The sequence below is a fragment of the Candidatus Rhodobacter oscarellae genome (assembly GCF_001078595.1).
Lineage (GTDB): Bacteria > Pseudomonadota > Alphaproteobacteria > Rhodobacterales > Rhodobacteraceae > Rhodobacter_B > Rhodobacter_B oscarellae.
Genome location: NZ_LFTY01000002.1, coordinates 2,103,773 through 2,161,443, shown reverse-complemented (window position 1 = coordinate 2,161,443; position 57,671 = coordinate 2,103,773). Strand labels below are relative to the sequence as shown.

Genomic DNA, 57,671 nt, shown 5'->3' with positions numbered 1-57,671 from the left:
GACGCGGGCGGGAAGATCGAGCGCTTCTGCTCGGTCATCGGCATCGACCGCGACGGCGACACCGGCGAGTGGATCGTTAAGACCGAGAAGGGCGACATCCGCTGCGAATACGTCGCCAACACGGCGGGCTATTACGCGCAGCGCGTCGGCGAGATGTTCAAGCCCTTCGGCGGGCGCACCGTGCCGATGGTGGTCATGTCGCACCAGTACTTCCTGACCGGGCAGTTGCCCGAGCTGGAGGCCTGGACCAAGGAGCAGGGCCGCAAGGTGCCGCTGCTGCGCGACGTGGACATCTCTTACTACCTGCGCCAGGACAAGAACGGGCTGAACCTTGGCCCCTATGAGCGCAACTGCAAGGCGCATTGGGTCACGCCGGAGGACCCGATGCCCGAGGACTTCTCGTTCCAGCTTTACCCCGACGACCTGGAGCGGCTGGAATTCTACATCGAGGACGCCATGGCGCGGGTGCCCCTGCTGGGCGAGGGCGGCGTGGAGCGCAATATCAACGGGCCGATCCCCTACGCGCCCGACGGATTGCCGATGGTCGGGCCGATGCCCGGCGTCAAGAACGCCTTTGAGGGGCACTCTTTCACCTTCGGCATCGCCCAGGGCGGCGGCGCGGGCAAGGTCCTGTCGGAGTGGATCATGCATGGCGAGACCGAGCTGGACATGTGGGCCGTGGACCCGCGGCGCTACACCGACTACGTCGATCACGACTACTGCCTGGCCAAGGCGCTGGAGACCTACGGCCACGAATACGCGATGCATTTCCCGCATCACACCTGGCCCGCCGGGCGGGACAAGAAGCACTCGGCGCTGCAGTCCCGCCTGGCCGAGGCGGGCGCGGTCTTTGGCGCCTATAACGGCTGGGAGCGGGCGAACTACTTCGCCAAGCCCGGCGATGACGTCAGCGAGGCGGCCACGCAGACCTGGGACCGGGGCGGCCCCTGGGAGGCGCGCATAAAAGCCGAATGCGAGGCGGTCCGCGACGGCTGCGGCGTGCTGCCGATCACCGGCTTCTCGCGCCTGTCGGTCGAGGGCCCCGGCGCACGCGCCTGGCTGGACAGCCTGACCGCCTCGCGCCTGCCCTCTGTGGGGCGTGTCGGCCTGGCCTATTTCGCCGACAGCCGGGGCCGGATCGTCACCGAGATGTCGGTGATCCCGCAATCGGACGACGTGATCTGGCTGATCACCGCTGCAACCGCCCAGTGGCATGACCGCGATTATCTGGCCGCCCGCGCGCCGGAGGGCATCGAGATCCACGACCGCACCAAGAAATACGAGTGCCTGCTGGTCACCGGGCCCAAGGCGCGCGACGTGCTGGCGGGGATCGCCGAGGCGGACCTGACCAAGAGCTGGCTGAGCTTTCAATACGGCAAGGTGGCGGGCAAGGACGCCGCGCTGATCCGGGTCTCTTTTGCCGGCGAGCTGGGTTGGGAGGTGCATTGCGATTTCGACGACGCGCCCACCGTCTGGGACGCGCTGATGGGCCAGGGTGTGACGCCCTTTGGCATGTGGGCGCTGGACCGGCTGCGCCTGGAGAAGGGCTATCGCGCCTGGAAGGGCGATCTGTCGACGGATTACTCGCTGCTGGAGGGCGGGCTGGACCGCTTCGTCAAGCTCGACAAAGACACGGATTTCCCCGGCAAGGCGGCCCTGCTGAGCGAGAAGCAAAAGGGCGTGGCCAAGCGCTTTGCCACGCTGGTGATCGAGGCCGGCGCGCAGGACCCGCCCTATATGTCGACGATCTGGCATGGCGACGAGGTCGTGGGCGAGGTCACCAGCGCCGGCTGGGGCTACCGCGTCGACAAGTGCATCGGGCTGGGCATGGTGCGCGCCGATCTGGCCGGCGCGGGCTCGGAGCTGGAGGTGGAGATTTTCGGCACCCGCTGCAAGGCCATCGTGCAGGCCGATCAGCCAATGTGGGACCCCGAGAACGCCCGCCTGCGCGCCTGATCGACGGGCGCGTTCTGGGGGGAGGCCCACCCGCCTCCCTTCTGCGCCTTTCAGGCTTGAACCCAAGGGGGCGCGCCTTCGGCGCGATAGGAGACAGACGATATGGCAGTGACATTGCTGGACGGCTCGATTGGGCAGGAGCTGGTAAAGCGGCTGGGCGAGCAGCCCACGCCCTTGTGGTCGACCAAGGTGATGCTGGACCGGCCCGAGCTGGTCGAGCAGGTGCACCGCGCCTATTTCGAGGTCGGCGCCGAGGTCGCCACGCTGAACACCTACCCGCTGCTGCGCAACCGGCTGGACAATAACGGCATCGGCGACCGGTTCGAGCTGCTGCACAACACCGCGCGCGGCATTGGCCTGCGCGCCCGCGCGGCGCATGGCGCCGGGCGGGTGGCGGCCTCGCTGGGGCCGCTGGGGGCCAGCTATCGCCCCGACCTGGCGCCGCCGGTGCCCGAGGCCGCGCGGGAATATGCCGAGATCGTCGCGCTGCATGACGCCGAGGTGGACCTGCATCTGATCGAGACCGCGTCGGGCCTGCGCCTGGCCGAGGGCGCCCTGGCGGGCTGCGTGGGCGCGACCAAGCCGGTCTGGCTGGCGGTCTCTGTCAGCGATGACGACGGCAGCGTGCTGCGCTCGGGCGAGCCCCTGGCCGACGTGCTGCCCCTGGTGGACCGCTTCCGGCCCGAGGCGCTGCTGGTGAACTGCTCGACCCCCGAGGCGGTCAGCCAGTCGCTGCCCATCATCGCGCCCCATGGCATCCCGTTCGGCGCCTATGCCAACGGGTTTACGCGAATCGCAGATGACTTCAAAGTGGTGCAGCAGACCGTCGACTCGCTTACGGCGCGCGCCGACCTGAGCCCCAAGGCCTACGCGGATTTCGCCGAAGGCTGGGCCGAGGCGGGGGCCAGCATCATCGGCGGCTGCTGCGAGGTTGGGCCGGATCATATCGCGGAACTGAAACGGAGATTCGGATAGGATGCGAGGAGCGGCTGCTCAAGCCCTTGCGGGCCTTCGTCGCCAGGTGGAGATATGATGAAGCTAACGACGCAATCGAAAGAGATCATTGGCAATTTCCCCCTGGGGTTCGTGGCCACGGTCACGCCCGGCGGGCGGCCCGCGGTATCCCCCAAGGGCACCTTCCTGGTGCTGGACGACGCCACGATCGCCTTTGGCGAGATCCGCTCGCCCGGGACCGTTGCGAACCTGGCCATCAACCCGGAATGCGAGGTCAATTTCGTCGACCCGTTCCTGCGCAAGGGCGTGCGCATCCGCGGCGAGGCGCAGATGCTGCGCCAGGGCACGGACGGGTTTGACGCGCTGATCGGGCGCTGGCGCGAGACCTGGGGCGACCTGGCCGACCGCATCAACATCATCGTCAAGATCCCCGTGGCCGAGGCCAAGCCGCTGACCGCGCCGCCCTATGACGACGGCGCCACCGAAGCCGAGATGATCGCTCTCTACAAGGCGAAATACGCGGGGATCTACCCGTGAGCGCCGAGCTCTACCTGCTCTACCTGGCCACGCTGGGCGCGTTCTTTCTGGGCCCGCCGGACTCGACCGAGCTTTTGACGATCTCTAACGCCATGCGCCACGGGCTGCGCCGGTCGCTTTACCAGATCGGCGGGGATCTTTCGGCGAACGCGCTGCAGATGATCGTGGCGGCCTTTGGCTTGGCGGCGCTGATCTCGAGTTCTGCCGTGGCGATCACGGCGATCAAATGGGCGGGGGTGGCCTACCTGGCCTATCTGGGGCTGCGGATGCTGCTGAGCCGGGGCGGTGGCGGGCCGCGCGCCGCGGCCGCGGATGGCGCGCCGCGCAGGCTTTACGCGCAGGGCTTCCTGACGGCGCTGGCGAACCCCTGGGCGGTGATCTTCTTTGCCGCCCTCTTCCCGCAATTCATCGACGCCGGCGCGCCGGTCCTGCCGCAGCTGCTGGTGCTGGGCGCGACCTACCTTATCTTTGACGCCGCGCAGCTGTTGGCCTATGGCGCCGCCGCGCAGGCCGCGAAACAACGCCTGGGCTGGCTGCAGGGCCGCGCGCTGCGGCGCATCTCGGGAAGCTTAATGCTGGGGGCGGCGGCACTGCTTGCCTCCAAAGATCTCACGGACGTGAAGGGAACGAACTGATGGCAATTCCAACGCAGGCGCGCGTGGTCATAATCGGCGGCGGGGTCGTCGGGTGCTCGGTGGCCTACCACCTGACCAAGGCGGGGTGGCAGGACGTCGTCCTGCTGGAGCGCAAGCAGCTGACCTCTGGCACCACCTGGCACGCCGCCGGGCTGATCGCGCAGCTGCGCGCCACCGCGAATATGACCAAGCTGGCGAAGTACAGCCAGGAGCTCTACGGCTCCCTGGAGGAGGAAACCGGCGTCGCCACCGGGTTCAAGCGCTGCGGCTCGATCACCGTGGCGCTGACCGAGCACCGCAAGCAGGAGATCTTTCGCCAGGCCTCCATGGCGCGGGCCTTTGGGGTGGAGGTCGAGGAGATCTCGCCCGCCGAGGTCAAGGCCAAATACGAGCACCTGAACATCGAGGACGTGCAGGCCGGCGTCTACCTGCCGCTGGACGGGCAGGGCGACCCGGCCAACATCGCCCTGGCCCTGGCCAAGGGCGCGCGCCAGCGCGGCGCCGTGGTGGCCGAGCGCACCAACGTCACCGGGGTCACCCGCGACGGCCGCCGCATCACGGGCCTGTCCTGGCAGAACGAGCAGGGCGAGGCGGGCGAGATCGCCTGCGAGCACGTGGTCAACTGCGCCGGCATGTGGGGCCACCAGGTGGGGCGCATGCTCAACACCAACGTGCCGCTGCAGGCCTGCGAGCATTTCTACATCGTCACCGAGGCCATCGCCGGCCTGACCCAGATGCCGGTGCTGCGGGTGCCGGACGAATGCGCCTATTACAAAGAGGACGCGGGCAAGATGCTGCTGGGCGCCTTCGAGCCGGTCAGCAAGCCATGGGGGCCGATCCCCGACAGTTTCGAGTTCGACCAGCTGCCCGAGGATTTCGACCATTTCGAGCCCATCCTAGAGGCCGCCTGCAACCGCCTGCCGATGCTGGCGGAGGCGGGCATCCACACCTTCTTTAACGGGCCGGAGAGCTTCACCCCGGACGACGCCTACCACCTGGGCCTGGCGCCGGAGATGGACAATGTTTGGGTCGCCGCCGGGTTCAACTCGGTTGGCATCCAATCGGCGGGCGGCGCGGGCATGGCCCTGGCCGCCTGGATGGAGAGCGGCGAGAAGCCGTTCGATCTGGGCGACGTGGATATCAGCCGGATGCAGCCCTTCCAGGGCAATAAGCACTACCTGTGGGAGCGCTCGCGCGAGACGCTGGGGCTGCTATATGCCGACCACTTCCCCTACCGGCAGAAGGCGACCGCGCGGGGCGTGCGCCGCACGCCGTTCCACCAGCAGCTTCTGGACAATGGCGCCGTGATGGGCGAGCTGGCCGGCTGGGAGCGCGCCAACTGGTTCGCCGATGCGGGCCAGAAGCGCGCCTATGAGTATTCCTGGGGCCGGCAGAACTGGTTCGAGAACTCCGCCCGCGAGCATAGGGCCGTGCGCGAGAATGTCGGCATCTATGACATGTCCTCCTTTGGCAAGATCAGGGTCGAGGGGCCCGATGCCACCGCGTTTCTGAACCATATCGGCGGCGGGCAGTATGACGTGGCGCCGGGCAAGATCGTCTATACGCAGTTCCTCAATGAGCGCGCCGGGATCGAAGCGGACGTGACTGTGACCCGCCTGACGGAGACCGCCTATCTGGTGGTGACCCCGGCGGCGACGCGGCTGGCGGATCAGACCTGGATGCAGCGCCATGTCGGCGACTTCCGCGTGGTGATCACGGATGTGACGCCCGGCGAGGGCGTGCTGGCGGTGATGGGCCCCAAGGCGCGCGATCTGCTGCAGAAGCTCTCGCCGGCGGATTTCTCCAACGCGGTGAACCCCTTTGGCACCGCCCAGGAGATCGAGATCGGCATGGGCCTGGCGCGGGTGCACCGCGTGACTTACGTGGGCGAGCTGGGCTGGGAGGTCTATGTCAGCGCCGACATGGCCTGCCATGTGTTCGAGACGCTCTGGGAAGAGGCCCGCGGCATGGGGGCAAGCCTCTGCGGGATGCATATGATGGACAGCTGCCGCATCGAGAAGGCGTTCCGCCATTTCGGCCATGACATCACCTGCGAGGATCACGTGCTGGAGGCGGGGCTGGGCTTTGCGGTGAAGACCGACAAGCCCGCCTTCATCGGCCGCGACGCGGTGCTGCGCAAGAAGGAGGAAGGGCTGAAGAACCGCCTGCTGCAGTTCAAGCTGACCGATCCCGAGCCGCTGCTGTTCCACAACGAGGCGCTGATCCGGGATGGCGAGTTCGTGGGTTACCTCTCGTCCGGCAATTACGGGCACAGCTTGGGCGCGGCGATCGGCATGGGCTATGTGCCCTGCGCGGGCGAGACGGCGGCCGAGGTGCTGGCCTCGCGCTATGAGATCGAGATCGCGGGGGTGCGCGTGGCGGCGGAAGCCAGCCTGCGCCCCATGTATGACCCCAAATCCGAGCGCGTGAAGGTCTAGAGCTGTTCCCAAATTGAGTTCGCTGCGCTCACGCAGGATGTCTCACGTCCTCGCGGGCAAGCCGCTGCGGGCGCTCGGGCAAGACGCGAGGCGACGGTCATCTTGAAGGGCGCGCTTGCCTCTACGGCGGATCGCAAAAAACTGAATCAGGTTTTGAAGCGAAACGCGGCAGAACCAACTGGTGTTGTGGGCGTTTGCTTTCAACTTGATGTCTCAAGTTGAAAGCAGAACGCTTGTGGTGGCAATCGCCCGCACGGAGCCGGAGGCGAGTACGGGCTAAAAGAGCGTGGCGCAGCCACTCAATTTAACAACAGCCCGGTCACCCGTAGCGCTGCACAAAGCGGCTTAGGATCCGCTCGGGCACGGTCACATCCGCCGCGCGGCAGATCTCGATGAGCCCGTCCGCCTCCTCCGGGGCGAAATAGCCCCGGTCCTTGTAGATGCGGATCCGGGTTGCGAATTCTTGCGCGTCCGCCTCGGGGTGGAACTGCGTGGCATAGACGTTCTGCCCGTACCGGATCATCTGGAACGGGCAGGCCTTGGAACTCAGGAGGTGCGCGCAGCCCTTGGGCAGCTCCTGCAGGGCCTCCTTGTGGCCCACAAAGGCGTCGAACCGCCGCGGCAGGTCCGAGAGCAACGGGTCATCCACACCTGCGTCGGTCGCGACACAGGTCGAGGGGCCGATCGGTTCGCCGTAGCGCGCCTTGCTGACATCCGCGCCCAGGTGGTGCCCCAGCACGCCGATCCCGGCGCAGCAGCCCATGAACGGCAGGTCGCGGGCTGTAATCTGGGCCATGAGCGCCAGACAGGCGGCCTCCATCCTGGCCTCAAGCGGGTCCTTGCGGGCCGGGTCGTCGCTGACGCAGCCCGGGCCGCCGCCCAGGATCGTGCCCGCGAACGCTGCGAGGTCCAGGCCGTCGGGGACGGGCTCGCGGTCCAGGCGGATCCTGTGCACACGGTCCCCTGGCAGGCCTGACTTGGCCAGGAAGGCGGCGAACTCGCCATCGGCGGCCTCGGTTTCTGGGCGCAGTTGCAGGATCAGGAAGGGTTTCATGGCGGCGCTGATTGGCGCAAACGGGCCCTGAGGTCAACGGCATCCCTATGCCCGCGCCGGTCTGGTCTCATCTCTGGCGGGCTTGGCGCGCATTCCGTGTGCCCGGGGCCAAGTTTCAAGAAACAGTTGAAGGATTAGGCGAACCGGGCAAGGATGCCGTGTAGAGACTCAGGCGCAACAGAAGGCGGGACGAACCGCCCGGCGCACTGAACCAAGCAAGAAGACGCCAGGGAGGATTTAATGACAAGTGTTTCAATGACGGTGAACGGCAAACCCGTTTCCGGAGACGTGGAGGGGCGCACGCTGCTGTCGTCCTTCCTGCGGGACGGGCAGGGGCTGACCGGCACCCATGTGGGCTGCGACACCAGCCAATGCGGCGCCTGCGTGGTGCATGTGAACGGCCAGGCGGTCAAGAGCTGCACCATGTTCGCCGCCGAGGCCGCGGGCGCCGAGGTCACCACGATCGAGGGCATGGCGAATGCAGACGGCTCTTTGGGGACCATCCAGCAGGCATTCCAGGATTACCACGGGCTGCAATGCGGCTTCTGCACGCCGGGCATGGTGATGTCGGCGGCGGCCCTGCTGGCCGAGAACCCCTCGCCCAGCGAGGCCGAGGTGCGCCATTACCTGGAGGGCAATATCTGCCGCTGCACCGGCTACCACAACATTGTGCGCGCGATCATGGCCGCCTCTGGCCAAGAGGTGCCTGCCGTCGCCGCCGAATAGTTAAGCAAGCGCTCGCCCGTCTACGCTTGGCTGCGACCAGAGCGAGGACCGCCCGTAAGGGCTGGAGGAGCGGCAAAAGATTTTAGGGAGGAATGACATGCCCAAAGACAGCGGCATTGGCGCCAGCAGCAAGCGGCGCGAGGATATCAGGTTCCTGACGGGAACCGGCAATTACACCGACGACATCAACCTGAACGGCCAGGCCTATGTGGCCTTTTTGCGCTCGGATGTGGCGCATGGCACGCTGAACGGCGTGGACAGCAGCGCCGCCGCCGGGATGCCCGGCGTGGTGCGCATCTTTACCGGCGCGGATTTCGAGGGCGTGGGCGGTCTGCCCTGCGGCTGGCAGGTCACCGACCGGCATGGCCAGCCCATGCAGGAGCCCGCGCACCCGGTGCTGGCCCAGGGCAAGGTCCGCCATGTGGGCGACCCCATCGCCGCCGTGGTGGCCGAGACCGCCGCGCAGGCGCGCGACGCCGCCGATGCGATCAACGCCGATATCACAGAGCTTCCCGCCGTGGTCGACATGTCGGCGGCCCTCGCAGAGGGCTCGCCAAAGGTGCATGACGATCTGACCTCGAACCTCTGCTACGATTGGGGCTTTGTCGAAGAGAACAAGGACGCCGTGGCCGCCGCCATTGACGGCGCGCATCACGTGACCACTCTGGAGCTGGTCAATAACCGCCTGGTGGCCAACCCGATGGAGCCGCGCGTGGCGGTGGGCGACTACGCCGCCCATAACGGCGAGAGCACGCTTTATACCACCAGCCAGAACCCGCATGTGATCCGGCTGCTGATGGGCGCCTTCGTGCTGGGCATCCCCGAGCATAAGCTGCGCGTTGTGGCGCCGGATGTGGGCGGGGGCTTTGGGTCGAAGATCTTCCACTACGCCGAAGAGGCGTTCTGCACCTTCGCCGCAAAGGCCATCAAGCGCCCGGTCAAGTGGACCTCGACCCGCTCGGAGGCCTTCATCACCGACGCCCATGGCCGCGATCACGTCACCAAGATCGAGCTGGCGCTGGACGCCGAGGGCAAGTTCCTGGCGCTGCGCACCGACACGCTGGCCAATATGGGCGCGTATCTGTCGACCTTCTCGACCTCGGTGCCCACCTGGCTGCATGGCACGCTGATGGCGGGGAACTACACCACGCCGCTGATCTATGTGAACGTCAAGGCGGTCTTCACCAACACCGTGCCGGTGGACGCCTATCGCGGCGCCGGGCGGCCCGAGGCGACCTTCCAGCTGGAGCGCGTCATCGACAAGGCCGCGCGCGAGATGGGGATCGACCCGGTGGAGCTGCGCCGTCGCAACTTCATCCAGCCCGACCAGTTCCCCTACGCCACCCCCGTGGCTGTGGAGTATGACACCGGCAATTACGACGCCACGATGGACAAGGCCCTGGCCCTGGCCGATTGGGACGGGTTCGAGGCGCGGGCCGCCGAGAGTGCCGCCAATGGCAAGTGGCGCGGGCGCGGCGTGAACAGCTATATCGAGGCCTGCGGCATCGCGCCCTCGGCCCTGGTGGGGCAGCTGGGCGCGCGGGCGGGTCTTTACGAGAGCGCCACAGTGCGGGTGAACGCCACCGGCGGTTTGGTCGTGATGACCGGCTCGCATAGCCACGGCCAGGGGCACGAGACCGCCTTTCCCCAGGTGATCGCCGAGATGATCGGCATCGACGAGAGCATGGTCGAGATCGTGCATGGCGACACCGCCAACACGCCGATGGGCATGGGCACCTACGGCTCGCGCTCCATCGCGGTGGGCGGCTCGGCCATGGTGCGCGCCGCCGAGAAGATCATCAACAAGGCCAAGAAGATCGCGGCGCATCTGATGGAGGCCTCGGACGCGGATGTGGAGCTGGCCAATGGCGAGTTCACCGTCGCGGGCACCGACAAGTCGGTGGCCTGGGGCGATGTCTGCCTGGCGGCCTATGTGCCGCATAACTACCCGCTGGAGGATATCGAGCCGGGGCTGGAGGAGACCGCGTTCTACGACCCGGCGAACTTCACCTACCCCGCCGGGGCGTACATCTGCGAGGTCGAGGTCGATCCCGGCACCGGCCAGGTCAGCATCGAGCGCTTCACCGCGGCGGATGATTTCGGCAACGTCATCAACCCGATGATCGTCGAGGGCCAGGTCCATGGCGGGCTGGGGCAGGGGATCGGGCAGGCGCTGCTTGAGAACTGCGTCTATGACGAGAACGGCCAATTGGTGAGCGGGTCCTTCATGGATTACGCCATGCCGCGGGCGGATGATCTGCCAAACTTCACGGTGGATCACTCCTGCCAGACGCCGTGCACCCATAACCCGCTGGGGGTGAAGGGCTGCGGCGAGGCCGGTGCCATTGGCTCGCCGCCCGCGGTGGTCAACGCCGTGGTCGACGCGCTGCAGCGCGGCGGCAAGGACGTCACCCATATCGACATGCCGCTGTCGCCCTCGCGCGTCTGGTCGGCGATGAATAGCTAATTGGTGGCATCGCTCCTCCGCCCTTTTGGGCATCCTCGCGAAATGGCGAGGAATGCCCGCAGGGCGGGGAGCTGCTCCAAAGGAGAATGTAAATGCACAACTTTGAATTGGTCACCCCCAACTCCGTCGCCGACGCCGTATCGGCGCTGAGCGGCGAGGACGCGCAGCCCCTGGGCGGCGGTCAGACCCTGATCCCCACCATGAAGCAGCGGCTGGCGGCGCCCGCCACGCTGGTCTCGATGGGCGGGATCGCCGAGATGGTCGGCGTTTGCGTGGATGATGACGGCGTGATGGTCATCGGCGGGGCCACGACCCACGCCCAGGTGGCGGCGGATGCCTCGGCCTCCTACCCGGCGCTGGCCGCGCTGGCGGGCCAGATCGGCGACCCGGCGGTGCGCAACCGCGGCACCATCGGCGGCTCGCTTGCCAATAACGACCCCGCCGCCTGCTACCCGGCGGGCACGCTGGGCTCCGGCGCCACCATCGTCACCAACGCGCGCGAGATCGCCGCGGATGACTTCTTTCAGGGCCTGTTTGAGACCGCGCTGGATGAGGGCGAGATCATCACCAGCGTGAAATTCCCGATCCCGGAGGCCGCGAACTACCAGAAGATGCTGCAGCCCGCCTCGCGCTTCGCGCTGACGGGCGTCTTCGTGGCGAGTTTCGCAGGCGGGGTGCGCGTGGCCGTGACGGGCGCGTCGAACGAGGGCGTGCACCGCTGGTCGGCGGCGGAGGCGGCTTTGTCGGCCAATTTCTCGGCGGATGCGGTGCCCGAGGCGCCGAGCGCCGACGACCTGATCAGCGACCTGCACGGCACGCCGGAATACCGCGCCAATTTGGTCAAGGTGCTGACGGGCCGCGCCGTGGCCGCGGCTGGGTGAGCCTTACGTTGCATTGTTAGCCCGCTGAACCAGGTTGGTTTGGCGGGCTTGTTCTTTTGGGCGTGTGGGGAGCGGTTGGTCTCCGGTTAAAGGTGGCCTGGAGCGGGCATTCGGACGGGCCAAATCTCTTGCAAGAGATTTGCACTTTCCTTCGAAGGAAAGTGGCCCCGCGCGCCGCTAAGAGGTTGCGATAGAGCGATCATTTCGGGGCGCGCTGAAGAAACTCTTGCAAGAGTTTCGCAATTTTCTTGAAAGAAAATTGCCACCTGCCAATGCCCGCGCCAGGCTGAAACCCACGCAACGCCGAGCGTCACGCCCGGGATATCTGCCGCAACACAACCTCGGTGGCCGCCTGCAAGGGCGCCTCGATCTGCGACAGGATCTTGTTGCGGTCGAACTCCGTCGGATCGGCGGCGAGCACCGCGCGCAAGGATCGCCCGAAGACCTGCCGCAGCTCTGTGCCGATGTTGAACTTGCAGATCCGCGTCTCGCGCGCCAGCATCCGGCGGGTCTCGGCGGGGACGCCCGAGCTGCCATGCAGCACCAGCGGCGCGGCGCTGACGGCCTCGATGGCGCGGAGCCGGTCCATATCGATCGAAGCGGATTGGTCCTGTTGCAGATGCACATTCCCGACAGAGACGGCCATTGCGTCCACGCCGGTGCCCTCGGCAAAGGCCTTGGCCTCGGCGGGGTCGGTGCCCAGGCTCTCGGCGCCCGCGGCGTAGCCCACGAACCCGATCTCTCCCTCGACGGAGACGCCGGCGGCGTGGGCCATGCGCGCGATCTCGGCGGTCTGCGCGATGTTCTCGGCCAGAGGCAGCTTGGAGCCGTCAAACATCACCGAGGTGAAGCCACACTCCACGGCCTCGCGGCATTCCTCGGCGCTGTAGCCGTGATCGAGATGCGCCACGACCGGCACGGTCGCGCCCTGAGCCAAATGCCGGAACATCGCCGCCAAAACGGGCAGGGGTGTGTGGGCGCGGCATCCGGGCCCGGCCTGCAGGATCACCGGGCAGCCCACGGCCTCGGCGGCGGCCACATAGGCGCGCGCGTCCTCCCAGCCCAGCACCACCAGCCCGGCCACGGCGTGGCCGTCGCGCAGGGCGGGCTGCAGGACCTCAGAGAGCGTCGCCAGTGTCATCTATTTGAACTTCGCGATCATGTCCTTGATGCCTGGTATCGTCTCGATCTGATAGGCGTGGGAGGGCTGGAAGAACTGCACCAGCGAGCGCTGCGACAGCCCGCCCAGGATGGTGAAGTAGTACATCTCATAGCCCGGCAGCACGCAGCAGGGGTGGTAGCCGTTGTCCAGGCAGATCGTCGAGCCGTCCACGATGTGATAGGCGTCCCCCGGCTGGCCGTCCTCGCGCTGCAGCATCTGCACGCCAGAGCCGTGATTGGGCCGGAAGCGGAAGTTATAGGTCTCGTCGTGGCGGGTCTCGGTCGGCAGCCGGTCGGTGTCATGCTTGTGGCTGGGAAAGCCCGACCAGCCGCCCGCGCCCACGGTGAACAATTCGCTGACCAGCAGGCGCCCGACCTTGTCGTGCTGCTTCTGGCCCAAGATGTGCTTGATCTTGCGGTGCGTCTTGGTGTCATCAGAGCCGTATTGCACCAGGTCGAGCGCGTCGGCGCGCACGTCAAACGGCTCCAGCACCGTGTCGTATTTCGCGCCGGCCACAAAGACCTCTGCCGCCTCAGACACACAGACCATCTGCGCCTTGGCGCCGCTGGGCACATAGACGCCCTCGGGCTCGCCGTCCCAGACATCCGCGCCGCGCCCGCCCAGATCGGCAAAGCCCATGCCCTCGACCGACACATCCACGCTGCCCGTGGCGGGCACGATGCAGGTCTCGTAGCCCGGCACCTGGTACTCGAAGGCCTGGCCCCGCGTCAGCTTGACGATATTGAAGTAGTTCAGCGGCACCGTGGCGTCGCCGGTGTCCACGATGGGCTTGTTCTGATTGTCATAGGGCGCGATATGCATGGGGTTACTCCTGTGGCTATTCCTGGGGCTCGGATGGGCCGGGATGGCTGGCGAGGAACCGGTCTAACTCGGCGGTGGTGGGCATGGCCGGGGCGCAGCCCACGCGGGTGACGACGATGGCTGCGGTGGCGGAGCCGCGGCGCACGGCCTCGGGCACCGTCCCGCCGCGGGCGCGGGTCATCAGGAACCCCGCCATAAAGGCGTCCCCCGCGCCGGTGGGTTTCAGGGCGTCCACCTGGAACACGCCCTGGCGGGTCTCTTCCCCCTCCGAGAATGTCACCGAGCCGCGGTGGCCCATCTTATAGACCACGGTCTTGCCGCTTGCGGCCAGGCCGCGGGCCGCGGCCAGCCCGTCAGCATAGCTCTGGGCCAGCACGCCGAACTCGTCATCATTGCCGATGATAATGTCGCAGGCCTCGGCCATCTGGGCGTAGACGCGGGCGCTGGTCGCGGCGTCGGGCCAGGAATAGGGGCGGTAATCGAGGTCGAAGACGATGGTGAGCCCCGCCGCCCGGGCGCGCTCAAACGCGGCGAAGGTGGCGCTGCGCGAGGGCTCTGCGGCCAGCACCGTGCCCGTGGTGACCAGCGTGTCATAGGCGGTAAAGTCCACCCTCGCGATATCCGCCTCGGTCATCTGAAAGTCGGCGGCGTTGTTGCGGTAGATCACCGATTGCGTGTCCGCGCCGTTGGTGTCCACCACGGCCAGCGAGTTGCGCGCCTCGCCGCCCTGGCGGCGGACATACGCGGTGTCGACGCCGAAATGCGCAAGCTGGTTAATGCAATAGCTGCCCACCGGGTCGTCCGAGACCGAGGTGACCAGCGCGGCGCGCCCGCCCTGACGGCAGACCCCGGCGGCGATATTGGCCGAGGACCCACCGAGGGCAGAGGTGAACCGCGCGCCGTCCTCCAGCCGGGTGCCCGGCGGGTCGGCGTAGAAGTCCATCCCCGCCCGGCCAATCACCAATATGCCCTTGTTCTCTGTCATGTCCGTCCATATGCCGCAGCGCTTACCGCATCGCGATCCATCAGCCTGTCGCGCGCGGAGTTTGGCGCCGCAAATACGGAAGGCGCAAGGGTGAAATTCGGCGCGCGCTTGGATTGCATCATCTGGTGATGGAATGCAGGCAGCAGTGCGGCGCGGCAATCACTTTTGACAGCTTCCACGCCCCGGCAATGATCTTGACGTGGTGGGGGAAATTGAGTTTGTTGCATTCGCAATAAATCAAATGGGCGCGGCGCACTGCCTCGCGCTCAAACTGGGAGGTACCAATGGCACTTACAAAAACACTGCTCGCAGGGGCGGCGGCGCTTGCGCTGACCGCGACCACGGCGCTTGCGCAAGAGGTCACGCTGCGGTTTCAGCACTTCATCAGCCCCAAGGGCGCGGTGCCAGCACTGTTCATGACGCCCTGGGCCGAGAAGGTCATGGCGGATTCCAATGGCCGCCTGAAGATCGAGCTTTACCCCGGCATGCAGCTTGGCGGTAAGCCGCCCGCGCTTTACGACCAGATCCGCGACGGCGTGATCGATGGCGGCTGGGCGCTGCCGGCCTACACGCCGGGCCGCTTCCCCGAAACGGAAGCCTTCGAGCTGCCCTTCGTGTCGTCGAAATCGGCCGAGCTGACCTCGAAAGCCGCATGGGAGTTCGCCGAGAAGTACCTGGGCGAGCGCATGGGCGACGTGCACCTGCTGGCCGTGCACGTTCATGGCTCGGGGATCATCCACACCAAGGGCGACCCGATCACCGGCCCGGCGGACTTTGCGGGCAAGAAGCTGCGCGGGCCGAGCCGTGCGGCCAACAACCTGCTGAGCGCCATGGGCGCGACCCCTGTGGGCATGCCGGTTCCGGCCTTCCCCGAGGCGCTGTCCAAGGGCGTGGTCGAGGGCGGGGTGATCCCGTGGGAGATCGTGCTGCCGCTGAAGGTGCATGAGCTGGCCGACAGCCACGCCGAGGTGGCTGGCCCCAACGCCATGTACAACACCTTCTTCATCTGGGCGATGAACAAGGACAGCTACAACAACCTGCCGGACGACCTGAAGGCGGTGATCGACGCCAATAGCGGCTTGGAGACCTCGGCCTGGGCCGGGCGCGCCATGGACGAGGGCGACACCATGGTGAAGGCCGTGGTCGAAGGCACCGACAACACGATCATCACCATGTCGGAAGAGGCCACCGCCGAGATCAAGGCCATCGCGGATGGCCAGATCGCCGAGTGGGTCACGGCTATGGACGCCGCTGGCCTGCCGGGTCAGGCGATGCTTGACGACGCGCGCGCGCTGATCGAAAAGCACGGCAACTAAGCGACTCATTCCCCCGGCGCGTAGACCGCGCCGGGGGCGTTTGCCGCGAGTGGTATGGCGGCAACCCGGGGGTATTATGGGCATAGCGGTGAGGGCAGAAGCGCGCGTTGCGGGCCTGATGGACCACGTGGCGCGGGCCCTGGCCTATGTGGGCGGCACGGTGCTGATCGCGATCGCGGCAATGACCGTGATCTCGACCATCGGGCGCGCCTTTGTGGGGCTGCAGGTCGGGCTTGGCCCCGTCCCCGGAGACTTTGAGCTTGTCGAGGCCGGGACCGCCGTGGCGGTGTTTGCCTTCATGTCCTGGTGCCACCTCAACCAGGGCCATGTGACCGTCGACATCGTGGCCGACAAGATGCCGGTTTGGGCGAACCGCGGCCTGGTCCTTATTGGCAACCTGCTGGTGCTGGCCGTGGCCTTCGTGATCGCCTGGCGGCTCTGGATGGGCCTGGGCGAGCAGGTGACGTGGTTCAGCCAGCCGGTGCGCGACATGCTGGGCTTTGGCTATAAGCCCTTCACCAACAACACGACCTACATCCTTGGGATGCCCTTTTGGTACAGCTACGCGCTGTCCTTTGTGGGGGCCTTCTTCTTCACCGTGATCAGCGTCTTCACCGTTTGGCGCGCAACGAACGACTTGCTGGGGCGCTAAATGACCGGTTTCGAACTCGCCCTACTGGGTTTCTTTGTCATGCTCGGCGCGATCTTTTTGCGCATGCCCATCGCCATCGCGATGGCGGTTACGGGTTTCGTGGGCTCTTGGATCATCCGGGGCAACCCCACGGCGGTGCTGAGCCAGATGAAGAGCATGTCCTATGACATGTTCTCGAGCTACTCGCTGTCCATCGTGCCGCTGTTCCTGCTGATGGGGCAGTTCGCGACCAAGTCGGGCATGTCGAACGCGCTGTTTGACACCGCGAGCGACTGGCTGGGGCACCGCAAGGGCGGGGTGGCCATGGCCGCCGTGGGCGCCTGCGCGGGGTTCGGCGCGGTCTGCGGCTCGTCGCTGGCCACGGCTTCGACCATGGGGCAGGTGGCCCTGCCGGAGATGCGCAAGCGCGGCTACTCGGACGCCCTGAGCACCGGCGTGCTGGCCGCGGGCGGCACTTTGGGCATCCTGATCCCGCCCTCGGTGATCCTGGTGATCTACGCCATCATGACCGAGCAGAACATCGTCAAGATGTTCCTGGCGGCCTTCATCCCCGGCATCCTGGCGGCGCTGGGATACATGCTGGCCGTGGCCGTCTATGTGCGCATCTACCCAAACAGCGCCACCGCGGCGGACCGCGTGCCCTATGGGCAGCGCTTCCGCTCGCTCTGGAAGGTCTGGCCGGTGGTGCTGATCTTTGGCCTGGTGATGGGCGGCATCGCGGGGGACTGGAACTGGTCCAAGGACGGGGTGCAGGCGCTGTTCACGCCCACCGAGGGCGCGGCCTGGGGCGCCATCGCGACCGGGCTCTACGGGCTCTGGACCGGCGGGCTGAACTGGCAGACCGTCAAGGAGTGCATCCTGAGCACCGCCAGCGCCACGGGCATGATCTTCCTGATCATCCTGGGCGCGCAGCTGTTCAACTCGTTCCTGGCGATCACGCAGATGCCGCAGGCGCTGGCCGATTGGATCTCCATGTCGGGCTACACGCCGCTGATGGTGCTTCTGGTGATGCTGGCGGCCTACCTGGTCTTTGGCTGCGTGATGGACAGCCTGTCCATGATCCTGCTGACGATCCCGATCTTCTTCCCGATCATCGAGAGCCTGGACTTCGGCATGTCCCCCGAGGAGACGGCGATCTGGTTCGGCATCCTGGCGCTGATCGTGGTCGAGGTGGGGCTGATCACGCCGCCGGTGGGGATGAACCTGTTCATCATCAACTCGATGGCCAAGGACATCCCGATCCAGCGCACCTATCACGGGGTGCTGCCCTTCCTGATCTCGGACATGATCCGCGTGGCGATCCTGATCGCCTTCCCGGCGATATCGCTCTGGCTGGTCGCGGTGATGTTCTAGCGCGCGCCCAAGAGCGGCGGTCAGTCCATCGGCCCATAGGCGGTCATCACCTGCTGCGAGCTGGCCTCGCGCAGGGCGATGATGTCCTGGTACTCCGGCGAGGCGTTCCAGCGCTGCAGCGCACCCAGATCGGGGAAGCTGACCGCCACGACCATCTCGCCCTGCACGTCGGCGCCGCTGAGCGTGGCGCCGCGTCTGCCGCGGAAGACAAGCTTTGAGCATACGGCCTGGCGACCTGCTGGGTCCTGGCCATGTCGTTCTGGAACCCGGCGGGGTCCGTTACCTTGATGGTAGAGATCATGAGGGCGGTCATGTCAGGCAACCTCTCTGGGTTTGTCTGGGATGGGCTGCGGCGCGTGGGACTGAACCCATGCGGGGTCGTCCTGGCTGAAGCGGGGTGCTGCGGCCAAGACAAAGTCTCGGTCGGCGGCGATGCGATCCAGGTTGGGTGGGCGCGTCAGCAGCATCTTGGCGAACCCAGCCAGCGCCGCCAAGGTCCGGGGCGCGCTGCGCCGCAGGTCCGGGCGCGCGCCGACGGCGCGGCGCGCGATGCTGTGGAACGCCTCGGGTTCGCGCCCGCCGAGCCTGGCCACGATGTCGGTCGGCGCGCGCTTTCCGCTTGAGGGCGAGAGCGTAAGGCCAGGCAACTTGCGCACCGTTGCGGTGACCCTAAACGCCGCCGTGCGGCGGGTCGCGCCGGGTGCGCTGAGCGTGGTGGCGGCGCTGGTGGTCGATGGCGAGGACATGGAGCTGCGCGCCCGGGAGGGCCAGGCAAGGGTGTCCTATGGGGCGGCCGAAAACCCGGATCTCATCCTGAAGACCGACTACGGCTCGTTGCTGGCGCTGTCAGAAGGCGAGATGCCCGAGCAGGAGTTCCTGACGGTCCACTGCCAGGTCGAGCTGCTCACGCCCGGAAAGGACGATGAGCTGCTCCAACTCATGCGGATGATCCTGGGTGTCCTCCACACCGGATGAAATGGTGCGGCGCGGCCAGCCACAGCGGCCACGCGGTGATGATATGAGAATTATTGGAGCGGGCGATGAGATTCGAACTCACGACATTTACCTTGGCAAGGTAACGCTCTACCCCTGAGCTACGCCCGCATCCTTTGGGTAGGCGGGGGATATCTAGAACCGCTTTGCGCTGCAAGCAGAAAATGCGCCGGATGCGTTGAGTTTTTCGGGTTTTCTGAAAATTGTGCGACGGAAGTTTTGCGCGGCCTCGTTCCACTGGGAAAGGAGGCCAAGTACATGCTCAAACGCCGTTTCATTCTCACCGCCGCGTTTTTGGCGCCGCTCGCTGCGCTGGCCCATCAGGGGCATGATCTGTCCGGGATCGAGGCGCAGGCGATTGCCTCGGCGCCCAACGGAGCCGGTTTGGGCGTCACGCTGCGGCTCAAGAACGCAGGCGACGCGGTCGTGGAACTGCAAGCCGCCTATAGCGACATCGGCGACGTCCTTTTGGCCGCGCCGCCCGTCCTGCAGCCCGGCGCGGTGACGGAGACCACCGTCTATATCGCCGCCAAGGACTGGCCCGGCATCTTCACCCTTATGCTGGATTTCGGCGCGGCGGGGCTTGGTCCGGTCACCGTGATCCCAAGCTAGGAACGCAATGAGAGGAGCAAGCTCATGATTAAGTATTCTCGGCGAGCGGCGTTGATCACATTTCTGGGCGGCGGGGTCGTCGCGGGCGCGGCTCTAGGCCAACACCGATTGCGCGTGCACACCGCCACCGAGGCGCAGAGCCTCTCGCTGGTCGCTGCCCGCAACACGGTGGGCGGCAACCAGGTCTCTATCAGCCTTCGCGGCGCCAAACGCGTGATCACGTCGAACGGTATCCCCGATCACGCGGTTGGCAGCTTTCCTAACAGGGGCAACCCGCACAAGATCGCGGCCCAGAATTACCGCTTTGAGATGCCCGTCCGCCCGCGCAAACAGAGCTTGTCCGGCGCTGAGCTTGGCGCTCTGGCCGGTGTGGCGGTGAACGGCGTGCCCTTTGATCCCGGCGCGGCGGAGTTTTGGCAGGGCCATCGCGCCTCCGGCTGGCAATATGAGGCCCTCGGCGGGGCCGTGGCGCTTGGGCTCGACGCCAACTATGCCCATGTGCAGCCCACCGGTGCGTATCACTACCATGGGCTGCCCATCGGGTTGATGCAGAACCTGGGCTGGTCCGCCTCACGGCCCTCACCGCTGATCGGTTACGCCGCGGATGGGTTCCCGATTTACGCGATCACCGCCGAGATCGGCGGGCGCGTGGTCGAGATGACCTCGTCCTATCGCCTGCGCAGCGGCAGCCGACCCGGTGGCGCGCAGCCCGGCGGGGAGTATGATGGGACCTTCGTGCAGGATTATGCCTATGTCGCCGGGGCAGGGCGTTTGGACGCGGCAAATGGCGCTTTCGTGCAGACTGCCGAGTATCCTAGCGGGACCTATGCCTATTTCCTGACCCAGAGCTACCCGGTCATCCCGCGGCTCTTCTTTGGCGCGGTGGATGGCAGCTTTAAGAAGCGCCGGCGCGGCTGATTGCGCGATGTAACAAGCACGCGCCCTATTCTCGTTGCATGTGTCCCCGCACCGGGCGCTCCGCGCCGGCAACGCTTGCCGACACCAGATGAAACGGGACTCACATAGAGCGACCGCCCAGCTTGCCTGGGCTGCGGCCGACCTCCCTCAGGAGGCCGCATTTGCAACGTTGCATCCAGTTGAAACGTTGCGGTTTCCAGAGATGATGTGAGCGATTGAGCTGATGCGCAGGCGACCTCCAGGTCGGCCGCAGCCCAAGTTGCGCTTGGCTCAGGGTAGAGGCCCCGGGTCAAGCCCCGGGGCAGGACTACCTTCAATGACCGCTCCAAGCCAACAAAGGACATCCGAGTGGCACCGATACTCTAGCGTGCGGTCACAAAGACACCTGACAATCCCGCCCGCTTGGCGCGAGCCTGGCTTTGAGACGCGCTATTCCAGCTCCACCAGCAGGTCCTTGGCGTCGATCTGACCGCCGGGCGAGACATGCACGGCCTTGACCACCGCGTCTCGGTCGGCATGCAGGCCGGTTTCCATCTTCATCGCCTCGATGGTCAGCAGCAGGTCGCCTTCTTTGACCTCGCCGCCGGCCTGCACCGCCACGGTGGCCACCACGCCGGGCATCGGCGCGCCCACGTGGTTGGCGTTGCCGGGTTCGGCCTTGGGCCGCGCGGCGACCACGGCGCTGGCGCGTTTGTCGGCCACGCGCACCACGCGCGGCTGGCCGTTCAGCTCAAAGAACACCCGGACGGATCCGTCTTCCTCATGCGCCTCGCCCACTGCCTGCAGCCGGATCTCCAGGGTCTTGCCGGGGTCGATCTCGGCGGCGATCTCTTCGCCGGGCTCCATGCCGTAGAAGAAGGTCGAGGTCGGCAGGGTGCGTACCGGGCCGAACTCGGCGTGGCGGGTCATGTAATCGGCGAAGACCTTGGGGTACATCATGTGGCCCATCAGGTCCTCGTCATCGATCTTGGCGCTGAACTTCTCCGCCAGCGCGGCGCGTTCGGCCTCCAGATCGGCGTCCTCCAAGAGCGAGCCAGGGCGCACCGTGATCGGCTTTTCGCCCTTCAGCACCTTCTTTTGGATGTCCTTGGGGAAGCCGCCATGGGCCTGGCCCACCTGGCCCTTCATCAGCGTGACCACGCTGTCGGGGAAGGCGACCTCTGTCTTGGGGTCCAGCACGTCCTCGGTGGTCAGCCCCTGGCTGACCATCACCAGCGCCAGATCGCCCACGGTCTTGGCGATCGGCGTGACCTTGATCACGTCGCCGAACATCTGGTTCACATCCGCATAGGTGCGCGCGACCTCGGGCCATTTGTCCTCTAGCCCCATAGAGCGGGCCTGGGCCTTGAGGTTGGTGAACTGCCCGCCGGGCATCTCGTGCAGGTAGACCTCGGAGTTTGGCGCCTGCAGCCCGCTCTCAAAGGCAGAATATTGCGCGCGTGCGGCCTCCCAGTAGTTGGATATCTCGCGGATCGCTTCCACATCCAGGGCCGAGCTGCGCTCGGACTGGCGCAGCGCCTCCACCATGGTGCCAAGCGTGGGCTGCGAGGTGTTGCCCGAAAGCGCGTCCATGGCGCAGTCGATGGCGTCCACGCCGGCCTCGGCGGCGGCCAGGTAGGTCGCGCAGCCGATCCCCGCCGTGTCATGGGTGTGCAGGTGGATCGGCAGGCCGGTCTCCTCCTTGAGGGTCTTGACCAGCAGCTTTACGCCCGCGGGCTTCAGCAGCCCGCCCATGTCCTTGATGCACAGGATATGCGTGCCCGCCGCCTGCAGCTCTTTGGCCATTTTGACATAGTATTTCAGGTCGTATTTCGGCCGCGCGCTGTCCAGCACGTCGCCGGTATAGCAAACCGCAGCCTCCAGAACCTTGCCGCTTTCCAGCACCGCATCCATCGAGACGCGCATATTCTCGACCCAGTTCAGCGGGTCGAAGACGCGGAAGAGGTCGATGCCGGTCTCGGCGGCGCGCGCCACGAAGGCCTGCACCACGTTGTCGGGGTAGTTGGTGTAGCCCACGCCGTTGGAGCCGCGCAGCAGCATCTGCGTCATCACGTTGGGCACCGCCGCGCGGATGTCGCGCAGCCGCTGCCAGGGGCACTCGTCGAGGAAGCGGTAGGCCACGTCGAAGGTGGCCCCGCCCCAGCATTCCAGCGAGAAGAGCCCGCCCAGGTCATGCGCGTAGTTCGGCGCCACCCGGATCAAGTCAATCGAGCGCATCCGCGTGGCCAGCAGCGACTGATGCGCGTCGCGCATCGTGGTGTCGGTGATCAGCAGGTTCTTCTGCGCGGCCATCCAATCGGCCAGGGCCTGCGGCCCGTCGCGGTCGAGGATCTGTTTCGTGCCGTCGGGGGGCGCCTCATTCGCCTTAACGGGCGGCTTCGGCGCGGCCAGGGCCGCCGGGCGCGTCTCCTTGGCCACCTCATTATGCCCGTTCACCGTCACATCCGCGATGTAGCTGAGGATCTTGGTGGCCCGGTCCCGCCGCGGCGCGAAGGCAAACAGCTCCGGCGTCTGGTCGATGAACTTGGTGTGGTACTCGTTGCCCAAAAAGGTCGGGTGCTGCAGCAGGTTCTCGACAAAGGCGATATTCGTGCTGACGCCGCGGATGCGGAACTCGCGCAGGGCGCGGTCCATGCGCTTGATCGCGGCCTCGGGCGTGGGGGCCCAGGCGGTGACCTTCTCGAGCAGCGAATCGTAGTAGCGCGTGATCACCGCGCCGGAATAGGCGGTGCCGCCATCCAGGCGGATGCCCATGCCCGTGGCCCCGCGATAGGCGGTGATGCGGCCATAGTCGGGGATGAAGTTGTTGGTGGGGTCCTCGGTCGTCACCCGGCACTGGATCGCATGGCCGCGCAGCTGCACGTCATATTGCGTGGCGGTGCCCGTGGCCTCGATCAGCGACTTGCCCTCGGCGATGAGGATCTGGGCGCGCACGATGTCGATACCGGTCACTTCTTCCGTGACGGTATGCTCGACCTGCACGCGGGGGTTCACCTCGATGAAGTAGAACTCGCCGGTCTCCATATCCATCAGGAACTCGACCGTGCCGGCGCATTCGTAGTTCACATGCTCGCAGATCTTCTTGCCGAGATTGCAGAGCCGCTCGCGTTGGGCGCCGGAGAGGTAGGGCGCGGGCGCGCGTTCGACGACCTTCTGGTTGCGGCGCTGCACCGAGCAATCGCGCTCCCACAGGTGATAGATCGCGCCGTGGCTGTCGCCGAGGATCTGCACCTCGACATGGCGCGCGCGCAGGATCATCTTCTCCAGGTAGCCCTCGCCATTGCCAAAGGCGGCCTCGGCCTCGCGGCGGCCCTCTAGGATCTTCTCCTGCAGCTCGTCGGGGCCCTCGATGGGGCGCATCCCGCGCCCGCCGCCGCCCCAGGAGGCCTTGAGCATCAAGGGATAGCCGATCTCGGCCGCCTCCTTGGCGATCTTCTTCATGTCGTCGCCCAGCACCTCGGTGGCCGGGATCACCGGCACGCCCGCCTCGATGGCCACGCGCCGGGCGCTGGCCTTGTCGCCAAGGGCGCGCATCGTGGCCGCCTTGGGCCCGATGAAGGTGATGCCGTTGGCGTCGCAGGCCTCGACGAAATCGGGGTTCTCGCTGAGCAGGCCGTAACCGGGGTGGATCGCGTCGGCGCCGCATTCCTTGGCCACGCGGATGATCTCGTCGATCGAGAGATAGGCGGCCACCGGCCCCATCCCCTCGCCGATCAGATAGGCCTCGTCCGCCTTGAACCGGTGCAGGCTCAGCTTGTCCTCGGTGGCGTAGACCGCCACGGTGCGCTTGCCCAGCTCGTTGGCCGCGCGCATGACGCGGATGGCGATCTCGCCGCGGTTGGCGATGAGGATTTTCTGAAATTCGGCCAAGGTCCCCTCCGTGTTTTGCAGTTGCAGCATCTCTTATGGTTATTCGCGGAATTGGTAAAGCTGTTTGACCGAAATCGGCTGTTTGTGGGTGAGGCGCGACGGAATGCTTTTAAGAAGCAGTATGCGCGGAGGCTTCGGCCTTTGGCCTGGAGCTGGTGTTTGATCCGGGGCCTCCAACCTGACCCAAGCGCAACCCGGGCAGCGGCCGACCTGGAGGACGCTTGCGCAGCGGTTCTGTTTTGCGAGCGATCTTCGAGAACGCCAGCGTTCCAATGGGTTGCAACGTAGCAAAAGCGGCCTCCTTGGGGGAGGTCGGCCGCTGCCCGAGGCAAGCTCGGGCGGTTGAATTGCTTGGATTCCGTGGCGTCTGGTGTCGGCAAGCGTTGCAGAGGCGTTGCGCTTTAGGCCAGAGGATCACTCCAGTTCAAAGATCGACCATGATCAACCCAGTTACGACGACCGCATCCGCTCCGCCAGGCCCTCGAAGGACGCCAGCCCAAGCTGCCCAAGGTTCGACTTTAGGTCCTCGCGCAGGATATGCACCACATGCGCCGCACCGGCGGCCCCCAAGGCCCCCAGCCCGTAGTGAAACGCCCGGCCCAGCATCACGAAATCCGCCCCCATGGCCAGCGCGCGCATGATGTCCAGCCCGCCGGCGATGCCGCCATCGAAGACGAGCGGGTAGTCCGGCCCCACGGCCTCGCGGATGCCCGGCAGCACCTCGATTGAGGCGGGCGAGCCGTCGAACTGCCGCCCGGCGTGGTTCGAGACCCAGACGGCATCGACGCCCTCGTCCTTCAGCCGCGCCGCGTCCTCGGCCACCAGCACGCCTTTGACCATCATCGGCCCGTCCCAGTGGTCGCGCAGCCATTTGAGGTACTCCCAATCCGGCGAGGTGCGGATCAGGTAGCCGATATGCTTGGTCGAGCTCAGCGCGCCCTTGTCGCCGGTGTAGCTTTCGATGGTGCGCAGCCGCGGCAGGCCGTGGCGCAGCGTGCCCATGGCCCATTCCGGGCGCAGGGCGATCTGCGCCAGGATGCGCGGGGTCAGCTTGGGCGGGGTGGACATGCCGCCGCGCAATTGCCGCTCGCGGCGCGAGGCGACGGGGACGTCCGCGGTCAGCACCAGCGTGCCGAAACCGGCGTCCTTGAAGCGCCGCAGCATATCCTTGCGGATGTCGGGGTCGCGCGGCGGGTAGAGCTGGAACCAGGCGTCGGGGCCCAGATGCGGCCCCACGGTCTCTGGCGTCTGCGCGGCCACGGTGGACAGCGAGTAGGGGATGCCTTCGTCGCGCCCCAGCCGGGCCAGCGTGCGCTCGGCGTCGGGCCACATCAGCCCGGACATGCCCACGGGCGCGATGCCGAAGGGCAAGGGGTAGTCGCGGCCCAGAAGGGTTGTGGAGAGGTCGAACTCCAGCTCTCCCGACAGGATGGCCGGGTCGAACAGGATCTCGTCCAGCTTGGCGCGGTTGCGCCGCACGGTGGCCTCGGTGCCGGTGCCGCTGTCCAGGTAATCCCAGGCGAAACCGGGGATGCGCCGCCGCGCGCGGGCGGCCAGATCAGAGATCGCGGGGTATCGGTTATCAAGGCTCATCCGTTTTCCTCTACCGACAGTTAACAAAGCCGCCAAGCATTTGTGGGAAGTTTTCCTGGTGCTTTCAGCAAATTTTAAGTGCTCTTTGCGTATGGTGACCGCGAACTTGGGTTCAGAAAGGACCGCACCATGCAGGTTTTGCTCGTCACCGATGACCTTCCGCAGCAAGAGGCGATCATGATCCCCTTCATCAAGGCGGGGGTGCTTGTGACCGCCACCAGCAGCCTGAAGGTGGCAGAGGCGTTCATCTCGACGAATGTGGTTGACCTGCTCGTGGCCTCCGAGCGGGTGCGTGGGCGCCTATCCCACAGCACGATCTTGATGGCAGAGCATCAGCATGCGCATCTCTCCACGATTCTCTTGACGGATCGCACCGATCGCGATGCCGAGGAGGTGTTCGAGCTGATTCCCTCGGTTCACGCGTTGATCGGGACCGGTGTTCCGGGCGAGGTGGTTCTGCAGTTTGGGCGGGCCTCGGTGGTCTCAAAGAGCAAGCCCGCGCCGCTCACCTTCTCGTCGCGCTTTGGCCGTGTGGTGGAAGAGGACGCATCGCGGCGCATAGCCGCATAAAATTCGCCGAAACCTCTGCGGAACATAATAAGAACAGCGCTTCCCCTTTCGCGCATGCCACTATATGTTGCGTTCCATGAGTCACTTCGACGAGAGCGATGCGTTTGAAGAGGCCGCGGGGCTGTCACTGTCCGCGCGGGCGATGGCGGCGCGTCCGGCGCCTTATCTCGACGGCCTAAATGCGCCCCAGCGCGAGGCGGTGGAGGCGTTGAACGGCCCGGTGCTGATGCTCGCGGGGGCGGGCACCGGCAAGACGAAGGCGCTGACCACGCGCATCGCGCATCTGCTGAACACCGGCACCGCGCGCCCGAACGAGATCCTGGCGGTGACCTTCACCAACAAGGCCGCGCGCGAGATGAAGAACCGCGTGTGGAAGCTCTTGGGCCAAACCGTCGAGGGCATGCCCTGGCTGGGCACGTTCCACGCCATCGGGGTAAAGCTCTTGCGCCGCCATGCCGAGCTGGTCGGGCTGAAATCGAACTTCACCATCCTGGACACGGACGATACCGTGCGGCTGCTCAAGCAGTTGATCCTGGCCGCGAATATTGACGAGAAGCGCTGGCCGCCGCGGATGCTCTCCTCGATCATCGACAGCTGGAAGAACCGCGCTTGGACGCCCGACAAGGTGCCGGCGGAGGAGGCGAATGCCTTTAACCAGCGCGGGATCGAGCTTTATCACTTGTATCAGCGGCGGCTGTTAGAGCTGAACGCCGTCGATTTCGGCGACCTGCTGCTGCATGTGCTGACGATCTTTCAGAAGCACGAGGACGTGCTGGCGCAGTACCAGCGCTGGTTCCGCTACATCCTGGTGGACGAGTATCAGGACACCAACGTGGCGCAGTATATGTGGCTGCGGCTCCTGGCGCAGGGGCATAAGAATATCTGCTGCGTGGGCGATGACGACCAGTCGATCTATGGCTGGCGCGGCGCCGAGGTGGGCAACATCCTGCGGTTCGAAAAGGACTTTCCCGGGGCCACGGTGATCCGGCTGGAGCAGAATTACCGCTCGACGCCGCACATCCTGGGCGCGGCGTCCGGCGTGATCGAGGGCAATAAGGGGCGGCTGGGCAAGACGCTGTTCACCGAGCTTGACGAGGGCGAGAAGGTTCGGCTGATCGGTCATTGGGATGGCGAGGAAGAGGCCCGCTGGATCGGCGAAGAGATCGAGGCGATGCAGGGTGGCACCCGCGGCTTGGACCCGGTGGACCTGGACGGGATGGCGATCTTGGTGCGCGCCTCGCACCAGATGCGCGCCTTCGAGGACAGGTTTCTGACCATCGGGCTGCCGTACCGCGTGATCGGCGGGCCTCGGTTCTACGAGCGGATGGAGATCCGCGACGCGATGGCCTATTTCCGCGTGGCCTGCTCGCCCGACGACGATCTTGCGTTCGAGCGCATCGTGAACACGCCCAAGCGCGGCGCGGGCGACAAGGCGCAGCAGACGATGCAGCGCATCGCGCGCGGCAATGGTGTGTCGCTGCTAGAGGGCGCGCGGATCGCCGTCGCACAGGGCGAACTCAGCGGCAAGGCCAAGGGCGAGATCGGCAAACTGGTCGATTTCTTCGACCGCTGGCATGTGCACGCCTTGGACAAATCCTACAATCACGTCGAATTGGCCGAGATTATGCTCGATGAGAGCGGCTATACCGAGATGTGGCAATTGGACAAGACGCCCGAGGCCGCCGGGCGGCTCGAGAATCTTAAGGAACTCGTCAAAGCCCTTGATCAGTTCGAGAATCTTCAAGGCTTCCTGGAACATGTCGCGCTGATCATGGACAATGAGACCGAGGGCGAAGGTTCGAAAGTGTCAATCATGACCCTGCATGCCGCCAAGGGGCTAGAGTTTCCTTCGGTCTTCCTGCCGGGGTGGGAGGATGGACTTTTCCCATCTCAGCGCTCGATGGACGAGAGCGGCGTGAAGGGCCTCGAAGAAGAGCGCCGCCTGGCCTATGTCGGCATCACGCGGGCAGAGGCGCTGTGCACGATCAGCTTCGCCGCGAACCGGCGCACCTACGGGCAGTGGCAGTCCGCCATGCCCAGCCGGTTCATTGACGAGTTGCCAGAGGATCATGTGGACGTGCTCACCCCGCCGGGTCTTTACGGTGGTGGCTACGGCGCCGCGGCCCCAACGGTGGAGGCCCGCGCGGCGGAGGCGAATGTCTATAACTCGCCCGGCTGGAAGCGCCTGCAACAGCGCCAGTCGCGCCGCCCGATGTCGCAGCCGCAGGAATCCGGCAATACCGTGATCGACCTCGACGCGATCAGCGCCTTCACCCAGGGCGACCGCGTGTTCCACCAGAAATTCGGCTATGGTTACGTGATGGGGATTGAGGGCGACAAGCTGGACATCGAGTTCGAGAAGGCGGGCGCTAAGAAGGTGATCTCGAAGTTCATCGTGTCCGCAGAGCGCGCGGACGACGTCCCTTTCTAAGGCGAATTCGCATCTTATTCGTCCAATGTGACGGTCCTGTCCGAAAAAGTTAGGAAAATCTTGGCGATTCGTCCCGGATCATAGATCCGGGTGGGAGCCGCGGCTCCAACCCAAAAACTCATAGACGCAACTTGGATGGGTCGCCGCTATTCTTGAAGCGTCGGGTTCCCCGACAGCCAAGTCTCCAACGCGTCGCGTTCTGACTTGGGCAGCACGAAGCCATCGCGCAGCGCGCCCAGCCCCGCTCGGCTCAACCCAAGCGCCACTAGGTCCACAAATTCCGGCACGTCGAAATAGGAGGTATGAATCAGCTCATCCCATTGCAAACTATCGTTTAATTCGCCGCGCAGGTCGGGCGAGACCTTCTCGCCCTGCGCCATGCCCAGGATGCGGCGCACTTTGTTCAGCGTCGAGATCGCGTTGCGGTCGCTATGCCCGCGCAGCGGCGCCGCCACCACTTCCGGCAGGGGCGCAAATTCACGTTTAAAGTCGGGCGGGTTTGCCGAGACCCCGCTGACCTCCTCCGGACCAATATCGTCGCCCCAGCTGCGCTCGCGCACGGACCGCCACACAATGCGATTGATCCAACCGGCCAGCGGATAACCCAGCGCGCCCAGCAGTTTCTTCAGCACCCAAGAGATCAGCCAGACAATCAGGAACACAATCACGGCAATTACAATCAAGGCGACGAGCACAAAAATGGCGAGGAAGGCACCAGGATCGTCGATGGTGACGAAGTCCTCGACAAGGTTGATAAGACCAAGCCCGATGATGGCCACCGCGATGATCTGCACCACAAGGATCGCGGGCTTTAGGAAGCTGGGCGGCACCAGGTCGCCATAGACATGGCGCACGTTGGAAAGCGCGGCGATGGCCTCGTCTTCATTGTGCCATAGGCCCAGCCATTGATGGCCAAACTGTTCTTCCAAGCGCAGCTTGTGCTTGCGGTCAAACCATTTGCGGCGCATGCGCTCCAGGAGCTTGAGCAGCAGGAAAGCCGAGAGGGCGTAGCCCGCCATGACGCCCGCGACGACGTATTCGTGCCCAGCAGAGGTCGCCGTGTCGTAGTCAATCAGCCCAAAGATGACATAAATCACCGCGGCTATGGCCGCGAAGACGCCGGAGACGAAGACAGACAGGCTCTTTTCGCCCATGCGCTGCCACATGCGCTTGTTCGGCGTGTAGTCCATGAAGGGCGTGCCCACCGTGCACCAGCCCATGAGCCCCGGCAGCGTGATGCCGCTGCGCGTCGCGTGTAGCAGCGCGCTGTAGATGACCGAGCCGCCATGGCTATGCCCGATCAGATAGTAGGCGTTGCCCTGCTTTTCTTCCTCTTGCACGGTCTTTAACAGCGCGGCGCCGGCTTTTCGTCGGGCCTCTTCGCTGTTGTCGCCCAAGCCCCACTGAAAGGGCACAGGCTCGGACGGAGTCTTTAGGCGTTCGGCCAGTGCGATCATGAAAGGGCTGCCGATTTGCCACCAGCGGTCCCTTTGCGCCTCATCAGAGCCCGCTCCCGTCCCATGCACTGTTATCAGCTTGGGCGCGGCAGCCGCATCAGTCTCGCCGTCCATGATGTCCCCTCCCGCCTAAACTCGTCACAACGGCGCCTCGCCGGAGCGTGGCACACCGCAAGCCAGCGCTCAAGCCGCATCACGTGGGCCAAAAAAAGAAAACGGCGGCGCCCGGGAGGAGGTGGACGCCGCCGTTTCCGTTAGGTGTGAGCAGGGAGGAGGAGAGCTCACACTTAAAATAAGATGCGGCGACGTCAGGGAGGAGGAGAGACGTCGCCGCTCAGGTTACAGACAGCCCAGGGAGGAGGAGAGGGCGGCCTGATCTGAATTCTGTGTCTTACGAGCCGTTCTGCTTGGCGATTGCGTAGATTTCGCCGCGGGCGATGCCCAGGTCAGACAATTCGCGGTCGGACAGGGCACTTAGCTCTGCAACGGTCGCGCGGATCTCTTTGCGGCGATGCGCGGCGCGGCGCAGGTCGGCAAAGCTGTTGCGCATCTGGTTAACCAGGCGGCTCTCAAAGCGGTGTAGTTCGTCTACAAAGGCCATCGTCGGTACTCTTTATCTTGCTCGGTTGGCGCAGGCGGTGCCAGTTTCTCTCGGCTCTTGTCGCCTGCTGTTGACACCAAGATAGGGTTTTGCTGCGGATGCACAACGGCTAGCTTCGAAATGCTGCTATGCAGCAATTGCATATGTGACCTAGCGTAAAGTTTACGCCACGTTGCGGCATAATAGGGCGCTCTGAGTGTCGCCCCTTGCCCTTTGCGTAAAGAATCACACCTATGGAGTGAAACTTATGCAGGAAATAAAGCCATGGCGGTCAGTGCGGCGGAAATTCGTCAAGTGTTGTCAACAGTTAAGCTGCCGGATGGTGGCGATCTGGTCTCACGCGATGTGGTGCGCGCGCTGTCGGTTGAGGGCGGTCAGGTCAAATTTGTGATCGAATCGCCGGACGCGGATTCGGCGAAATCCTGGTCCGCGGCGCGTGCCGAGGCCGAGCGGCGGGTGGCCGATCTGCCGGGTGTGACCCATGTCTCAGCAGTGCTCACAGCGCATGGCCCTGCTGCGCCGCAGCATAAAGCGCCGCCGCCGGACCTTAAGATCGGCCGCCACCCTACGCCGCAAGACGGCCCCGCGCCAGTCAGCGGCGTCGACCGCATCCTGGCCATCGCCAGCGGCAAGGGCGGGGTGGGTAAATCCACGGTCTCTTCCAATCTAGCCGTGGCCTTGGCCCGGCAGGGTCGGCGCGTGGGCCTCTTGGACGCCGATATATACGGACCCAGCCAGCCGCGCATGATGGGCGTCAACCAGCGCCCCGCCAGCCCGGACGGCAAGACCATCATCCCGCTGAAGTCCCACGGGGTCACGATGATGTCGATCGGCCTAATGGTGGACCCCGACCAGGCGGTGGTCTGGCGCGGTCCGATGCTGATGGGCGCGCTGCAGCAGATGCTGGGGCAGGTGCAATGGGGCGAGCTGGACGTGCTGATCGTGGACCTGCCGCCGGGCACGGGCGACGTTCAGCTGACGCTCTGCCAGAAGACCAAGATGACCGGCGCGCTTGTGGTCTCGACCCCGCAGGACGTGGCCCTTCTGGACGCGCGCAAGGCCATCGACATGTTCGGCAAGCTCAAAACGCCCGTCCTGGGCCTTATAGAGAACATGTCGACCTTTATATGCCCCGACTGCGGCGCGCGGCATGACATCTTTGGACATGGCGGCGTGAAGGCCGAGGCCGAAAAGCTGGGCGTGCCCTTCCTGGGCGAGCTGCCCTTGTCGCTGGATGTGCGCATCGCGGGCGACGCGGGCACGCCGGTCGCTGCGGGCGAGGGGCCAGAGGCCGACGCCTATGCCCAACTGGCGCGCGGATTGGTGGCGGGCGGGATCGCCTAGTCCCTTCATTGGGAAATCATGGGAACGGGAATTCATGGGACAGTGGCCCAATTTGGGCGCGTTGGTGCGAATCAGCGCGCCTGAATCGCATGGTTCTTTACCAAATTCGCGTTGAGCGCTACCGATTTTGCGTGTAATTCGCTCTCCGCGGCGAGTTTTTTGGGAAACTATGGGAAGTTTCGAGCGGGCACAGTGAAACGCTAAATATTGTGGCTGCCGTCGACGCAATTACCACAATATGTGTCGATATTGGAAATTTCGTCGCGATATATTGTGTTCCAGACCCGTTCTGGACAAGATGTTGCCCAAGTTTCCACAAATTTCCTGTTGATTTCCATGAATTCCCATGGCATCCCTGCTTACACGATGAATATGGGCCAAAGGGGCAAACAAGACCCCGATCCAATATAAGTCAGGTTTCATACAGGCACCCGCATTCATCGAACCAAGAGATCCGGCGCGCGGGCGAGCAGACATCCCCCCAGGTGGCGCGCGCAGCTGGACCTACCCGCAAAAGCGGGACGAGGGCGGCGGATTGGAACATGGCAGCATCCAATCCGCCGTTTCCTTTGAAGGGCTAAGGATTTTTTCGGGGGCGAGACAAAAGGGGCCGCGGGACAGTGGCACGGAGGTTCAGAGGCGAGTTCCACCAAAAGGTGGACGGAAAGGGCAGGGTGTCCATCCCCGCTCAGTTTCGCCGTGTGCTGGCCGCCGGAGACCCGAACGCGGACGGCAACGACCCCGAATTTGTCATCGTCTACGGCGACCATCGCCGCTCTTACCTGGAATGCTACACGGTTGAGGCCATCGACGAGGTCGATGACCAGATCAGCGCCCTGCCGCGCGGCTCTGTCGAGCGGCGGATGCTGGAGCGGCTGTTCTCCGGTCAGTCACTGTCCACGAATGTCGATGAAACAGGCCGTCTGGTCCTGCCCGCCAAGTTGCGGCAGAAGATCGGGCTGGACACCGAGGCCTTCTTTATCGCGACCGGCGACACGTTCCAGATCTGGAAGCCCGAGACCTACGAGGCCGAGGAGGTCAGTAAGACCGAGGCTTGGCTTGAAGATTACCCCGATGACTTTGACCCGCTGACCCTGCTGGACCAGCGGCGCGGGGAATAGGCAATGGAGGCCGCGGCGGACGCATTCATGCCAGAGCCACACATCCCTGTATTGTTGCGACCGCTTATGGCGGAGGTCTCGCCGGTCAGCGGCGTCTGGCTGGATGGCACGTTTGGCGCGGGCAGCTATACGCGGGCCCTGCTGGACGCGGGCGCCGATCAGGTGATCGCCGTGGATCGCGACCCCAGCGTGTTTGAGATGGCGCGCTCCTGGGCCGATGATTATGGCGACCGGCTGCGCATGGTGGCGGGCACCTTCGACCAACTGGATGAATACACAGACGAAAAGCTGGACGGCGTGGTGCTGGATCTGGGCGTCAGCTCGATGCAGCTTGACCAGCCGGAGCGCGGCTTTTCCTTCATGGCGGACGGCCCGCTGGACATGCGCATGGGCGATACCGGCCCGAATGCCGCGGATCTTGTGAACGGGCTGGACGAGCAGGAATTGGCCGACATCCTGTTTTATTTCGGCGAAGAGCGCGCCAGCCGCCGCATCGCCCGCACCATCGTGCAGGAGGCCGAAAAGCGTTACATCGGCACCACGCTCGAGCTGGTCGAGATCATCGAGCGCTGCCTGCCGCGGCCCAAGCCGGGCCAGTCGCACCCGGCGACGCGCAGCTTCCAGGCGCTGCGGATCGCGGTGAATGGCGAATATGAGCAGCTTGCCGACGGGCTCTCGGCGGCCGAGCGCGCGCTTAAGCCCGGCGGGCTTTTGGCGGTGGTCACCTTCCATTCCATCGAGGACCGCATGGTAAAGCGCTTCTTTCAGGATCGCGCCGGTCAGGGCGGGCAGGGCAACCGCTATGCTCCCGCCGAGGCGCAGCGGGCGGCGCGCTTTCGCATCAAGACCCGCCGTGCGGTGGGGCCCGACGATCAGGAGCTTGCCGAGAACCCGCGTTCGCGCTCTGCCAAGCTGCGCGTGGCCAGCCGCACCTGCGCCGAGGCCGGCGCGGTCGAGCGCTCGATCCTGGGCATGCCGATACTTCCCAAAAAGGGGGCGCGACGTTGAGATCGCTTCTGTTTTCCGTGTCCATCCTGGCCGTGATGGGGCTGGCTTTTTGGGCCTATCACGAGAATTACAAGACCAAGTCCGCTCTGGATGACGTCAGCGATCTGCGCCGCCAGATTGGCGACCTGATGGAGGAGCGCGCCGTGCTGCGCGCCGAATGGGCCTATCTCAACCGCCCCGACCGGCTGCGCGAGCTGGCGGATCTCAACTTCGATAGCCTGGGCCTGATGCCGCTGCGGCCCGAGCAGTTCGGCCATATCGACCAGATCGCGTACCCGCCGCTGGTGATCGAGGACCCGGTAGAGGTCATGGGCCTGCGCCCAGAGGTGCTCGAGCGGGTCTATCTGCAGAGCATGGTGCCATGACGCGCACGCCCCTGCGCCCGCTGGCGCGTATCCTGTCGGCCCGCCAGAAGGGCGAGAACCCCGACGTGATCGAGCGCGAGAACATCCGCCTGCGCCATGAGGAAATGCGCGAAAAGGCGCGGCAGCGCGCCGAGGGGCGCCTGGTGGTGCTGGCGCTGCTCTTCTTCTGCATCTTCGGTGTGGTGGGCGGGCGCATGGCGACCCTGGCCTCCTCCGAGCCGGCCGAGCCGACGGCGAAGGCCTCGACCAGCCGCATCGTGGCGCAGCGCGCCGACATCGTGGACCGCAGCGGGCGCATCTTGGCCACCAACCTGCGCACGCATTCGCTTTACGCCCAGCCGCCGCATATGGTCGAGCCCGAGAAGGCCGCCCGCGCGCTGGCCAAGATCTTCCCGGATCTGGACGAGGCGCGGCTGATCAAGGACTTCACCGGAAGCCGCAAGTTCCTGTGGGTGAAAAAGAAAATCTCGCCCGAGCAGAAGCAGCTTGTGCATCAGATCGGCGAGCCGGGCTTGCTGTTCGGCCCGCGCGAGATGCGGCTCTACCCCAATGGCAAGCTGGCCGCGCATATCCTGGGCGGCTACGGCTTTGGGCGCGAGGGCGTCTACGCCGCCGAGGTGATCGGCACGGCTGGGGTCGAGAAAGCCTTTGACGATTTCCTGCGCGACCCGGCCGAGCAGGGCCGCCCGCTGGAGCTGTCGCTGGACCTGACGGTCCAGGCGGCGGTGGAGCGCGTGCTTTTCGGCGGCATGCGGCTGATGAACGCCAAGGGCGCCACGGCGGTGATCATGGATGTGCATACGGGCGAGATCGTCTCGATGGCAAGCCTGCCGGATTTTGATCCCAATAACCGCCCCCTGCCGCTGATCGAGGGCGATCGGGCCGACGATCCGCTGTTTAACCGCGCGGTGCAGGGCGTCTACGAACTTGGCTCGACCTTCAAGATCATCACCGCCGCGCAGGGCATGCAGCTTGGCCTGGTGAACGCGCATACCGAGCTGGACTCCCAGTCGCCGCTTGTCTGGGGCAAGTTCAGGATCCGCGAATGGAACAACAAGAATTTCGGGCCGAAGCTGTCGGTGACGGATATGATCGTCAACTCCTCTAACGTCGCCACGGCGAACCTGGCGATGATGATCGGGCAGCAGCGGCAACGCGCGTTCTTCTCAGAGCTTGGCTTTTTTGATCCGACCCCGGTGGAGCTGGTCGAGGCGCCGGGCGCCAAGCCGCTCCTCCCCAAGAATTGGTCTGAAATCGTCACGATCACAACCTCTTACGGGCATGGCATGTCTGCCAGCCCGCTGCATCTGGCCACCGCCTATGCCAGCCTTTTGAACGGCGGCTATCGGGTGAAGCCCACGCTTCTGAAGCGCCAGGGCCCGCTCTTGGGCGAGCGCGTGGTCTCCGAGGAGGTCTCGCGCGCTGCCCGCGACATGCTGCGCCAGGTCGTGACGCGCGGCACGGCCACCTTCGCCGAGGTGCCCGGCTATAAGGTGGGCGGCAAGACCGGCACCGCCGACAAGCCAAACCCCCGCGGCGGCTATTACGAGGACAAGGTGATCGCGACTTTCGCCGGGGTCTTCCCCGCGGACGCGCCGCAATATGTGGTCGTGGTCACGTTGGACGAGCCGGTCGAGACCTCGGGCAGCAAGCCGCGCCGCACCGCGGGCTGGACCGCCGTGCCGGTGGCCGCCGAGATCATTCGCCGCACCGCTCCGCTGCTGGGGCTGCGCCCCGAGATTGAAGCCGCCACCCTAGATGAGCTACAATTGACCAAGAGCAGGTAAACAACACGGGCGGACCGCAGCATGGCTGATCGGGATCGGGCAAAAACGCTCTCGGATTTGGGATTGGCCGCGCAGGCGGGCCGCGAGGTCGGTGTGACCGGGCTGTCGGTGGACAGCCGCACGGTGCGGCCGGGCCATTTATTCGCCGCGCTGCCGGGGGCGCAGGTGCATGGCGGCGAGTTCATTCAATACGCATTGCGCATGGGCGCTTCGGCGGTTCTGACGGATCGCGCGGGGGCCGACATCGCGGCCTCTGAGCTTGCGGCGTCCAGCGCGGCGCTGGTCATCGCCGAGGACCCGCGCCAGGCGCTGGCCTATGCCGCCGCACTTTGGTTCGGCGCGCAGCCCGAAACCATGGTGGCGGTCACCGGCACCAACGGCAAGACCTCGGTCGCCACGTTCACGCGGCAGATCTGGTCGCTCTTGGGCTTGCCGTCGGTGAACCTCGGCACGACGGGGATCGAGGGCGCCTGGGAGGCGCCTTTGGCCCACACCACGCCCGAGCCGATCACCCTGCACCGCGTGCTGGCCGAGACCGCTAGCCGCGACATCCGCCACGCCGCGATGGAGGCCTCCAGCCACGGGCTGGTGCAGCGCCGGTTGGACGGGGTGCAGATCGCCGCCGGGGCCTTCACCAATCTCAGCCAGGACCACCTGGACTACCACACTGATTTCGATGACTATTTCAACGCCAAGGCGGGGCTCTTCCGGCGCGTGGTGGCCGAGGACGGTGCCGCAGTGGTCAATATCGACGACCCGCGCGGGCATGAGATGGCCGATATCGCGATGGATCGCGGCCTGGACCTGATCACCGTGGGCCACGGGCCCGAGGCGAACCTGCGCATCCGGGCGCAGCGCTATGACGGCACCGGGCAAGAGCTGCATTTTGACTGGAACGGGCGGCCGCGCGTGGCACGGCTGGCGCTGATTGGCGGATTCCAGGCCGAGAACGTGCTGACCGCCGCCGGGCTTGTAATCGCCACGGGCTGCGACCCGGCGCGGGTCTTTGACACGTTGCAAGATCTGCAGGGCGTTCGCGGTCGAATGGAGCATGCCGCCACCCGCGCAAATGGGTCGTCGGTTTTCGTGGATTATTCGCACACGCCAGAGGCCCTGCGCACCGCTTTGCGCGCCCTGCGACCCCATGTGCTGGGGCGTTTGGTGGTGGTTTTTGGCGCCGGTGGCGACCGCGACCCCTATAAGCGCCCAATGATGGGCGAGGCGGCGGCCGCAGAGGCCGATGTTCTATTTGTGACAGACGACAACCCCCGCAGCGAGGACCCGGCGGTGATCCGCAAGGCCATCATGGCCGCCTGTCCCGACGCCACGGAGGTGGGCGACCGGGCCGAGGCGATCCTGCGCGGCGTGGACGCCTTGCAACCCGGCGACGCGCTGCTGGTGGCCGGCAAGGGGCATGAGACCGGGCAGATCGTCGGCGACGACGTCTTTCCCTTCGATGATGTCGAGCAGGCCAGCGTGGCCGTGGCGGCGCTTGACGGGCGGCTGGTATGAGCCTCTGGACGGCGCAGGAGGCCGCCGCCGCGACGGGCGGCAAGGCCGGCGGTGACTGGCAGGCGGGCGGCGTGTCTATCGACACGCGCTCCTTGCGGCCAGGGGATCTCTTTGTGGCGCTCAAGGACGTCCGCGACGGGCATGACTTTGTCGCCCAGGCGCTTGAAAAGGGGGCGGCGGCGGCTCTGGTGAGCCGCGATCCGGGCGGTGCGGACCCTGGTAAGCTGTTGATCGTGGAAGATGTTCTTCCGGCGCTGGAGCGGCTCGGCGCCGCGGCGCGCGCCCGCACCCAGGCGCGCGTGATCGGCGTCACCGGCTCGGTCGGCAAGACCTCCACCAAGGAGATGCTGCGCATCGTCCTGGAGCGTCAGGGCCGGACGCATGCCGCCGAGGCCAGCTATAACAACCATTGGGGCGTGCCGCTGACGCTGGCGCGCATGCCCGCCGACGCGGATTTCGCGGTGATCGAGATCGGCATGAACGCGCCCGGGGAAATCGCGCCCTTGGCGCGCCTGGCGCGGCTCGACCTGGCGATGATCACCACCGTCGCCGCCGCGCATCTGGCCGCCTTCGATGACCTGCGTGGGATCGCCGCCGAGAAGGCTGCCATCTTTGAAGGGCTGGAACCAGGCGGGCAGGCGCTACTCCCCGGCGACCTTGAGGTCTCGGATATCCTGCGGCACGCCGCGGAGGCCAATTGTTCGAATTCTGCAAGCTTCGGCGCGGGCGAGTTCGACCATAAACTGACCGATCTGCGCCTGACCGGTGATGCTACCGTTGCTCGCGCCAACATCGGCGGCAACGATGTGCTGTTCAAGCTCTCGGTGCCGGGGCGGCATTTCGCGATGAACGCTGTGGCGGTGCTTTCGGTGGTCGAGATGCTGGGCCTAGACCTGGCCATGGCGGCGCAGGACCTGGGCCGTTGGCAGCCGGTGCAGGGGCGCGGCGTGCGCGAGCGCCGCCTGCTGGACCCGGTGGACCCAGAGCTCTCCTTTGACCTCATCGACGACGCCTTCAACGCCAACCCGACCTCGCTGGTCGCCGCGTTGGAGGTGCTGGCCGCCAGCGCGCCGCGCGACGGGCTGGGACGGATCCAGAAGGGGCGCCGCATCGCGGTGCTCGGCGACATGCTGGAGATGGGGCCGCAGGAGGCCGAGCTGCACGCAGCGCTTGCCGATCAGCCCAGCCTGGAGCTGGTGGACCAGGTGCATTGCGTCGGGCCTTTGATGCGGCATCTTTACGAGGCGCTGCCGCCGCATCAGCGCGGCGAATGGGTCGCGACCGCGCCCGAGCTGGTCGAGCGCGCCGGCGGCCTGATCGACGCCGGTGACGTGGCGTTGGTGAAGGGATCTAAGGGCTCCAAGGTCAGCCTTGTGGTTGACGCGCTACGCAAACTCAGCCATCCGCTGCCCGACGGTAACGAGGGATAACCCATGCTTTACTGGCTCACCGCCTTCTCGGATGGCGGGGACTTCTATAACCTCTTTCGCTACATCACCTTCCGCGCGGGCGGGGCGTTCTTTACGGCGCTGGTGTTCGGGTTCCTCTTCGGGCAGCCGCTGATCAACCTGCTGAAGCGCAAGCAGGGCAAGGGGCAGCCGATCCGCGATGACGGCCCCGAGAGCCACCTGATCAACAAGCAGGGCACGCCCACGATGGGCGGGCTGCTGATCCTGTCGGCGCTGGTGATCTCGACGCTGATGTGGGCGCGGCTGGACAACCCCTATGTCTGGATGATCCTGTTCGTTACGGTGGGCTTCGGCCTGGTGGGCTTTGCGGATGACTACGCCAAGGTCTCCAAGCACACCACGGAGGGCGTTTCGGGGCGGATGCGGCTGCTGATCGGGTTCGTGATCGCGGCGGTCGCGGGCTATTGGGCGATGTACTGGCACGGGGTCAGCGACGTGACGCTGGCCGACCGCGAGGGCTACGACCTGCTGGCGGGCCGGCTGGCCTTCCCGTTCTTCAAGGACGCGCTGTTGAATATGGGCGTGCTGTTCGTGCCCTTCGCGATGATCGTGATGGTGGGCGCGGCGAACGCGGTGAACCTCACGGACGGGCTGGACGGGCTGGCGATCATGCCGGTGATGATCGCCGCCGGGGCGCTGGGGGTGATCGCCTACGCGGTGGGCCGGGTCGACTACACGCAGTATCTGGACGTGCATTACGTCCCCGGCACGGGCGAGATTCTCGTTTTCGTAGCGGGGCTTATCGGCGGCGGCTTAGGCTTTCTGTGGTACAATGCCCCCCCCGCGGCGGTGTTCATGGGCGACACCGGGAGCCTGGCCCTGGGCGGCGCGCTGGGCGCCATCGCGGTGGCCTCCAAGCACGAGATCGTGCTGGCCATTGTCGGCGGGCTCTTCGTGGTCGAGGCGTTGTCGGTGATCATCCAGGTGCTCTACTTCAAGCGCACCGGCAAGCGGGTCTTCCTGATGGCGCCGATCCACCACCACTTCGAGAAACGCGGCTGGCAGGAGAGCCAGATCGTGATCCGGTTCTGGATCATCTCGCTGATCCTGGCGCTGATCGGGCTGGCGACTTTGAAGGTCCGGTGAGGGCGGATGGGGTGGAACCCCATCCTACGGTTACCCGAAAGTTAACGCAGCGGGCGCGTAAGGCCCGTTTCGCGGGCTAAGTCCCTATTTTGAAGGGAAATTCCCGGTCGGCAAAACGTCGGCAAAACGTCGGCTTTGCGTATGGCACCCTGTCGGGCTTCTCAAATTCACCCAGGGTGGTATCCTGTCCGCATTCACATTTGCGGATTGACCGAAATGAGTTTCTTCACCAAATACGCGCCGCACCTGGCCGGGGTCGCCGCGATCGCGGCGGTGGCGGGTCTGGCCTTCCCAACGATTGACTTCGTGCGGGACCTGTTCGCTGAACCGGAAGCCGGTCCTGCCCCGGTGGTGGTCGTGTCCGAAACGCCCGGCGAACCCATGGTCACCATGACCCTGGAGCAGTTCGAGGAACGGCAGCGATACCTGCGCGCACAGATCGAGGCTGAACTGGAACAAGCGGATGGCGAGCGCCGCGCGCAGCTTCAAAATGAACTCGCCGTTATTCAGCAACGCATGCAGGAAACCGAGGCGGCATATGCCGAGTCAGTGCAGCGCCTTGAAGACCTGCAACAAAAGCTCGATGAATTTGAAGGCAGCGTGCCAGAGGAGCGCCTGGCAGAGGCAAGTGACCTCTTGGCGATGGGCGAGACCGGGCTGGCGGATGAGATCTTCGCCGAGATCGAACTGGCCGAGCAAGAAGCGGTGGAGCGCGCGGCGACGGCCGCCTTCGCCCGCGGCGAGATCGCCGAGCAGGACATCCGCTGGCATGACGCGGCGGAGCATTACACCCGTGCGGCTCGGCTTGATCCCGATTGGGATAACCTAAAGAATGCACGGGAGTTCACGGGCAAGACCGGGGATTATGCGCTGTCGTTTCAACTCGGTGTCGAATTGCTCGATTGGGCAAAGCTGAACGGGACGCAGGAGCAACAGTCAATCGCGCTCAACGAACACGGAATCACACTTCAGCGTTTAGGCCAATACCACAAAGCTGAGGAGCTATTTGTCCAAGCGCTTGACATAGATAAGGCGACGATTGGCGAGGTGCATCCGAACTATGCTACGGGCCTGAACAACCTTGCGTTGGTGGTCCGGACGCAGGGGCGGTATGCGGAGGCCGAGGAGCTTTACCGCGAGGCGCTGGAGGTCGACAAGGCGACGATTGGCGAGGCGCATCCGAGCTATGCTACGGGCCTGAACAACCTCGCGAATGCGGTTCGGGCGCAGGGGCGGTATGCGGAGGCCGAGGGGCTTTTCCGCGAGGCGCTGGAGATCGGCAGGGCGACAATTGGAGAGGCGCATCCGCACTATGCCACCCACCTGAGCAACCTTGCGTCGGTGGTCGAGGCGCAGGGGCGCTATGCGGAGGCCGAGGGGCTTTTCCGCGAGGCGCTGGAGATCGGCAAGGCGACGATTGGCGAGGGGCATCCGGACTATGCCAGCCGCCTGAACAACCTCGCGGCGGCGGTCGAGGCGCAGGGGCGGTATGCGGAGGCCGAGGGGCTTTACCGCGAGGCGCTGGAGATCACCAAAGCGGCACTTGGTGAGGCGCATCCGGCCTATGCCATTCGCCTGAGCAACTTGGCGGGCGTTCTGGTGAAGCTCGGGCGGCGGGAAGAAGCCGGGCCAATGTATGAGCAGGCCTTGGCGATCTTTACAGAAGCGCTTGGGTCGGAGCATCCCAACACCAAAACCGTGCAAGGGAATCTCGACGCATTCCGCGCGGGGGAATAGTTTAAGCGGACCGGTGGCGGACGGGGTTGAGCTGGAGCGGACCTATGAGTTCAAGCGCATCGTCCCGTCAACGCTTGCCGACACCAGATGCCACGGGACTCACACAGAGCGACCGCCCAGCTTGCCTGGGCAGCGGCCATTCGGTCATTCGCTCGAACCGGTGGCGCTGAATGACCTCATTCCCCCCGGAGGCCGCTTTGGCAACGTTGCGACCCATTGGAACGCTGGCGCTGTCAGTGATCGCTCGCAAGACAGAACCGATGCGCAAGCGACCTCCAGGTCGGCCGCTGCCCGCGTTGCGCAATGTTCGAAGTGGACTCTGTAGGGTGCGCGCTTGCACGCACCGCCCTTCAGAGAGAATGCCCGCTTCAGGCACCACCCAGCACCCACGCCACCGCCTGACAGCGCTTTCCCTTCGCGCCCCGCTGGGGTACGCCCGTAGGCGGTAAGGTAAGGAGGGATGCCATGATCCCGGTCAGGGGCTATGAGGGCAGGCGCGTGGGCGTTTTGGGGCTGGGCCGCTCGGGGCTGGCCGCGGCGCATGCTCTGGAGGAGGGCGGCGCCGAGGTGCTGTGCTGGGACGACGGCGCGGAGGCGCGCGAGGCCGCCGCGCGGCAGGCGCTGACGGTGGTGGACCTGTCCAAGCAGGGCGCGCTGGAGGATCTGGCCGCGCTGATCGTCTCGCCGGGCATCCCGCATCTCTACCCCGCGCCCAACCGCGTCATCGCCGCCGCCTGGGACGCCGGCGTGCCGGTGGACAACGACATCGGGCTGTTCTTTCAAAGCTTCGCCACCGAGGACTGGGCGCGGTTCGACGTGGAGCCGCGCGTGGTGGCGGTGACCGGCTCGAACGGGAAATCCACCACCAGCGCGCTGATCGCGCATGTGCTGGAGCACGCGCAGCGCCCGGTGCAGCTGGCGGGCAATATCGGGCGGGGGGTGCTGGACATCGACCCCGCGGAGGATGGCGGCGTGGTGGTGCTGGAGCTGTCCAGCTACCAGACCGACCTGGCGCGCGCGCTGACCCCGGATGTGGCGGTGTTCACCAACCTCAGCGCCGACCACCTGGACCGGCATGGCGGCATGGGGGGCTATTTCGCGGCCAAGCGGCGGCTTTTTGCCGAGGGCGGCCCGGACCGCGCCGTGGTGGGCGTGGACGAGGCGGAGGGGCGCTATCTGGCCAACCAGCTGACCCATGGGCCGAGCGATGACCGGGTGATCCGGGTGTCCTCGGGGGTGAAGCTGGCCGGGCCCGGGTGGAACGTCTTCGCGCGCAAGGGGTTCCTGGCCGAGACCCGCAAGGGGCGGCAGGTGGGCGCGATTGATCTGCGCCCCGTAAAGGGCCTGCCCGGCGCGCATAACCACCAGAACGCCTGCGCGGCCTACGCCGTCTGCCGCTCGCTGGGGCTGGCGCCGAAGGTCATTGAGCAGGCGTTCAGCAGTTTCGCGGGCCTGCCGCATCGCAGTCAGCTGGTCGCCGAGCGCGACGGGGTGGCCTATGTCAACGACAGCAAGGCCACCAATGCCGAGAGCGCCGCGCAGGCGCTGCAGGCCTTCAAGAACATCCGCTGGATCGCGGGGGGGCTGGGCAAGGAGGGCGGCATCGCCAGCCTCGCGCCGCATCTGGGCGCGGTCAAGAAGGCCTATCTGATCGGGCATTCCGCGCGGGAGTTCGCGCTGCAGCTGGGCGACACGCCGCATGAGGTCTGCGAGACCATGGGGCAGGCCGTGGCCCGCGCCGCCGAGGAGGCCGAGGCCGGGGACACGGTGCTTCTGGCCCCCGCCGCGGCGAGCTTTGACCAGTATCCGGATTTTGAGAAGCGCGGCGAGGCCTTCATGGCGGAGGTCGAGGGGGTTTGACCCGTCGTCCGCGGGCCGTGGGGCATTAAAGGTCCCTTCGGGCGGGATTGTAGCGTCCAGGTGCTACGCCGCCGGGCCGCCGCATCACGGGCGGCCCCGCACGCGCGCCGTTAAAGCCGCGCGCCGCCGACCTTCTGCTCGAGCGCCTCTATCGCCTGCCGCATCTCGGGCCGGTGGGGATGCATGGCTTCGACCATGTGCCAGACCTCCAGCGCCTCGTCGAAGAGCTGCGTGTCCTGCAGGATCACCGCGAGTCCGGTCAGCGCGCCGAAATGCTGCGGGTTCAGCGCCAGCGCGCGGCGCAGGTCCTCTAGCGCGGGGCCGTAATAGCCCTGCTGGAAGAGCGCCGTGGCGCGCAGGTTCCAGCCCTCGGCGAAGTCCGGGGCGTGATCGGTCAGGGCGGAGAAATGCTCGAAGGCGACGTCGAATTCGGACGCCTCCAGCGCCTCCTCGCCGCGCTGCAAGAGCAAGTCCATCGCCGCGGAGCCAGAGCGCGACCACTCGGTGCGAATCTGACGCTCGATCTGCTGCCAATTCTCGGTCGCCGGATCCGCCAGCTGCGCCAGCAGATCCTCCAGAGTCGCCTCCTGCGCCCAAATGGGCTGCGAAATACCACCGCAAAGCAGAAATACCGTAACGGCACGTTTGAAGATGTGTTGCAAAGCACCCATAACATTAGGGTAACACAGCCGGGTCAGAAATCGAGCCCCGGATGATCACTTTGAGAGGAGATCGCGATGAGCGACGTAATTCAGCAGGCCGTGGCGGCCCTAAGCGAGCGTCTTAGCGAGGGCTTTGACGGCGTCGCCAAGTTCGCCGTCGAGGGCGAGGGCGCGATCATGATCGACAGCGACGGCGCGCGGGCCGGCGACGAGGAGGCGGACGTCACGCTGAGCGCGGATGCCGAGACCTTCCAGGCGATCCTGTCCGGCGAGATGAACCCGACCTCGGCCTTCATGGGCGGCAGCCTAACGGTTGACGGCGACATGGGCCTGGCGATGAAGCTAGGCTCCCTGCTGGCCTAATACGTGACCGAGCCCGCCCCCTTCTACAGCGACGTTGCCGCCGGGCCCGACCCGGATATCTGCGCCTGGGCCACGGCCTCGGACGGGGTGCGGCTGCGCCTTGGGCTGTGGAAGGGCGGCCGCGCGGGCACCGTGCTGCTTTACCCCGGGCGGACCGAGTATCTCGAGAAATACGCCGGCGCCGCGGCCGCCTTTGCCGCGCATGACCTGTGCATGACCGCCATCGACTGGCGCGGGCAGGGCCTGGCCGACCGCCTGGTCGAGCCGCGCTATCTGGGCCATGTGGGCGAGATCGGCGACTACCAGCTTGACGCCGAGCCGCTGCTGGCGCTGGCCCGCGCCGAGGGCCTACCCGAGCCCTTCTATGTGATCGGCCATTCCATGGGCGGGGCCATCGCCCTGCGCGCGATCTACGAGGGCCTGCCCGTGGCCGCGGCCGGCTTCACCGCGCCGATGTGGGGCGTCTCGATGGCGCCGCATCTGCGCCCCGTGGCCTGGGCGCTGTCCTGGGCGGCGGATCTTGTCGGCCAGGGCGCGCGCCTGACGCCCGGCACCTCGCCGGTCAACTACGCCGCCGAGGCGCCCTTTGAGGGCAACATGCTGACCCGCGACCCCGAGATGTTCGAGACCCTAAGGCGCCAGGTCACCACCCATCCCGATCTCGCGCTGGGCGGCCCCAGCCTGCACTGGCTGCGCCAGTCGATGATGGAGTGCCGCCGCCTGATGGCGCGCCCCGCGCCGGACCTGCCGACGCTGACCTTCCTGGGCGCCAACGAGCGCATCGTGGAAACCGCGCCGATCAAGGCGCGCATGGCCAGCTGGCCCAAGGGCGAGCTTCGAATCGTGCCCGACGCCGAGCATGAGGTCATGATGGAAACGCCGGATTGCCGCGCCCAGGTCTTTGATGGCTTCGCGGCGTTCTTTAAGGCGCATGGCGTGGCGTGATCTTTCGTAAGGTGTTGATTTAGGGGCATTTCGGCCTTGCCCCGGTCCCTGCCGTTTTGCCGGCAGCCGCCCCCAGGCCCGACGCGCCCCGTCCCTTCGCAAAGGCTCTCCAACATGCGAATAGTGTGACGCTGGTTTGCGCCGCCCTGGTCGCTGCGCCCGTGGGCCGACGCCCGCGCGCCGCTCCCAAAGCCGCGCCCAAAGCCGCTCCCAAAACCTCGCCCCTTCCCCCATGCCGTGGCAGCCCCTTGCAATCTTTAGCTTGTGGCGCCCGCCTGCGACCCATACTTAGAAGACGAGCAGCCAATAGACCCCTCCCATGTCGCAATCCGCCGGGCGCATTACAGCCGTTCTGGGCCCCACCAACACCGGCAAGACGCATTACGCCATCGAGCGCATGCTGGCCTATCGCTCTGGGGTGATCGGGCTGCCGCTGCGCCTGCTGGCGCGAGAGGTCTACGACCGCATCGTGGCCCTGCGCGGCCCCTCCGTGGTGGCCCTGGTCACCGGTGAGGAGCGCATCGTGCCGCAGCGCACCCAGTACTGGGTCTGCACGGTCGAGGCGATGCCCGAGGGGCTGGGCCCGGACTTTCTGGCCATTGATGAGATCCAGCTCTGCGCCGATCCCGAGCGCGGCCATGTCTTCACCGACCGGCTGCTGCGCGCCCGCGGCACCCATGAGACGCTGTTTCTGGGCGCCGACACCATGCGCAGCACCATTGCCGCGCTGGTGCCCAAGGCGCAGTTCCAGCGGCGCGAGCGCATGTCCACGCTCAGCTATGCCGGCGCCAAGAAGCTCAGCCGCATGCCGGGCCGGTCGGCCATCGTCGGCTTCTCGGTGGACCAGGTCTATGCCATCGCCGAGCTTTTGCGCCGCCTCAAGGGCGGGGCCGCGGTGGTGATGGGCGCGCTTTCCCCGCGCACCAGGAACGCCCAGGTCGAGATGTACCAGAACGGCGAGGTGGACTACCTCGTGGCCACCGATGCCATCGGCATGGGGCTGAACCTGGACATCAACCACGTGGCGTTCTCGGGCCTGTCGAAATTCGACGGGCGCCGCATGCGCCTGCTGGCGCCCAACGAGCTGGCGCAGATCGCGGGCCGGGCCGGGCGCTACACCAATGACGGCACCTTCGGGGTGACGGGCGAGGCCCCGCCGCTGGACGACGGCATGGCCGAGGCCATCGTCGAGAACCGCTTTACGCCGATCAAGAAGCTGCAATGGCGCAACGCGCGGCTGGCCTTCGGTTCGACCCAGCGGCTGATCGCCAGCCTGGAGGCCCCGACCGAGGATGAGCGCCTGTCCCGCGCCCGCGAGGCCGACGACCTGATCGCGCTGAAGACCCTCTCGGAGATCCCCGCCATCCACGAGCGCAGCGCCGGGCCGCAGAACGTCAACCTGCTGTGGGATGTCTGCCGCATCCCCGATTTCCGCGGCATCTCGCATAACGAGCACGCCGCGCTCCTGCAGCAGATCTTCCTCTACCTGCACGAGTTCGCGCGGGTCCCCGACGACTACCTGGCCATGCAGATCGCCCGCATCGACCGCCCCGATGGCGACATCGACGCGCTGTCCAAGCGCTTGGCATATATCCGCACATGGACCTATGTGGCGCAGCGGAAGGGCTGGGTGGATGACGAAAGCCATTGGCGCGGCGAGACGCGCGCTGTAGAAGATCGCTTGTCAGATGCGCTGCACCGCGCGCTGACGCAAAGATTTGTGGACCGCCGCACCAGCGTGCTGATGCGGCGGCTCAAGGAGAAGGAAGCCCTGGTGGCCGAAGTGAACGACAAAGGCGAAGTGAGCGTCGAGGGGCATGCCGTTGGGCGGCTCGACGGATTCCGGTTCCATCAGGACGCCTCCGCGACCCCCGACGAGGCCAAGACCCTGCGCCAGGCGGCGCTTGCGGCGCTTAAGCCGGAATTCCACCTGCGCGCCGACCGCTTCTATAACGCGCCCGATACCGAGATCGACTTCACCGATCAGGGCGGGCTGATGTGGGGCGAGCTTGCCGTGGGCAAGCTGGTGGCGGGGCCCGAGACCCTGAAGCCGCAGGTCGAGGCCTTCGTGGACGACGAGGCCGGGCCGGACGTGGCGCAGAAGGTCGCGCGGCGCCTGCAGCACTTCGTCGACCGCAAGGTGGCCACCCTGTTCGAGCCGCTGATGGAGATGCAGAGGGACGAGGCCCTGACCGGGCTGGCGCGCGGCTTTGCCTTCCAGATGGTCGAGGCCCTGGGCGTGGCGCCGCGGGACGCCGTGGCCCAGGACGTCAAGGCGCTGGACCAGGACGCCCGCGCCCTGCTGCGCAAGCACGGCATCCGCTTCGGTCAGTTCACGATCTTCATGCCGCTGCTGCTGAAACCCGCGCCGACGCGGCTGCGCCTGCTGCTGTGGTCGCTCTCGAAGGGCCTGCAGGAATTCCCCGAGAGCCCGCCGCCGGGCCTGGTGACCATCCCCACGCCGCAGGGCGCCGAGCCCGGCGCCGACATGATGGCCGGCTACCGCATCGCCGGCGAGCGCGCGATCCGCATCGACATGCTAGAGCGGCTGGCCGACCTTCTGCGCGCCGAGGACAGCCGCGGCGGGTTCGAGGCGAACCCGGACATGCTGTCGATCACCGGCATGACGCTCGAGCAATTCGCCGATCTGATGCAGGGGCTGGGCTATGCCGCCGAGAAGGGCGAGCGCGAGAAGGTGAAGGCGGCGCCTGCGGAGGGCTCCTCGAGCCCTGACGGGGCCTCCTTGCCAGAGCGCGCTGCGGACAATGCCGCGGAGGCGCAGGCTGCGCCTACCGAAGAGGACCCGCAAGGGGGTGATGAGGCGCCGGTGCAAGAAGCCGCTGAGACGCCAGAAGCCGCCGAGACGCAAGAAGCCGCCGAGACGCAAGACGCTGCTGAGGCCACCGAAGCCACCGAGGCCCCCGACGCAGAAGATGCGTCCGCCGAAGCCGCCACGCCGGACGCGCCAGCAGAGCCCACCACCGAAGTCTTCTACACCTTCCGCTGGGGCGGCTTCATCAAGAAGCGCCGCGAGCAGGGGCAGGGCCAGCGCGCCCGCGGCCCGCAGAAAGGCCGCGACGGAGCGGAGGGTGGCGCGCGGCGCGGCAAGCCCGATGGCAAGCCCGGCGGAAAGCGCGGCGGCAAACCAGGGGGCAAGCCCGGTGGTCCGCCCAAGGCCAAGAGCTTCCAGGCCCGCCCGCCCAAGAAGGAAAAGGCAATCGACCCCGACAACCCCTTTGCCGCGCTTCTTGCTTTGAAGGACAAATCCTAGGTGAATGAAAGCCGCGCGACGATCCGAGTTGACAAATGGCTCTGGTACGCGCGGTTCTTCAAGACGCGGGGGCTGGCGGCCAAGCTGGTCTCGGGCGGGCATCTGCGGGTGAATTCCAACCGAATCGCGAAGGCGGCCCATGCCATCGGGGCAGGGGACACATTGACCTTCCCGCAGGGCAACCGCATTCGCGTGGTGACCGTTCTCGATCTGGGCACGCGGCGCGGCCCGGCGCCCGAGGCGCAGGCGCTTTATGACGATCTGACCCCCGCGCCAGAGCCCGCGCCGGAGGCTAGGCCGGCCCGCATAGAGCGGGATTCCGGCGGGCGCCCCACCAAGAAAGAGCGCCGCGCCCTGGACGGCCTGAGGGCGCGCGATACGCCGGATGACGGGCGTTAACGTTACGTAAAACCCTGCCGCGTAGTTTGGCAGAATGGTACTTAAGGGGTCCGGCGTAATGTCCAAGAATAAGCCACACTGCCTGTTGGTCGACGAAAGCGAATATTATCGCCGCCACATGCGCCAAGTGCTGACCCGTGGCTGCCCGAAAGTGCCGCTGCTGATCGCGCGCAGCTTTGCAGAGGCCCGCACCCGGCTGGAGGAGCAGGTGATCGGTTTTATCTTCATGGACAACCTGCTGCCTGACGGCACCGGCATCGATTTTGCCGAGGAGCTGTCGCACAACGCCAAGGCGGCGCATATCCCGGTGGCGCTGGTCTGCGACCACCTCACCCCGTTCCTGCATGCCAAGGCCGAAAAGCTGAAGGTGCGCCGGGTCTGGACCAAGCATCAGTTTAAGGCGCCGGAGGTGCTGCAGGTGCTGGCCGAGAACGGCATGGTGGAGCGGCGCTTGGCCGAGGCCGGATGGGAGGGCACGCGCCGGGACCGGCGCGCAGCGATCCAATAGATCACGGCCGCGGGCCTGCCTGGATCGCGCCTGACATCGCGCCTGACGAGGAAAACGTTCCGGTCGCGCATCTCGATGCGCCGGAGGTGTTCCAAATCCGCGCATAGTCCTGCGCTGTGGTCTCCAATTCGCCTTATGCTGCTTGAATGATCCCAAGGGCTGGATTAGCTACACCTCCGAGCAAGAGGCCGAGCCCGAAATGACCTACATCGTCAACGACAACTGTATCGCCTGCAAGCACACCGACTGCGTCGAGGTCTGCCCCGTGGACTGCTTTTACGAGGGCGAGAACATGCTGGTCATTCACCCCGATGAGTGCATCGACTGCGGGGTCTGCGAGCCGGAATGCCCCATCGAGGCGATCCTGCCCGACACCGAGCCCGACACCGAGAAATGGGTGGAGTTCAACCGCAAATACGCTGAGCTTTGGCCGGTCATCATCACCAAGAAAGATGCGCTGCCCGAGGCCGAGGAGCGCGACGGTGAGGAAGGCAAGCTGGAGAAGTACTTTTCGGAGGAGCCCGGCGAGGGCGGCTAACCCGACCGATTCGGTGGGTCAGCAAGGCTGACTGGGTTCAATTCTCGCAAAAATCGAGAAAATTTGGGATCTATTATGTTGAATTGTAACTAATTTCGGCGCTTTCGCACCTGCGGCGCTTTAAATTCCCGCAAAAAAATGTTACATTGCCTGCAGCAACAATGATGGAATCCTGTAACCACCTTAGGGCCGCATGCCCCAAGATGGTTTTTTTAGCGCCAAATTCGGAGAGGGGGTTCCCCGCGCGGTGCCGCGCCGGATGGGTGTCTAAGGCTTATGGGTTCCGCCTGAGTAAGGACGCTGCATGAGCAAAGCGAAGAAATTGGAATTCCGCCCGGATGATTTCGTGGTGTACCCCGCCCATGGCGTGGGCAAGATCGTATCGATCGAAGAGCAAGAGATCGCGGGCATCAATCTGGAGCTTTTTGTCATCTCCTTTGAGAAAGACAAGATGACCCTGCGCGTTCCAACCCACAAGGCGACCGAGGTGGGCATGCGCGCGCTTTCCGCGCCGGATGTGGTCTCGAAGGCGATGACGACCCTGCGCGGCAAGGCCAAGGTCAAGCGCGCGATGTGGTCGCGCCGCGCCCAGGAATACGAGCAAAAGATCAACTCTGGCGACCTGATCGCCATCGCCGAGGTGGTGCGCGACCTGCATCGCACGGATGATCAGCGCGAGCAGAGCTACTCCGAGCGCCAGCTTTATGAGGCCGCCCTGGAGCGCCTGACCCGCGAGGTCGCCGCGGTGGCGGGCTCTGATGAGGTCTCGGCGCAGAAAGAGGTCGACGAGGTGCTGATGGCCCGCGCGGCCTAACGCCCCGACCCATTCGTTCTTGCGGAGCGCCGCCCGGAAATCGGGCGGCGTTTTGCGTGGCGGGGCCGCTGTTAAAAGGTGTCGCTGCGCGACGCAGTATGAGCCCGTACTCGCCTCCGGCTCCGTGCGGGCGGGATTGGGCGCCAGGCGACGCTAAACAGTTGCGGCGGCGAGCACCGCGAGGATGGCGATCTCGCTTGTCTGCTGGGTTGCGCCCAAGATGTCGCCGGTCTGCCCGCCGATCTTGGCCCGCGCGACCAGCGCAAGCGCGGCGCTGATCGCGCCGCAAGCCAGCGCGGCGGGGAGCACCGCCCAGCCAATGGCGAGGCCTGCGAGCCCCAGCCCCACAAAGATCGCGACCCAAAGGGTCGCCCCCCCTGGCCTCCCGGTCGCCGCGGCCAGCCCATCGCCGCGCGCGTTCGGCAGTGCATACATTACCGCTACCATCGGCGCCCGGCTTAAGGCCCCCGCGGCCAATAGCGCGGGCCAAAGCGGCCCGGCGCCTGCGATTGCGGCCAGCGCGGCCCATCGCAGCCCTACGCCAAAGACCAGCGCCAGCACGCCGTAAGCCCCGATCCGGCTGTCGCGCATGATCTCCAGCCGCCGGTCCCGCGTCCAGCCGCCCCAGAGCCCGTCGGCGGTATCCGCCAGCCCGTCCTCATGCAGCGCGCCGGTCACAATGACCATCGCCGCAAGCGCCAGCCCCGCCGTCATCGCCGGGGGCAACCCGCCGGCCAGCCAGGCCACCGAAGCGCCGATCGCCGCCACCAAGAGCCCCGCCACCGGGTAGGCCCAGGCCGCCGCCGCGCCGCGCGGCACGCCGCGCAGCCGCACCGGCAGGCGCGTCAGCAATCCCACCGCCTCGGCGATGTCATTGGGGCGCAGAAGCTGCGTGTCGCGATCAGGCATCGGGCCGTCCGATTGGGGCTATATCAGGCATTGTGAAAGCGATAAGCCGCGCCCGAGAATATCGCAACTGGGGACATCGATGCAGCGACCAAATGATCTTGCCGGATACCGCTCCGTTTTGCGCGACCTGCCCGTTATGGATGCCGCCGCCGCCGCCGCCGCCGCGGAACGCAACGGGCAGCTTACCAAGCCGCCCGGCGCGCTAGGACGGCTCGAGGATCTGGCGCAATGGTATGCGGGTTGGCGCGGCGACGCGCGGCCCAGCCTGGCCGCCCCGCAGGTCATCATCTTCGCGGGCAACCATGGCGTCACCGCCCGCGGCGTGTCGGCCTTCCCGGCCGAGGTCACCGTGCAGATGGTGGCCAATTTCGAGGCCGGGGGCGCCGCGATCAACCAACTGGCCAAGGCCTTTGGCGCGAGGATGGACGTGCACGCGCTGGAGTTGGACCGACCCACAGCGGATTTCAGCCAGGGCCCCGCGATGAGCGAGGCCGAGGCCGTGGCCGCGCTGAACACCGGCTGGGACGCGGTTGACCCAGGCGCGGACCTGCTGGTCGTGGGCGAGATGGGCATCGGCAACACCACCTCTGCGGCGGCGCTGGCGGCCGCCCTTCTGGGCGGCGATCCTGGCGACTGGGTCGGGCGCGGCACCGGCGTGGATGACGCGGGCCTGGCGCTGAAGGCGCAGGTCGTGGGCGAAGGCATCGCGGCCAACCAGGCCGCCATGAGCGACCCTCTGGAGGTGCTGCGCTGCCTCGGCGGGCGCGAGATCGCCGCCATGGCGGGCGCGATCCTGCGCGCGCGCCTGCTTGGCATCCCGGTGATCCTGGACGGGTTCATCTGCTGCTCGGCGGCATTGGTGCTGTCCAAGGCGGCCGAGGGCGCGCTGGATCACTGCGTGGCGGGGCACCTCTCGGCGGAGGGCGCCCATGGGCGCATGCTGGACGCGATGGGCAAGGCGCCTTTGCTGTCGCTGGGCTTGCGGCTGGGCGAGGGTTCGGGCGCGGCGCTGGCCATTGGGGTTCTGAAGGGCGCGATTGCCTGCCACTCGGGCATGGCGACCTTTGCGGAAGCGGGGGTCTCGGACGGGTAGTCTGGCGGCTTTGCATGCGCGGGCCGCTCTTTCGACGCAAAACCCGCGGTGAGTGGCTCGGGATTAAGAAAATCTTGGTGATTCGTCCCGGATCATGGATCCGGGTGGGAGCGGCCGCTGCGGCCGCTTATGTGGCGAGGTCCTCCCAAGCCAGAAACGCCATATTGGTCGCAAGGCCCCAGGTCTGCCGGTGCAGCTGGTCGATCTCTGCCGTCGGGTTCTGGATCATGGCCACCGCGCGCTCGGACTGCGCGTGGTCGGTGAAATGCATCACCGTGAAATACTGCTGCTCCAGCGTCTCCATTGTGTCGAGGATGGAGGCCGGATTGCGCCGCCCAATCGGGTCGGCGCCCTGGGCGAGGCCCAGTTCCACCATCGCGGCGACGAAGCGGTCATAACGCGCGGCGAAGTCGGCGGGCGCGACGCCCGGCTTTAGATCGAAAACAGAGAGCATGCGGAACATTCGGGCAGCGTTCCAGACAACGCTGGGGAGGTCAATTGCGAAGCGCGAGACGGAAAGCGCTGGCGGCGAAGCTCACTCCGCCGCCAGCATAGGCGCATGTTGCAGCCCCTCGGCGCGCGCAGCACCTTCGGGGTCCGACATATGCGCCATGAGCCAGCCCTGCAGCTCCGCTGGGGAGAAACGCTTAGTGCCCAGGGCGGCGGCGAAGGGCTCGGCGAGATCGGCCCGCTCGGGATAAAACCGCGCGAAGAGCTGCGCGGCCTGCGCCGCGCCGACGAGCCCCAGCTCGACATGCATATCCGCGCGCCCGGGCCGGATCAGCGCCGGGTCCAACCGCTCGCGGTGGTTCGTGGTCATGAACAGCGCGCGGCCCTCCTGGGCCGCCACCCCGTCGATGGCGTTCAGAAGCCCCGAGAAGCTGATCCCCGGCAGCGCGTCGCCCGGGTCGCGGCCCTGGAACGCCGCGTCGATATCCTCGATTGCCAGGATCGCGCGGTCGGGCGCCTCGGCCATCGCCTCGCGCAGGTCCTCGTCGCCAAGCCCGCGCCGAGCGATGTCCAGGGTCGCCACGTCCAGGTGCAGCTCGGACGCCACCGCCCGGATCAGGCTGGACTTGCCAGTGCCCGGCGGGCCGTAGAGCAGGTAGCCCCGCCGCCAGGGCACGCCGCGCGCGACGTACCAGTCCTTGGCCGCGTAGAACCAGCGCACGTCCTCCAGCAAGCGCTCCAGCCGGTCATCCACCGACAAAACAGTGCCCAGGGGGCGCGCGGGAAGCTCGCACAGCTCCTGCCAGTAGCTGGAGGCGTACTGGAAGAGTTTCGGCCCGTCCCGCTCCATCGCCTCGGCGATCTGGGCGCCGCGCGCCAGCCAGGCCTGGACCTGCGCCTTGCGCCCGCCGAACACCTGGATCGATAGCGTTTCGAGCGGGCGCTGGCTTTGGCCCACACGGGCCTTCTCGCTCATCTCGCGCGAGAGGCGCACGAGCTGCGCGCCGACGCGGAACCAATGCACGCCCTTGGCCGGGGCGAAGGCGTCCTTGGCGTTCCGATCCACATGGAAGCGGCGGCTCTTGCGCAGGGCGCCGGTCTCCTCCAGCCACAGCAAGAGGTGCCGGAACCCATCGGTCCGGTTGTCCAGCGTCACCGTCAGCCATAGCCGCGCCGCGCCGAGCCGCCACAGCGCGCCCAGCACCATGTGCAGCACGCCGTAAGCCGCGCCGAGTGCGGCGAGACCAAGCCCGCCCACAAGAAAGTCGTTCTCAAGCGCCTCCGCCAAGAGGCCCTGAATGTCATAGGTCATAAGGATCGCGCCGGGCGTGGCCGGCGCCTCTTGGTTAGGGAAACAGGAGCGCCGATATCGGCGCGATCCGCGCTCTAACCTTGGGCCTTCCAGCCAGAGAGCGCGGCGTTGACAGATATGTTCATCCCGAGCCCTCCTTTCGTTGCCTGTGCTGGGGCGCGCGTGATCGCGTCTGCGGTGATTCGAATCAAGCACAAGTTGCGGGCGGGCCACGCATCTGTGGCCAAACCGCCACGAATCCGGGCCTTGTTTCGCTGGAAAAGCCCGCCGATTCCGGCTAGGCTGCGCCTCAGACCCGGCAAACGGGCGGATTGAGGCAGTTTTGAGCGGTGGATCATGACAGAGATGGTATTTGGCGCCGCGCCCATGCGCGACGGCGAGCCGATTTTGCCACGCTGGTGGCGCACGATAGACAAATGGACGATCTCGGCGGTCCTGTTGCTCTTCGGGGTGGGGATCCTGCTGGGGCTGGCGGCGTCGCCGCCCCTGGCCAGCCGTAACGGCTTTGCGCCCTTCCACTATGTCGAGCGGCAGGCGGTGTTCGGCCTCCTGGCGCTGACGGCGATGGTGCTGACCTCGATGATGTCGCCGCAGCTGGTGCGCCGGCTGGGCATCCTGGGCTTCTTCTGCGCCTTCGCGGCGCTGGCGCTGCTGCCGGTGCTGGGCACGGATTTCGGCAAGGGGGCGACGCGCTGGTACTCGCTGGGGTTTGCCAGCGTGCAGCCCTCGGAGTTCCTCAAGCCCGGGCTGATCATCATGACCGCCTGGCTGATGGCGGCGAGCCAAGAGATCAACGGCCCGCCGGGCAAGCTGTTCTCGTTCTTCGTCACCTGCGTGGTGGTGGGGTTCCTGGCGCTGCAGCCCGATTTCGGGCAGGCCTGCCTGGTGCTTTTTGCCTGGGGCGTGATGTGGTTCGTGGCGGGCGCGCCCTTCACCCTGCTGGGCGCTCTGGGCGCCAGCACGGTCTTGGTGGGCACGCTGGCCTATAACAACTCCGAGCATTTCGCCCGCCGCATCGACGGGTTCCTGACGCCCGAGGTCGACCCCACGACCCAGCTTGGCTACGCCACCGGCGCGATCCGTGAGGGCGGCTATTTCGGCGTGGGCGTGGGCGAGGGGCATGTGAAATGGTCCCTGCCGGACGCGCATACCGATTTCATCATCGCCGTGGCGGCAGAGGAATACGGGCTGATCCTGGTGCTCTTCATCATCCTGCTGTTCATGGGCATCACCGTGCGCTCGCTGTTGCGGCTGATCCGCGAGCGCGACACGTTCATCCGCCTGGCGGGCACCGGGCTGGCCTGCACCTTTGGCGTGCAGGCGATCATCAATATGGGCGTCGCCGTGCGGCTCTTGCCCGCCAAGGGCATGACGCTGCCCTTCGTCAGCTATGGCGGTTCGTCGCTGATCGCGGGGGGCATCGCGATTGGGATGCTTCTGGCGTTCACCCGGACCCGGCCGCAGGGCGAGATCGGGGACATCCTTGGACGAAGGGGTCGCTAGACCGTGAGTAAACCACTTCTCGTGATCGCCGCCGGCGGCACCGGCGGGCATATGTTCCCCGCCCAGGCCCTGGCCGAGATCATGCTGCGCCGCGGTTGGCGCGTGAAGCTATCGACCGATGAGCGCGGCGCGCGCTACACCGGCGGGTTCCCGCATTCGGTGCAGATCGAGGAGGTCGCCAGCGCGACCTTCGCCCGCGGCGGGTTTGCCGCCAAGCTGGGGGTGCCCTTCCGCATCCTGGGCGGCGTGATCGCCGCGTGGCGCGCTTTTCGGCGCGATCCTCCCGCCGCGGTGGTGGGCTTTGGCGGCTACCCGTCGATCCCGGCCCTGGCGGCGGCGCGGCTGATGCGCCTGCCGCGCATGATCCACGAGCAGAACGGCGTGCTGGGCCGGGTGAACCAGCTCTTCGCCAAACATGTGGACCGCATCGCCTGCGGCACCTGGCCCACCGAGCTGCCCAAGGGCATCGAGGGGCACCATGTGGGCAACCCGGTGCGCGGCGCCATCGCCGCCAAGGCCGCCTCGCCCTATATCGCGCCCGGCGAGCACCCGATGGACCTGTTGGTGATCGGCGGCAGCCAGGGCGCGCGCATCCTCTCCAAGATCGCACCCGCCGCCTTCAAATCCCTGAC

General features: G+C 66.2%; 48 protein-coding genes, 1 tRNA gene and 1 pseudogene (1 of these 50 cut by a window edge). 36 read left to right on the top strand and 14 right to left on the bottom strand.

Going from position 1 to position 57,671, the window contains the following annotated elements; genetic code table 11:
- The 5 genes from AIOL_RS15150 to AIOL_RS15130 all read left to right on the top strand — a co-directional run.
- On the top strand, positions 1–1,956 hold the 3' portion of the coding sequence (locus tag AIOL_RS15150) for a GcvT family protein (RefSeq protein ID WP_049643752.1). It extends 492 nt beyond the left edge of the window; the window shows 1,956 of its 2,448 coding nt (coding positions 493–2,448); the start codon falls outside the window, past its left edge; the stop codon is at positions 1,954–1,956.
- A 102-nt stretch (positions 1,957–2,058) separates the two neighbouring features.
- Entirely contained in the window at positions 2,059–2,931 is an 873-nt protein-coding gene (locus tag AIOL_RS15145; protein ID WP_049643751.1) for a homocysteine S-methyltransferase family protein, read from the top strand.
- A gap of 54 nt (positions 2,932–2,985) precedes the next feature.
- Positions 2,986–3,447 (top strand): pyridoxamine 5'-phosphate oxidase family protein, encoded by a 462-nt coding sequence (locus AIOL_RS15140; protein ID WP_235439045.1) that lies wholly within the window; start codon positions 2,986–2,988, stop codon positions 3,445–3,447.
- On the top strand, positions 3,444–4,082 hold the full coding sequence (locus tag AIOL_RS15135; RefSeq protein ID WP_049643750.1) for a LysE family translocator: 639 nt from the start codon (positions 3,444–3,446) through the stop codon (positions 4,080–4,082). Before AIOL_RS15140 ends, AIOL_RS15135 begins: the two co-directional genes overlap by 4 nt.
- Complete coding sequence (locus AIOL_RS15130; protein ID WP_394298926.1) at positions 4,082–6,520, top strand: GcvT family protein; 2,439 nt, start codon at positions 4,082–4,084, stop codon at positions 6,518–6,520. The genes AIOL_RS15135 and AIOL_RS15130 overlap by 1 nt, the downstream gene beginning before the upstream one ends.
- A 319-nt stretch (positions 6,521–6,839) precedes the next feature.
- On the opposite strand, the gene AIOL_RS15125 is transcribed toward AIOL_RS15130, so the two are convergent.
- Positions 6,840–7,574, bottom strand: a complete 735-nt coding sequence (locus tag AIOL_RS15125; RefSeq protein ID WP_049643748.1) for a glutamine amidotransferase — start codon at positions 7,572–7,574, stop codon at positions 6,840–6,842.
- Between the two features lie 240 nt (positions 7,575–7,814).
- Between AIOL_RS15125 and AIOL_RS15120 the strand changes: the two genes are divergently transcribed.
- From AIOL_RS15120 to AIOL_RS15110, 3 genes are all read left to right on the top strand, one after another.
- A complete protein-coding gene (locus tag AIOL_RS15120; protein WP_049643747.1) occupies positions 7,815–8,300 on the top strand; it encodes a (2Fe-2S)-binding protein in 486 nt (161 codons plus the stop codon).
- A gap of 97 nt (positions 8,301–8,397) precedes the next feature.
- Positions 8,398–10,767 (top strand): xanthine dehydrogenase family protein molybdopterin-binding subunit, encoded by a 2,370-nt coding sequence (locus AIOL_RS15115; protein ID WP_049643746.1) that lies wholly within the window; start codon positions 8,398–8,400, stop codon positions 10,765–10,767.
- A gap of 92 nt (positions 10,768–10,859) precedes the next feature.
- Entirely contained in the window at positions 10,860–11,648 is a 789-nt protein-coding gene (locus tag AIOL_RS15110; protein ID WP_049643745.1) for an FAD binding domain-containing protein, read from the top strand.
- A 310-nt stretch (positions 11,649–11,958) separates the two neighbouring features.
- On the opposite strand, the gene AIOL_RS15105 is transcribed toward AIOL_RS15110, so the two are convergent.
- The 3 genes from AIOL_RS15105 to iolC are packed head-to-tail and all read right to left on the bottom strand — an operon-like array spanning position 11,959 to position 14,617.
- On the bottom strand, positions 11,959–12,789 hold the full coding sequence (locus AIOL_RS15105; RefSeq protein WP_049643744.1) for a class II fructose-bisphosphate aldolase: 831 nt from the start codon (positions 12,787–12,789) through the stop codon (positions 11,959–11,961).
- Positions 12,790–13,632: a 5-deoxy-glucuronate isomerase gene (locus tag AIOL_RS15100; protein WP_049643743.1), complete on the bottom strand. Its 843-nt coding sequence runs from the start codon at positions 13,630–13,632 to the stop codon at positions 12,790–12,792.
- A 16-nt stretch (positions 13,633–13,648) separates the two neighbouring features.
- Entirely contained in the window at positions 13,649–14,617 is a 969-nt protein-coding gene (iolC, locus tag AIOL_RS15095) for a 5-dehydro-2-deoxygluconokinase (RefSeq protein ID WP_049643742.1), read from the bottom strand.
- A gap of 284 nt (positions 14,618–14,901) precedes the next feature.
- On the opposite strand from iolC, the gene AIOL_RS15090 reads away from it, so the two are divergent.
- The 3 genes from AIOL_RS15090 to AIOL_RS15080 all read left to right on the top strand — a co-directional run bounded on the left by AIOL_RS15090 (position 14,902) and on the right by AIOL_RS15080 (position 17,938).
- The gene (locus tag AIOL_RS15090) at positions 14,902–15,933 is read left to right on the top strand and encodes a TRAP transporter substrate-binding protein (RefSeq protein WP_049643741.1); all 1,032 of its coding nucleotides are present in this window, start codon (positions 14,902–14,904) and stop codon (positions 15,931–15,933) included.
- Positions 15,934–16,021: 88 nt separating this feature from the next.
- Positions 16,022–16,585 carry a TRAP transporter small permease gene (locus AIOL_RS15085; protein ID WP_160314496.1) on the top strand — a complete coding sequence of 188 codons (564 nt, stop codon included), beginning with the start codon at positions 16,022–16,024 and terminating at the stop codon, positions 16,583–16,585.
- Positions 16,586–17,938, top strand: coding sequence for a TRAP transporter large permease (locus AIOL_RS15080; RefSeq protein ID WP_049643739.1), 1,353 nt, complete (start codon positions 16,586–16,588; stop codon positions 17,936–17,938). It begins immediately after the preceding gene.
- A gap of 20 nt (positions 17,939–17,958) precedes the next feature.
- On the opposite strand, the pseudogene AIOL_RS24485 reads toward AIOL_RS15080, so the two are convergent.
- Positions 17,959–18,144 (bottom strand): annotated as a pseudogene (locus AIOL_RS24485) (DUF1330 domain-containing protein); the annotation flags it as partial.
- A gap of 262 nt (positions 18,145–18,406) precedes the next feature.
- Here AIOL_RS24485 and AIOL_RS25535 point away from each other — a divergent pair.
- The gene (locus tag AIOL_RS25535; RefSeq protein WP_160314495.1) at positions 18,407–18,913 is read left to right on the top strand and encodes a hypothetical protein; all 507 of its coding nucleotides are present in this window, start codon (positions 18,407–18,409) and stop codon (positions 18,911–18,913) included.
- 54 nt (positions 18,914–18,967) lie between these two features.
- Here the strand turns inward: AIOL_RS25535 and AIOL_RS15065 are convergent.
- Positions 18,968–19,042, bottom strand: a tRNA-Gly gene (locus AIOL_RS15065).
- A 147-nt stretch (positions 19,043–19,189) separates the two neighbouring features.
- On the opposite strand from AIOL_RS15065, the gene AIOL_RS15060 reads away from it, so the two are divergent.
- Positions 19,190–19,543 carry a hypothetical protein gene (locus AIOL_RS15060; protein ID WP_049643736.1) on the top strand — a complete coding sequence of 118 codons (354 nt, stop codon included), beginning with the start codon at positions 19,190–19,192 and terminating at the stop codon, positions 19,541–19,543.
- A gap of 24 nt (positions 19,544–19,567) precedes the next feature.
- Entirely contained in the window at positions 19,568–20,461 is an 894-nt protein-coding gene (locus AIOL_RS15055; protein ID WP_049643735.1) for a YHYH protein, read from the top strand.
- 429 nt (positions 20,462–20,890) lie between these two features.
- Here AIOL_RS15055 and pyc read toward each other — a convergent pair whose 3' ends face one another.
- The gene (gene pyc, locus AIOL_RS15050) at positions 20,891–24,331 is read right to left on the bottom strand and encodes a pyruvate carboxylase (protein WP_049645477.1); all 3,441 of its coding nucleotides are present in this window, start codon (positions 24,329–24,331) and stop codon (positions 20,891–20,893) included.
- A gap of 450 nt (positions 24,332–24,781) precedes the next feature.
- Entirely contained in the window at positions 24,782–25,924 is a 1,143-nt protein-coding gene (locus tag AIOL_RS15045; protein ID WP_049643734.1) for an alpha-hydroxy acid oxidase, read from the bottom strand.
- A 129-nt stretch (positions 25,925–26,053) separates the two neighbouring features.
- On the opposite strand from AIOL_RS15045, the gene AIOL_RS15040 reads away from it, so the two are divergent.
- Both AIOL_RS15040 and AIOL_RS15035 read left to right on the top strand, forming a co-directional pair.
- Entirely contained in the window at positions 26,054–26,494 is a 441-nt protein-coding gene (locus tag AIOL_RS15040) for a hypothetical protein (protein WP_152912545.1), read from the top strand.
- A gap of 76 nt (positions 26,495–26,570) precedes the next feature.
- Positions 26,571–28,925 (top strand): ATP-dependent helicase, encoded by a 2,355-nt coding sequence (locus AIOL_RS15035; RefSeq protein WP_049643732.1) that lies wholly within the window; start codon positions 26,571–26,573, stop codon positions 28,923–28,925.
- A gap of 146 nt (positions 28,926–29,071) precedes the next feature.
- On the opposite strand, the gene AIOL_RS15030 is transcribed toward AIOL_RS15035, so the two are convergent.
- Positions 29,072–30,496 (bottom strand): hypothetical protein, encoded by a 1,425-nt coding sequence (locus tag AIOL_RS15030; RefSeq protein WP_049643731.1) that lies wholly within the window; start codon positions 30,494–30,496, stop codon positions 29,072–29,074.
- 277 nt (positions 30,497–30,773) lie between these two features.
- The gene (locus tag AIOL_RS24480; RefSeq protein ID WP_082152617.1) at positions 30,774–30,983 is read right to left on the bottom strand and encodes a DUF1127 domain-containing protein; all 210 of its coding nucleotides are present in this window, start codon (positions 30,981–30,983) and stop codon (positions 30,774–30,776) included.
- A 264-nt stretch (positions 30,984–31,247) separates the two neighbouring features.
- Between AIOL_RS24480 and AIOL_RS15025 the strand changes: the two genes are divergently transcribed.
- From AIOL_RS15025 to murD, 10 genes are all read left to right on the top strand, one after another.
- The gene (locus tag AIOL_RS15025; protein WP_049643730.1) at positions 31,248–32,327 is read left to right on the top strand and encodes an Mrp/NBP35 family ATP-binding protein; all 1,080 of its coding nucleotides are present in this window, start codon (positions 31,248–31,250) and stop codon (positions 32,325–32,327) included.
- A gap of 620 nt (positions 32,328–32,947) precedes the next feature.
- Positions 32,948–33,448, top strand: coding sequence for a division/cell wall cluster transcriptional repressor MraZ (mraZ, locus tag AIOL_RS15020; RefSeq protein ID WP_082152616.1), 501 nt, complete (start codon positions 32,948–32,950; stop codon positions 33,446–33,448).
- A 27-nt stretch (positions 33,449–33,475) separates the two neighbouring features.
- A complete protein-coding gene (gene rsmH, locus AIOL_RS15015) occupies positions 33,476–34,456 on the top strand; it encodes a 16S rRNA (cytosine(1402)-N(4))-methyltransferase RsmH (protein WP_049645476.1) in 981 nt (326 codons plus the stop codon).
- On the top strand, positions 34,453–34,821 hold the full coding sequence (gene ftsL / locus AIOL_RS15010) for a cell division protein FtsL (RefSeq protein WP_049643728.1): 369 nt from the start codon (positions 34,453–34,455) through the stop codon (positions 34,819–34,821). The genes rsmH and ftsL overlap by 4 nt, the downstream gene beginning before the upstream one ends.
- Positions 34,818–36,608: a peptidoglycan D,D-transpeptidase FtsI family protein gene (locus AIOL_RS15005; protein ID WP_049643727.1), complete on the top strand. Its 1,791-nt coding sequence runs from the start codon at positions 34,818–34,820 to the stop codon at positions 36,606–36,608. Before ftsL ends, AIOL_RS15005 begins: the two co-directional genes overlap by 4 nt.
- A 21-nt stretch (positions 36,609–36,629) precedes the next feature.
- Positions 36,630–38,120, top strand: coding sequence for a UDP-N-acetylmuramoyl-L-alanyl-D-glutamate--2,6-diaminopimelate ligase (locus AIOL_RS15000; protein WP_049643726.1), 1,491 nt, complete (start codon positions 36,630–36,632; stop codon positions 38,118–38,120).
- Positions 38,117–39,550, top strand: coding sequence for a UDP-N-acetylmuramoyl-tripeptide--D-alanyl-D-alanine ligase (locus AIOL_RS14995; RefSeq protein ID WP_049643725.1), 1,434 nt, complete (start codon positions 38,117–38,119; stop codon positions 39,548–39,550). Before AIOL_RS15000 ends, AIOL_RS14995 begins: the two co-directional genes overlap by 4 nt.
- A 3-nt stretch (positions 39,551–39,553) precedes the next feature.
- Complete coding sequence (gene mraY / locus AIOL_RS14990; RefSeq protein WP_049643724.1) at positions 39,554–40,675, top strand: phospho-N-acetylmuramoyl-pentapeptide-transferase; 1,122 nt, start codon at positions 39,554–39,556, stop codon at positions 40,673–40,675.
- 216 nt (positions 40,676–40,891) lie between these two features.
- Positions 40,892–42,412, top strand: coding sequence for a tetratricopeptide repeat protein (locus AIOL_RS23980; RefSeq protein WP_053101289.1), 1,521 nt, complete (start codon positions 40,892–40,894; stop codon positions 42,410–42,412).
- Positions 42,413–42,877: 465 nt separating this feature from the next.
- A complete protein-coding gene (gene murD / locus AIOL_RS14980) occupies positions 42,878–44,272 on the top strand; it encodes a UDP-N-acetylmuramoyl-L-alanine--D-glutamate ligase (RefSeq protein WP_049643723.1) in 1,395 nt (464 codons plus the stop codon).
- A 110-nt stretch (positions 44,273–44,382) separates the two neighbouring features.
- On the opposite strand, the gene AIOL_RS14975 is transcribed toward murD, so the two are convergent.
- The gene (locus AIOL_RS14975) at positions 44,383–44,943 is read right to left on the bottom strand and encodes a tetratricopeptide repeat protein (RefSeq protein WP_082152613.1); all 561 of its coding nucleotides are present in this window, start codon (positions 44,941–44,943) and stop codon (positions 44,383–44,385) included.
- A 66-nt stretch (positions 44,944–45,009) separates the two neighbouring features.
- Between AIOL_RS14975 and AIOL_RS14970 the strand changes: the two genes are divergently transcribed.
- The 7 genes from AIOL_RS14970 to AIOL_RS14940 all read left to right on the top strand — a co-directional run bounded on the left by AIOL_RS14970 (position 45,010) and on the right by AIOL_RS14940 (position 51,772).
- Complete coding sequence (locus AIOL_RS14970; protein WP_049643722.1) at positions 45,010–45,297, top strand: SCP2 sterol-binding domain-containing protein; 288 nt, start codon at positions 45,010–45,012, stop codon at positions 45,295–45,297.
- A gap of 3 nt (positions 45,298–45,300) precedes the next feature.
- Positions 45,301–46,242 (top strand): alpha/beta fold hydrolase, encoded by a 942-nt coding sequence (locus AIOL_RS14965; protein ID WP_049643721.1) that lies wholly within the window; start codon positions 45,301–45,303, stop codon positions 46,240–46,242.
- Between the two features lie 319 nt (positions 46,243–46,561).
- Entirely contained in the window at positions 46,562–49,513 is a 2,952-nt protein-coding gene (locus tag AIOL_RS14960; RefSeq protein ID WP_049643720.1) for a helicase-related protein, read from the top strand.
- Complete coding sequence (locus AIOL_RS14955) at positions 49,514–49,912, top strand: RNA-binding S4 domain-containing protein (protein ID WP_049643719.1); 399 nt, start codon at positions 49,514–49,516, stop codon at positions 49,910–49,912.
- Positions 49,913–49,970: 58 nt separating this feature from the next.
- Positions 49,971–50,420, top strand: coding sequence for a response regulator (locus AIOL_RS14950; RefSeq protein WP_049643718.1), 450 nt, complete (start codon positions 49,971–49,973; stop codon positions 50,418–50,420).
- A gap of 199 nt (positions 50,421–50,619) precedes the next feature.
- Positions 50,620–50,958 carry a ferredoxin FdxA gene (gene fdxA / locus AIOL_RS14945; RefSeq protein WP_049645473.1) on the top strand — a complete coding sequence of 113 codons (339 nt, stop codon included), beginning with the start codon at positions 50,620–50,622 and terminating at the stop codon, positions 50,956–50,958.
- 304 nt (positions 50,959–51,262) lie between these two features.
- Positions 51,263–51,772: a CarD family transcriptional regulator gene (locus AIOL_RS14940; RefSeq protein WP_049643717.1), complete on the top strand. Its 510-nt coding sequence runs from the start codon at positions 51,263–51,265 to the stop codon at positions 51,770–51,772.
- Positions 51,773–51,925: 153 nt separating this feature from the next.
- Here the strand turns inward: AIOL_RS14940 and AIOL_RS14935 are convergent, their stop codons facing one another.
- Entirely contained in the window at positions 51,926–52,681 is a 756-nt protein-coding gene (locus AIOL_RS14935) for an adenosylcobinamide-GDP ribazoletransferase (RefSeq protein WP_049643716.1), read from the bottom strand.
- 79 nt (positions 52,682–52,760) lie between these two features.
- On the opposite strand from AIOL_RS14935, the gene cobT reads away from it, so the two are divergent.
- Complete coding sequence (cobT, locus tag AIOL_RS14930; protein WP_049643715.1) at positions 52,761–53,774, top strand: nicotinate-nucleotide--dimethylbenzimidazole phosphoribosyltransferase; 1,014 nt, start codon at positions 52,761–52,763, stop codon at positions 53,772–53,774.
- Positions 53,775–53,901: 127 nt separating this feature from the next.
- On the opposite strand, the gene AIOL_RS14925 is transcribed toward cobT, so the two are convergent.
- Both AIOL_RS14925 and AIOL_RS14920 read right to left on the bottom strand, forming a co-directional pair.
- The gene (locus tag AIOL_RS14925; RefSeq protein ID WP_049643714.1) at positions 53,902–54,237 is read right to left on the bottom strand and encodes a hypothetical protein; all 336 of its coding nucleotides are present in this window, start codon (positions 54,235–54,237) and stop codon (positions 53,902–53,904) included.
- A gap of 72 nt (positions 54,238–54,309) precedes the next feature.
- On the bottom strand, positions 54,310–55,536 hold the full coding sequence (locus AIOL_RS14920; protein WP_049643713.1) for an AAA family ATPase: 1,227 nt from the start codon (positions 55,534–55,536) through the stop codon (positions 54,310–54,312).
- Positions 55,537–55,872: 336 nt separating this feature from the next.
- On the opposite strand from AIOL_RS14920, the gene AIOL_RS14915 reads away from it, so the two are divergent.
- Positions 55,873–57,039 carry a peptidoglycan glycosyltransferase FtsW gene (locus tag AIOL_RS14915; protein ID WP_049643712.1) on the top strand — a complete coding sequence of 389 codons (1,167 nt, stop codon included), beginning with the start codon at positions 55,873–55,875 and terminating at the stop codon, positions 57,037–57,039.
- Positions 57,040–57,090: 51 nt separating this feature from the next.
- A partial coding sequence (locus tag AIOL_RS14910; RefSeq protein WP_049645472.1) for a glycosyltransferase occupies positions 57,091–57,671 on the top strand: 581 nt, incomplete at its 3' end.

Excerpts from the sequence above, each read along its gene's own strand:
- AIOL_RS14935 (WP_049643716.1), bottom strand. The coding sequence starts at position 52,681 with ATGCCTGATCGCGACACGCAGCTTCTGCGCCCCAATGACATCGCCGAG.
- AIOL_RS15000 (WP_049643726.1), top strand. The coding sequence starts at position 36,630 with ATGGCTGATCGGGATCGGGCAAAAACGCTCTCGGATTTGGGATTGGCC.
- AIOL_RS15110 (WP_049643745.1), top strand. The coding sequence starts at position 10,860 with ATGCACAACTTTGAATTGGTCACCCCCAACTCCGTCGCCGACGCCGTA.
- AIOL_RS15125 (WP_049643748.1), bottom strand. The coding sequence starts at position 7,574 with ATGAAACCCTTCCTGATCCTGCAACTGCGCCCAGAAACCGAGGCCGCC.
- AIOL_RS15130 (WP_394298926.1), top strand. The coding sequence starts at position 4,082 with ATGGCAATTCCAACGCAGGCGCGCGTGGTCATAATCGGCGGCGGGGTC.
- AIOL_RS23980 (WP_053101289.1), top strand. The coding sequence starts at position 40,892 with ATGAGTTTCTTCACCAAATACGCGCCGCACCTGGCCGGGGTCGCCGCG.
- AIOL_RS14915 (WP_049643712.1), top strand. The coding sequence starts at position 55,873 with ATGACAGAGATGGTATTTGGCGCCGCGCCCATGCGCGACGGCGAGCCG.
- AIOL_RS14950 (WP_049643718.1), top strand. The coding sequence starts at position 49,971 with ATGTCCAAGAATAAGCCACACTGCCTGTTGGTCGACGAAAGCGAATAT.
- AIOL_RS15040 (WP_152912545.1), top strand. The coding sequence starts at position 26,054 with ATGCAGGTTTTGCTCGTCACCGATGACCTTCCGCAGCAAGAGGCGATC.
- mraY (WP_049643724.1), top strand. The coding sequence starts at position 39,554 with ATGCTTTACTGGCTCACCGCCTTCTCGGATGGCGGGGACTTCTATAAC.
- AIOL_RS15090 (WP_049643741.1), top strand. The coding sequence starts at position 14,902 with ATGGCACTTACAAAAACACTGCTCGCAGGGGCGGCGGCGCTTGCGCTG.
- AIOL_RS15100 (WP_049643743.1), bottom strand. The coding sequence starts at position 13,632 with ATGCATATCGCGCCCTATGACAATCAGAACAAGCCCATCGTGGACACC.
- rsmH (WP_049645476.1), top strand. The coding sequence starts at position 33,476 with ATGCCAGAGCCACACATCCCTGTATTGTTGCGACCGCTTATGGCGGAG.
- cobT (WP_049643715.1), top strand. The coding sequence starts at position 52,761 with ATGCAGCGACCAAATGATCTTGCCGGATACCGCTCCGTTTTGCGCGAC.
- AIOL_RS15060 (WP_049643736.1), top strand. The coding sequence starts at position 19,190 with ATGCTCAAACGCCGTTTCATTCTCACCGCCGCGTTTTTGGCGCCGCTC.
- AIOL_RS15105 (WP_049643744.1), bottom strand. The coding sequence starts at position 12,789 with ATGACACTGGCGACGCTCTCTGAGGTCCTGCAGCCCGCCCTGCGCGAC.
- AIOL_RS14970 (WP_049643722.1), top strand. The coding sequence starts at position 45,010 with ATGAGCGACGTAATTCAGCAGGCCGTGGCGGCCCTAAGCGAGCGTCTT.
- fdxA (WP_049645473.1), top strand. The coding sequence starts at position 50,620 with ATGACCTACATCGTCAACGACAACTGTATCGCCTGCAAGCACACCGAC.
- AIOL_RS14940 (WP_049643717.1), top strand. The coding sequence starts at position 51,263 with ATGAGCAAAGCGAAGAAATTGGAATTCCGCCCGGATGATTTCGTGGTG.
- AIOL_RS15120 (WP_049643747.1), top strand. The coding sequence starts at position 7,815 with ATGACAAGTGTTTCAATGACGGTGAACGGCAAACCCGTTTCCGGAGAC.
- AIOL_RS15005 (WP_049643727.1), top strand. The coding sequence starts at position 34,818 with ATGACGCGCACGCCCCTGCGCCCGCTGGCGCGTATCCTGTCGGCCCGC.
- AIOL_RS15025 (WP_049643730.1), top strand. The coding sequence starts at position 31,248 with ATGGCGGTCAGTGCGGCGGAAATTCGTCAAGTGTTGTCAACAGTTAAG.
- AIOL_RS15045 (WP_049643734.1), bottom strand. The coding sequence starts at position 25,924 with ATGAGCCTTGATAACCGATACCCCGCGATCTCTGATCTGGCCGCCCGC.
- AIOL_RS15055 (WP_049643735.1), top strand. The coding sequence starts at position 19,568 with ATGATTAAGTATTCTCGGCGAGCGGCGTTGATCACATTTCTGGGCGGC.
- AIOL_RS14975 (WP_082152613.1), bottom strand. The coding sequence starts at position 44,943 with ATGGGTGCTTTGCAACACATCTTCAAACGTGCCGTTACGGTATTTCTG.
- AIOL_RS15030 (WP_049643731.1), bottom strand. The coding sequence starts at position 30,496 with ATGGACGGCGAGACTGATGCGGCTGCCGCGCCCAAGCTGATAACAGTG.
- iolC (WP_049643742.1), bottom strand. The coding sequence starts at position 14,617 with ATGACAGAGAACAAGGGCATATTGGTGATTGGCCGGGCGGGGATGGAC.
- AIOL_RS15140 (WP_235439045.1), top strand. The coding sequence starts at position 2,986 with ATGATGAAGCTAACGACGCAATCGAAAGAGATCATTGGCAATTTCCCC.
- murD (WP_049643723.1), top strand. The coding sequence starts at position 42,878 with ATGATCCCGGTCAGGGGCTATGAGGGCAGGCGCGTGGGCGTTTTGGGG.
- AIOL_RS14925 (WP_049643714.1), bottom strand. The coding sequence starts at position 54,237 with ATGTTCCGCATGCTCTCTGTTTTCGATCTAAAGCCGGGCGTCGCGCCC.
- AIOL_RS14960 (WP_049643720.1), top strand. The coding sequence starts at position 46,562 with ATGTCGCAATCCGCCGGGCGCATTACAGCCGTTCTGGGCCCCACCAAC.
- AIOL_RS15080 (WP_049643739.1), top strand. The coding sequence starts at position 16,586 with ATGACCGGTTTCGAACTCGCCCTACTGGGTTTCTTTGTCATGCTCGGC.
- AIOL_RS15115 (WP_049643746.1), top strand. The coding sequence starts at position 8,398 with ATGCCCAAAGACAGCGGCATTGGCGCCAGCAGCAAGCGGCGCGAGGAT.
- AIOL_RS15145 (WP_049643751.1), top strand. The coding sequence starts at position 2,059 with ATGGCAGTGACATTGCTGGACGGCTCGATTGGGCAGGAGCTGGTAAAG.
- AIOL_RS14920 (WP_049643713.1), bottom strand. The coding sequence starts at position 55,536 with ATGACCTATGACATTCAGGGCCTCTTGGCGGAGGCGCTTGAGAACGAC.
- AIOL_RS15035 (WP_049643732.1), top strand. The coding sequence starts at position 26,571 with ATGAGTCACTTCGACGAGAGCGATGCGTTTGAAGAGGCCGCGGGGCTG.
- AIOL_RS24480 (WP_082152617.1), bottom strand. The coding sequence starts at position 30,983 with ATGGCCTTTGTAGACGAACTACACCGCTTTGAGAGCCGCCTGGTTAAC.
- AIOL_RS14995 (WP_049643725.1), top strand. The coding sequence starts at position 38,117 with ATGAGCCTCTGGACGGCGCAGGAGGCCGCCGCCGCGACGGGCGGCAAG.